66 protein-coding genes, 2 pseudogenes, 1 riboswitch and 1 other annotated feature (1 of these 70 running past the window's edge) are annotated in these 57,671 nt (G+C 30.5%); of the genes and pseudogenes, 6 read left to right on the top strand and 62 right to left on the bottom strand.

The window, feature by feature from the left end:
• The 51 genes and pseudogenes from LJD34_RS01785 to LJD34_RS01535 form a co-directional block, all read right to left on the bottom strand.
• On the bottom strand, window positions 1–157 hold the start of the coding sequence (locus LJD34_RS01785; RefSeq protein WP_227359055.1) for a DMT family transporter. Its footprint begins 677 nt before the window's first position; 157 of the gene's 834 nt are visible here — the first part of the coding sequence; it begins with the start codon at window positions 155–157; the stop codon falls past the left edge of the window.
• Window positions 158–197: 40 nt separating this feature from the next.
• Entirely contained in the window at window positions 198–1,073 is an 876-nt protein-coding gene (ribF, locus tag LJD34_RS01780) for a riboflavin biosynthesis protein RibF (protein ID WP_227359054.1), read from the bottom strand.
• A gap of 32 nt (window positions 1,074–1,105) precedes the next feature.
• Window positions 1,106–1,948 (bottom strand): tRNA pseudouridine(55) synthase TruB, encoded by an 843-nt coding sequence (gene truB, locus LJD34_RS01775; protein ID WP_227359053.1) that lies wholly within the window; start codon window positions 1,946–1,948, stop codon window positions 1,106–1,108.
• A 64-nt stretch (window positions 1,949–2,012) separates the two neighbouring features.
• Window positions 2,013–2,852 carry a metal ABC transporter permease gene (locus LJD34_RS01770; RefSeq protein ID WP_227359052.1) on the bottom strand — a complete coding sequence of 280 codons (840 nt, stop codon included), beginning with the start codon at window positions 2,850–2,852 and terminating at the stop codon, window positions 2,013–2,015.
• Complete coding sequence (locus LJD34_RS01765; protein WP_022001488.1) at window positions 2,845–3,534, bottom strand: metal ABC transporter ATP-binding protein; 690 nt, start codon at window positions 3,532–3,534, stop codon at window positions 2,845–2,847. The genes LJD34_RS01770 and LJD34_RS01765 overlap by 8 nt, the downstream gene beginning before the upstream one ends.
• A gap of 14 nt (window positions 3,535–3,548) precedes the next feature.
• Window positions 3,549–4,505 carry a metal ABC transporter substrate-binding protein gene (locus LJD34_RS01760; protein ID WP_052010865.1) on the bottom strand — a complete coding sequence of 319 codons (957 nt, stop codon included), beginning with the start codon at window positions 4,503–4,505 and terminating at the stop codon, window positions 3,549–3,551.
• Window positions 4,502–4,915 carry a Fur family transcriptional regulator gene (locus LJD34_RS01755; RefSeq protein WP_147580228.1) on the bottom strand — a complete coding sequence of 138 codons (414 nt, stop codon included), beginning with the start codon at window positions 4,913–4,915 and terminating at the stop codon, window positions 4,502–4,504. Before LJD34_RS01755 ends, LJD34_RS01760 begins: the two co-directional genes overlap by 4 nt.
• A 117-nt stretch (window positions 4,916–5,032) precedes the next feature.
• The gene (locus tag LJD34_RS01750; RefSeq protein ID WP_227359051.1) at window positions 5,033–6,520 is read right to left on the bottom strand and encodes a L,D-transpeptidase family protein; all 1,488 of its coding nucleotides are present in this window, start codon (window positions 6,518–6,520) and stop codon (window positions 5,033–5,035) included.
• A gap of 79 nt (window positions 6,521–6,599) precedes the next feature.
• Window positions 6,600–7,535, bottom strand: coding sequence for a carbohydrate kinase family protein (locus LJD34_RS01745; protein WP_032090122.1), 936 nt, complete (start codon window positions 7,533–7,535; stop codon window positions 6,600–6,602).
• Between the two features lie 76 nt (window positions 7,536–7,611).
• The gene (locus LJD34_RS01740; protein WP_227359050.1) at window positions 7,612–8,601 is read right to left on the bottom strand and encodes an aldo/keto reductase; all 990 of its coding nucleotides are present in this window, start codon (window positions 8,599–8,601) and stop codon (window positions 7,612–7,614) included.
• An 8-nt stretch (window positions 8,602–8,609) separates the two neighbouring features.
• A complete protein-coding gene (locus LJD34_RS01735; RefSeq protein ID WP_032090124.1) occupies window positions 8,610–9,185 on the bottom strand; it encodes a histidine phosphatase family protein in 576 nt (191 codons plus the stop codon).
• 91 nt (window positions 9,186–9,276) lie between these two features.
• The gene (locus LJD34_RS01730) at window positions 9,277–9,855 is read right to left on the bottom strand and encodes a TetR/AcrR family transcriptional regulator C-terminal domain-containing protein (RefSeq protein ID WP_147580225.1); all 579 of its coding nucleotides are present in this window, start codon (window positions 9,853–9,855) and stop codon (window positions 9,277–9,279) included.
• A 50-nt stretch (window positions 9,856–9,905) separates the two neighbouring features.
• A complete protein-coding gene (locus tag LJD34_RS01725; RefSeq protein WP_227359049.1) occupies window positions 9,906–11,237 on the bottom strand; it encodes an MATE family efflux transporter in 1,332 nt (443 codons plus the stop codon).
• Between the two features lie 83 nt (window positions 11,238–11,320).
• On the bottom strand, window positions 11,321–11,854 hold the full coding sequence (locus LJD34_RS01720) for a 2'-5' RNA ligase family protein (protein ID WP_158548241.1): 534 nt from the start codon (window positions 11,852–11,854) through the stop codon (window positions 11,321–11,323).
• On the bottom strand, window positions 11,844–12,701 hold the full coding sequence (locus tag LJD34_RS01715; RefSeq protein WP_147580222.1) for a YitT family protein: 858 nt from the start codon (window positions 12,699–12,701) through the stop codon (window positions 11,844–11,846). Before LJD34_RS01715 ends, LJD34_RS01720 begins: the two co-directional genes overlap by 11 nt.
• Window positions 12,702–12,800: 99 nt before the next feature.
• Entirely contained in the window at window positions 12,801–13,058 is a 258-nt protein-coding gene (locus LJD34_RS01710; RefSeq protein WP_227359048.1) for a DUF1294 domain-containing protein, read from the bottom strand.
• Window positions 13,058–13,333, bottom strand: a complete 276-nt coding sequence (locus tag LJD34_RS01705; RefSeq protein ID WP_227359047.1) for a hypothetical protein — start codon at window positions 13,331–13,333, stop codon at window positions 13,058–13,060. Before LJD34_RS01705 ends, LJD34_RS01710 begins: the two co-directional genes overlap by 1 nt.
• A 12-nt stretch (window positions 13,334–13,345) precedes the next feature.
• A complete protein-coding gene (locus LJD34_RS01700) occupies window positions 13,346–14,143 on the bottom strand; it encodes a YihY/virulence factor BrkB family protein (protein WP_227359046.1) in 798 nt (265 codons plus the stop codon).
• A 62-nt stretch (window positions 14,144–14,205) separates the two neighbouring features.
• Entirely contained in the window at window positions 14,206–15,438 is a 1,233-nt protein-coding gene (gene tyrS, locus LJD34_RS01695) for a tyrosine--tRNA ligase (protein WP_032090130.1), read from the bottom strand.
• Window positions 15,439–15,469: 31 nt separating this feature from the next.
• Window positions 15,470–15,667, bottom strand: a binding site (T-box leader).
• Between the two features lie 62 nt (window positions 15,668–15,729).
• Window positions 15,730–16,734 (bottom strand): LacI family DNA-binding transcriptional regulator, encoded by a 1,005-nt coding sequence (locus LJD34_RS01690; RefSeq protein ID WP_032090131.1) that lies wholly within the window; start codon window positions 16,732–16,734, stop codon window positions 15,730–15,732.
• Window positions 16,734–17,210, bottom strand: a complete 477-nt coding sequence (locus LJD34_RS01685; protein WP_227359045.1) for a YtxH domain-containing protein — start codon at window positions 17,208–17,210, stop codon at window positions 16,734–16,736. Before LJD34_RS01685 ends, LJD34_RS01690 begins: the two co-directional genes overlap by 1 nt.
• A gap of 14 nt (window positions 17,211–17,224) precedes the next feature.
• Window positions 17,225–17,512, bottom strand: a complete 288-nt coding sequence (locus tag LJD34_RS01680; protein WP_032090133.1) for a DUF948 domain-containing protein — start codon at window positions 17,510–17,512, stop codon at window positions 17,225–17,227.
• A 47-nt stretch (window positions 17,513–17,559) separates the two neighbouring features.
• Window positions 17,560–18,870 (bottom strand): UDP-N-acetylmuramate--L-alanine ligase, encoded by a 1,311-nt coding sequence (locus LJD34_RS01675; RefSeq protein WP_032090134.1) that lies wholly within the window; start codon window positions 18,868–18,870, stop codon window positions 17,560–17,562.
• Window positions 18,871–18,980: 110 nt separating this feature from the next.
• Complete coding sequence (locus LJD34_RS01670) at window positions 18,981–19,316, bottom strand: type II toxin-antitoxin system PemK/MazF family toxin (RefSeq protein WP_022001469.1); 336 nt, start codon at window positions 19,314–19,316, stop codon at window positions 18,981–18,983.
• 147 nt (window positions 19,317–19,463) lie between these two features.
• Window positions 19,464–20,531 (bottom strand): M24 family metallopeptidase, encoded by a 1,068-nt coding sequence (locus tag LJD34_RS01665; RefSeq protein WP_227359044.1) that lies wholly within the window; start codon window positions 20,529–20,531, stop codon window positions 19,464–19,466.
• A complete protein-coding gene (gene aspS / locus LJD34_RS01660; protein WP_227359043.1) occupies window positions 20,524–22,275 on the bottom strand; it encodes an aspartate--tRNA ligase in 1,752 nt (583 codons plus the stop codon). Before aspS ends, LJD34_RS01665 begins: the two co-directional genes overlap by 8 nt.
• The gene (gene hisS, locus LJD34_RS01655; RefSeq protein WP_032090137.1) at window positions 22,268–23,551 is read right to left on the bottom strand and encodes a histidine--tRNA ligase; all 1,284 of its coding nucleotides are present in this window, start codon (window positions 23,549–23,551) and stop codon (window positions 22,268–22,270) included. Before hisS ends, aspS begins: the two co-directional genes overlap by 8 nt.
• 312 nt (window positions 23,552–23,863) lie before the next feature.
• A complete protein-coding gene (locus LJD34_RS01650) occupies window positions 23,864–24,121 on the bottom strand; it encodes a hypothetical protein (RefSeq protein ID WP_117850080.1) in 258 nt (85 codons plus the stop codon).
• Entirely contained in the window at window positions 24,121–25,500 is a 1,380-nt protein-coding gene (gene purB / locus LJD34_RS01645) for an adenylosuccinate lyase (RefSeq protein ID WP_032090139.1), read from the bottom strand. The genes LJD34_RS01650 and purB overlap by 1 nt, the downstream gene beginning before the upstream one ends.
• Window position 25,501: 1 nt before the next feature.
• Entirely contained in the window at window positions 25,502–29,257 is a 3,756-nt protein-coding gene (locus LJD34_RS01640; RefSeq protein WP_227359042.1) for a phosphoribosylformylglycinamidine synthase, read from the bottom strand.
• An 11-nt stretch (window positions 29,258–29,268) separates the two neighbouring features.
• The gene (gene purD / locus LJD34_RS01635; protein ID WP_147580215.1) at window positions 29,269–30,522 is read right to left on the bottom strand and encodes a phosphoribosylamine--glycine ligase; all 1,254 of its coding nucleotides are present in this window, start codon (window positions 30,520–30,522) and stop codon (window positions 29,269–29,271) included.
• Window positions 30,523–30,531: 9 nt separating this feature from the next.
• Window positions 30,532–32,055 (bottom strand): bifunctional phosphoribosylaminoimidazolecarboxamide formyltransferase/IMP cyclohydrolase, encoded by a 1,524-nt coding sequence (gene purH, locus LJD34_RS01630; RefSeq protein ID WP_147580214.1) that lies wholly within the window; start codon window positions 32,053–32,055, stop codon window positions 30,532–30,534.
• Complete coding sequence (gene purN, locus LJD34_RS01625) at window positions 32,056–32,649, bottom strand: phosphoribosylglycinamide formyltransferase (RefSeq protein WP_032090143.1); 594 nt, start codon at window positions 32,647–32,649, stop codon at window positions 32,056–32,058.
• A complete protein-coding gene (purM, locus tag LJD34_RS01620) occupies window positions 32,643–33,668 on the bottom strand; it encodes a phosphoribosylformylglycinamidine cyclo-ligase (RefSeq protein ID WP_264474772.1) in 1,026 nt (341 codons plus the stop codon). The genes purN and purM overlap by 7 nt, the downstream gene beginning before the upstream one ends.
• Window positions 33,669–33,683: 15 nt before the next feature.
• Window positions 33,684–34,388 carry a phosphoribosylaminoimidazolesuccinocarboxamide synthase gene (gene purC, locus LJD34_RS01615; RefSeq protein ID WP_032090145.1) on the bottom strand — a complete coding sequence of 235 codons (705 nt, stop codon included), beginning with the start codon at window positions 34,386–34,388 and terminating at the stop codon, window positions 33,684–33,686.
• Window positions 34,389–34,401: 13 nt separating this feature from the next.
• The gene (gene purE, locus LJD34_RS01610) at window positions 34,402–34,890 is read right to left on the bottom strand and encodes a 5-(carboxyamino)imidazole ribonucleotide mutase (RefSeq protein WP_022001457.1); all 489 of its coding nucleotides are present in this window, start codon (window positions 34,888–34,890) and stop codon (window positions 34,402–34,404) included.
• 13 nt (window positions 34,891–34,903) lie between these two features.
• Complete coding sequence (locus LJD34_RS01605) at window positions 34,904–36,574, bottom strand: formate--tetrahydrofolate ligase (RefSeq protein ID WP_227359041.1); 1,671 nt, start codon at window positions 36,572–36,574, stop codon at window positions 34,904–34,906.
• Between the two features lie 127 nt (window positions 36,575–36,701).
• Window positions 36,702–36,783, bottom strand: a riboswitch (ZMP/ZTP riboswitch).
• Window positions 36,784–36,873: 90 nt separating this feature from the next.
• Window positions 36,874–37,617 carry a GNAT family N-acetyltransferase gene (locus LJD34_RS16570; RefSeq protein ID WP_227359040.1) on the bottom strand — a complete coding sequence of 248 codons (744 nt, stop codon included), beginning with the start codon at window positions 37,615–37,617 and terminating at the stop codon, window positions 36,874–36,876.
• Complete coding sequence (locus LJD34_RS01595; protein WP_227359039.1) at window positions 37,618–38,094, bottom strand: TetR-like C-terminal domain-containing protein; 477 nt, start codon at window positions 38,092–38,094, stop codon at window positions 37,618–37,620.
• A gap of 180 nt (window positions 38,095–38,274) precedes the next feature.
• A complete protein-coding gene (locus LJD34_RS01590; protein ID WP_175300942.1) occupies window positions 38,275–38,811 on the bottom strand; it encodes a DUF1697 domain-containing protein in 537 nt (178 codons plus the stop codon).
• A gap of 345 nt (window positions 38,812–39,156) precedes the next feature.
• Window positions 39,157–39,435: a hypothetical protein gene (locus LJD34_RS01585; RefSeq protein ID WP_119363459.1), complete on the bottom strand. Its 279-nt coding sequence runs from the start codon at window positions 39,433–39,435 to the stop codon at window positions 39,157–39,159.
• Window positions 39,436–39,715: 280 nt separating this feature from the next.
• The gene (locus tag LJD34_RS01580; RefSeq protein WP_227359038.1) at window positions 39,716–40,474 is read right to left on the bottom strand and encodes an EFR1 family ferrodoxin; all 759 of its coding nucleotides are present in this window, start codon (window positions 40,472–40,474) and stop codon (window positions 39,716–39,718) included.
• A 15-nt stretch (window positions 40,475–40,489) separates the two neighbouring features.
• Entirely contained in the window at window positions 40,490–40,813 is a 324-nt protein-coding gene (locus tag LJD34_RS01575; protein WP_227359037.1) for an inorganic diphosphatase, read from the bottom strand.
• 18 nt (window positions 40,814–40,831) lie between these two features.
• On the bottom strand, window positions 40,832–40,987 hold the full coding sequence (locus LJD34_RS01570) for a hypothetical protein (RefSeq protein ID WP_217498397.1): 156 nt from the start codon (window positions 40,985–40,987) through the stop codon (window positions 40,832–40,834).
• 86 nt (window positions 40,988–41,073) lie between these two features.
• Window positions 41,074–41,360, bottom strand: a pseudogene (locus LJD34_RS16695) (class I SAM-dependent methyltransferase).
• A gap of 3 nt (window positions 41,361–41,363) precedes the next feature.
• Complete coding sequence (locus LJD34_RS01560; protein WP_227359036.1) at window positions 41,364–41,552, bottom strand: class I SAM-dependent methyltransferase; 189 nt, start codon at window positions 41,550–41,552, stop codon at window positions 41,364–41,366.
• A gap of 20 nt (window positions 41,553–41,572) precedes the next feature.
• The gene (locus LJD34_RS01555; RefSeq protein ID WP_227359035.1) at window positions 41,573–41,941 is read right to left on the bottom strand and encodes an ACT domain-containing protein; all 369 of its coding nucleotides are present in this window, start codon (window positions 41,939–41,941) and stop codon (window positions 41,573–41,575) included.
• Window positions 41,942–41,966: 25 nt separating this feature from the next.
• On the bottom strand, window positions 41,967–42,572 hold the full coding sequence (locus tag LJD34_RS01550; RefSeq protein WP_227359034.1) for an L-2-amino-thiazoline-4-carboxylic acid hydrolase: 606 nt from the start codon (window positions 42,570–42,572) through the stop codon (window positions 41,967–41,969).
• Window positions 42,573–42,701: 129 nt separating this feature from the next.
• Window positions 42,702–43,454, bottom strand: coding sequence for a class I SAM-dependent methyltransferase (locus LJD34_RS01545; protein ID WP_227359033.1), 753 nt, complete (start codon window positions 43,452–43,454; stop codon window positions 42,702–42,704).
• A 125-nt stretch (window positions 43,455–43,579) separates the two neighbouring features.
• A complete protein-coding gene (locus tag LJD34_RS01540) occupies window positions 43,580–44,119 on the bottom strand; it encodes a nitroreductase family protein (RefSeq protein ID WP_227359032.1) in 540 nt (179 codons plus the stop codon).
• 10 nt (window positions 44,120–44,129) lie between these two features.
• The gene (locus LJD34_RS01535) at window positions 44,130–45,218 is read right to left on the bottom strand and encodes a CapA family protein (protein WP_227359031.1); all 1,089 of its coding nucleotides are present in this window, start codon (window positions 45,216–45,218) and stop codon (window positions 44,130–44,132) included.
• Between the two features lie 69 nt (window positions 45,219–45,287).
• Here LJD34_RS01535 and LJD34_RS01530 point away from each other — a divergent pair, with 69 nt between their 5' ends.
• Window positions 45,288–45,737, top strand: coding sequence for a GNAT family N-acetyltransferase (locus tag LJD34_RS01530; RefSeq protein ID WP_119363463.1), 450 nt, complete (start codon window positions 45,288–45,290; stop codon window positions 45,735–45,737).
• 9 nt (window positions 45,738–45,746) lie between these two features.
• Here the strand turns inward: LJD34_RS01530 and LJD34_RS01525 are convergent, their stop codons facing one another.
• Entirely contained in the window at window positions 45,747–46,655 is a 909-nt protein-coding gene (locus LJD34_RS01525; protein WP_227359030.1) for a LysR family transcriptional regulator, read from the bottom strand.
• Between the two features lie 251 nt (window positions 46,656–46,906).
• On the opposite strand from LJD34_RS01525, the gene LJD34_RS01520 reads away from it, so the two are divergent.
• Complete coding sequence (locus LJD34_RS01520; RefSeq protein WP_264474771.1) at window positions 46,907–47,488, top strand: cation-transporting P-type ATPase; 582 nt, start codon at window positions 46,907–46,909, stop codon at window positions 47,486–47,488.
• A complete protein-coding gene (locus LJD34_RS16320; protein WP_264474770.1) occupies window positions 47,454–47,798 on the top strand; it encodes a hypothetical protein in 345 nt (114 codons plus the stop codon). Before LJD34_RS01520 ends, LJD34_RS16320 begins: the two co-directional genes overlap by 35 nt.
• Window positions 47,799–47,895: 97 nt before the next feature.
• Here LJD34_RS16320 and LJD34_RS01515 read toward each other — a convergent pair whose 3' ends face one another.
• The 6 genes from LJD34_RS01515 to LJD34_RS01490 form a co-directional block, all read right to left on the bottom strand.
• Window positions 47,896–48,414 carry an IS66 family transposase gene (locus LJD34_RS01515; protein WP_227359029.1) on the bottom strand — a complete coding sequence of 173 codons (519 nt, stop codon included), beginning with the start codon at window positions 48,412–48,414 and terminating at the stop codon, window positions 47,896–47,898.
• Between the two features lie 216 nt (window positions 48,415–48,630).
• Complete coding sequence (locus LJD34_RS01510; RefSeq protein ID WP_227359028.1) at window positions 48,631–49,503, bottom strand: diguanylate cyclase; 873 nt, start codon at window positions 49,501–49,503, stop codon at window positions 48,631–48,633.
• Between the two features lie 40 nt (window positions 49,504–49,543).
• On the bottom strand, window positions 49,544–50,359 hold the full coding sequence (locus tag LJD34_RS01505; protein WP_227359027.1) for an LEM-3-like GIY-YIG domain-containing protein: 816 nt from the start codon (window positions 50,357–50,359) through the stop codon (window positions 49,544–49,546).
• A gap of 9 nt (window positions 50,360–50,368) precedes the next feature.
• On the bottom strand, window positions 50,369–51,073 hold the full coding sequence (locus LJD34_RS01500; protein WP_227359026.1) for a hypothetical protein: 705 nt from the start codon (window positions 51,071–51,073) through the stop codon (window positions 50,369–50,371).
• A gap of 12 nt (window positions 51,074–51,085) precedes the next feature.
• Window positions 51,086–51,310 carry a helix-turn-helix domain-containing protein gene (locus LJD34_RS01495; RefSeq protein WP_227359025.1) on the bottom strand — a complete coding sequence of 75 codons (225 nt, stop codon included), beginning with the start codon at window positions 51,308–51,310 and terminating at the stop codon, window positions 51,086–51,088.
• Window positions 51,311–51,467: 157 nt separating this feature from the next.
• Window positions 51,468–51,686, bottom strand: a complete 219-nt coding sequence (locus LJD34_RS01490; protein ID WP_227359024.1) for a hypothetical protein — start codon at window positions 51,684–51,686, stop codon at window positions 51,468–51,470.
• Here LJD34_RS01490 and LJD34_RS01485 point away from each other — a divergent pair.
• From LJD34_RS01485 to LJD34_RS01475, 3 genes and pseudogenes are all read left to right on the top strand, one after another.
• Entirely contained in the window at window positions 51,642–52,091 is a 450-nt protein-coding gene (locus tag LJD34_RS01485; RefSeq protein ID WP_264474773.1) for an HAD-IC family P-type ATPase, read from the top strand. The genes LJD34_RS01490 and LJD34_RS01485 overlap by 45 nt on opposite strands.
• A pseudogene (locus tag LJD34_RS16565) lies at window positions 52,025–52,568 on the top strand (cation transporting ATPase C-terminal domain-containing protein). The gene LJD34_RS01485 and the pseudogene LJD34_RS16565 overlap by 67 nt, the downstream one beginning before the upstream one ends.
• A gap of 86 nt (window positions 52,569–52,654) precedes the next feature.
• Window positions 52,655–53,992 carry an MATE family efflux transporter gene (locus LJD34_RS01475; RefSeq protein WP_032090160.1) on the top strand — a complete coding sequence of 446 codons (1,338 nt, stop codon included), beginning with the start codon at window positions 52,655–52,657 and terminating at the stop codon, window positions 53,990–53,992.
• Window positions 53,993–54,019: 27 nt separating this feature from the next.
• Here LJD34_RS01475 and LJD34_RS01470 read toward each other — a convergent pair whose 3' ends face one another.
• The 4 genes from LJD34_RS01470 to LJD34_RS01455 all read right to left on the bottom strand — a co-directional run bounded on the left by LJD34_RS01470 (window position 54,020) and on the right by LJD34_RS01455 (window position 57,525).
• Window positions 54,020–54,691: a GTP pyrophosphokinase family protein gene (locus LJD34_RS01470; RefSeq protein ID WP_032090161.1), complete on the bottom strand. Its 672-nt coding sequence runs from the start codon at window positions 54,689–54,691 to the stop codon at window positions 54,020–54,022.
• A gap of 85 nt (window positions 54,692–54,776) precedes the next feature.
• A complete protein-coding gene (locus LJD34_RS01465; RefSeq protein ID WP_227359023.1) occupies window positions 54,777–56,189 on the bottom strand; it encodes a glycoside hydrolase family 1 protein in 1,413 nt (470 codons plus the stop codon).
• Window positions 56,190–56,253: 64 nt separating this feature from the next.
• The gene (locus LJD34_RS01460; protein ID WP_227359022.1) at window positions 56,254–56,796 is read right to left on the bottom strand and encodes a GNAT family N-acetyltransferase; all 543 of its coding nucleotides are present in this window, start codon (window positions 56,794–56,796) and stop codon (window positions 56,254–56,256) included.
• 9 nt (window positions 56,797–56,805) lie between these two features.
• Window positions 56,806–57,525: a putative ABC transporter permease gene (locus LJD34_RS01455; RefSeq protein WP_032090163.1), complete on the bottom strand. Its 720-nt coding sequence runs from the start codon at window positions 57,523–57,525 to the stop codon at window positions 56,806–56,808.
• Between the last annotated feature and the right edge of the window lie 146 nt (window positions 57,526–57,671).

The following is a 57,671-nucleotide window of genomic DNA, read 5'->3' as shown; positions in this document are numbered from 1 at the left end:
TTTTTTTATAATAAATATAAAACAGCAACGCTAATACAGAAAAAAGTATCTTTAGCATTGCTAAAAAAAGAGGATGAAAAGAATCATAATTTAATTTTGTAACAATCACATTTAATCCCCATATTAAATTTGCTAGAAATAAATGAATATAAAGCAATTTTCTTCACCTCTTATATTTTAGACAAAAGAAAAACATATTAATCCAGAAATTGATCAATATGTTTTTTATCTTTTTGTAATTGTTCTTTTAAGTGATTTAAAGATTTAAATTTCTTTTCATCTCTTACCCTAAACACAAAATCCACATCCACATCTTCACCATAAATATCTTGATCAAAATCAAAAATATTGACTTCTAAAGATAAGTTATCAATAAGCCCTACTGTAGGATTATAACCAATATTAGCCATTCCTTTATATTGCTTTCCTTTAATAGTTATATAGACCCCATAAACACCTTTTTTTAAAACAACATAATGTCCATAATCAATATTGGCCGTAGGAAAACCAATCTTTCTCCCATTTTGCAAACCATAAATAACTTGTCCAGAGACACGATAAAATCGTGTCAATAAATGATTTGCTTTTTCAATATTTCCTTCATTTAACAACTTTTTTATGTACGATGAAGATACTTTTAATGCATCCTCACTGTACTCTTCTATGACAGTTACATCAAATGATTTATTTTCTTGTAAAACATGTACATCGCCCATTCCTTTTTTCCCAAAATGAAAATCAAAACCACATACAACATGTTTTATTTGATGATTTATAATATAATTTTGTAAAAAAGTATTGGGTTTTAAATTTGCAACAGTTTGATCAAAATCAATAATATAAAAATAGTCAAATTGCCATTGTTTTAAAATATTTATTTTTTCCGATAATGACATCAAATAATGATAATCATTATTTTCTAAAATTTGTTTAGGATGTACAGAAAATGTCATTATTGCTTTTTTTAGTCCCTTTTCTTTAGCAATATGTTCAACCTCTTTTAAAAGTTGTTGATGTCCTAAATGAACACCATCAAAAAAGCCTAGTGCACAAACAGAATCATGAACTTGCATGGGAGTATCAACTGACAAATGAAGGATTTCCATCACCATAGACCTCTAACATTTTTCAAATAGCCTTGTCCCGTACTTTCGTAAATGGCTAATAAATGATTCTGATTATCATAAATCGCTACTTGACCAGTCAAATCACTTTTAATTTGTTTACCATGATAAACTGGCGTTGGATCATCTAATTTTAATTGAGGAAAACCACACAAAGCGTCATCTATTGAATGTAAAGAATAATCATCATTTTCTAACTGTTCTAAAGTAATACAATCCGTAATTAAAAAGCGCCCTGCCTGTCTTCTTTCTAGATGAGACATATGTCCTGGATACCCTAGTTTTTTAGCAATATCAACACATAAAGAACGAATATAGGTTCCTTTAGAACATTTAACATCGAAAACAATCTCATTATTTGAAAAATCAATTAATTCAATCATCATAATCTCTATATCACGTTCTTTAATTTCTACTTCTTCACCGTTTCTTGCATACTCATAAAGCTTTTTACCATTTACTTTAATTGCTGAATAAATTGGCGGTTTTTGCTTAGATTTTCCTAAAAATGAATTTAAAACATCAATAACTTGTGCTTGTGATATTTGTCCAACTTCTTTTTCTTCTAATATTTTTCCACTGGCATCATATGTATCTGTACTTTTCCCTAGTGATAAAGTTGCCCTGTATACTTTTGTATCGCTCATCAAAAATTGAATTGCTTTTGTTGCTTTATTGACACATACAACAAGTACACCCGTTGCATCAGGATCTAATGTTCCACAATGTCCTACTTTTTTTGTATGTAATTTTTTTCTTACTATTCCTACAATATCATGGCTTGTATAGCCTGCAGGTTTATTTATTAATAATATTCCATCCATTTATAATCACCTCATATATTTTAACAAAATCCTTTCTTTTTGAAAAGAAAGGATTTTCAATCACTTATTTAAATATTGAAATTATCCAATTAATAATAAAGATCATAATATTAATAAAAACAACAGTTGCTCCAACAGGAGTTGAAAACAATATTGATAATATAATTCCTACAAATGCTCCAATAACTGATAAAATCGCAGAATAAATAACGACTCCTTTAAAACTATTCATTATTTTCATTGCTGACAAAGCTGGAAAAATAAGCAAAGCTGTAATTAATAATGAACCTACTAAATTCATCGCAAGAACAATAATTACGGCTGTTAAAACAGCAATAATCAAATTATATAATTCTACTTTTTTGCCCGTTGCCTTCATAAATTCTTCATCAAAAGTAACTGCAAAGATTCGATTATAAAATAAAACATAAAACAACACAACAAGCAATGACATAACAATACAAACGACTACTTCAAAATGTGTCAAAGTTAAAATTGTTGTTGACCCAAAAAGCGTTGAACAAACATCTCCAGAAACATTAGCTGAAGTTGAAAAAATGTTCATTACTAAATAACCGATAGCTAAAGCCCCTACAGATAGCATAGCAATAGACGAATCTCCTTTTATTTTAGTATTTTGCCCCGTCCTTAAAAGAAAAATAGCTGCAATAACTGTAACAATCATGATAAATAAAGTTTGTGATGTAAACTGTAAAACCGTCGCCACAGCCATTGCCCCAAAGGCAACATGTGAAAGACCATCCCCAATAAATGAAAAACGTTTTAAAACAAGTGTTACCCCTAATAATGAAGAACATAAAGCAATTAAAACTCCAACAATTAAAGCATACTGTACAAAAGGATAAGAAAAATAATATTGTAATGTTGCAATAAAATTAGTCATTATAAATCTCCTTTCCATACCTTTCAATAAACATTTCTTTTTCCATAAAAATGGGAACTTTTTTCTTTAAATATAAAACATGTGTTGCATATTTTAATACAGATAAGTCATGAGAAACCATGACAATAGTCATTCCTTGTTCATTTAATGATTTTAATAAGCCATAAAATTCTTGTGTAACCTGAGGATCCAAACCAGTTACTGGTTCATCTAATAATATAATTTTATCTGAAGCACATAAAGCTCTTGCTAATAAAACACGTTGTTGTTGTCCACCAGATAACTGGCGATAACTTTTATTTTGTAAATGCGTAATTCCCAATTTTTCCATTTCTTGTTTTGCATGTTTTTTTTCTTTTTTTGTATAAAAAGGGCGATATTTTAATTGTGACAACATACCTGATAAAACAACTTCATAGACAGTGGCTGGAAAATCTTTTTGAACAACTGTTTGTTGAGGAAGATACCCTATTTCTGATTTTTTTAAATTTTCAGAAAATAAAATCTTACCTGCTTTTTTTTCTTTTAAATCTAAAATTGTCTTGATCAAGGTACTTTTCCCTGCCCCATTTTCTCCTATAATACATAAATAGTCATTTTTATTAATTTCAAAATTTATATTTGAACAAACAATTTCACTATCATATCCCAATGATAAATCTTCTACCTTTATATATGACATAATATCTCCTTATTTTATAATGCCTTTTTAAGCACTTTTAAATTATATTTCATTGCCTTTAAATAACTATAACCATCCTTGATTTTCTGATCATCAACTGACTGTAAAGAATCTAAATACATGATTTTTTGATTTTTCTTTTTTGTATTATCTTTAACTGTTTGTGCAATTTTTAAATTTGTTTGATCAATAACAAAAATACTTTTTAAATCCAATTGATCTATTTTATTTGCTAGAAAAGTAATCGTATAAAAACTTGCTTCGACATCTGCAGAACATCCAGGAAAAGCTGCATAATAATTAAGATCATAATCATCCAGTAAATATCTAAATGGAAAACGATCTGCAAAAAGTAATGTTTTAGTAGTGGCATTTTCTACCACTTGTTCATATTGATGATTTAAATCATCAATATCATTTAAATAGCGTATCGTATTTTCTTCATATGTTTTTTTGTGGACATCATCTAATTTTTGTACTTCATTTGATAGATAGCGAACCACTTCATGTGCATTAATAAGTGAAAGCCAAACATGTTCATCATATTCACTTTCATCTTCATTTTCGTCGTGATCTTCTTTCATTCCTTCCACATGTTCTTCTTCCTTGATTCTCTCTTTTAAAACATCCATCATATCAACAACTAACATATTTTTATTTTTTGCTTCTTTTAACGCATCACTTACCCATTGTTCGGATTCTCCACCAACATATACAAATAAGTCAGCAGATGATACCTTTGCTAAATCTTGAATTGTTGGCTGATAACTATGTAAATCAGCTCCATCTTTAATAAGTAAAGTAAGTTCAAATGTTGAATTATTCTCCCCAATAATTTCTTGTAACCAATTATATTGGGCATACGTTGTACAAACAATACTTTTTTTATCTGTTTCTTTATCTAAAGGTAAACATCCCATCAGCAAAAAACAGCATAATAACATAAATGTGTATTTTAATAATTTGTTCATTTTAACTCCTTTTTCATCATACATGTTTTGCATAAACCACCAATAGTAGAAATATCACAGTCTAAAAAGAATTTATAATCTTTTTCTAGCATTGCGATGATAGAATCCATCGATTCTTTTTTTATATGAATAATTTTCCCACATTCTTTACATTGTAAATGAAGATGTTCATGACATTGACTAAACTGTTGATTGAGACGATACATCCAAACATCATTATTCCCCGATTTATATTTAATTAATTGTCCTGCTTCAACAAACTGTTCTAAATTCCTATAAACAGTTGAGATATTTACTTTCATTTCATTTGCTACGATATAATCGTAAACATCATGTGCTCGAAAGCATTTATCACAACACGTTTTCAAGTAATTTTCAATCAATTGAAAAGTTTTCGTTTTATAACGCATATTACCACCTCTAATTTGCAATTCATTTGCATTTTACTAGATTCTAGCATTCATCTTTTATTATGTCAATAAATATGCAATTCATTTGCAAATTAAAAAACCATCTTTCGATGGTTTCTAATCATGTATAAATACCATGTCTCTCATAGAAACAAGATTGTAAATATTTTTAACATCTTCTAATTGTAAATTAACGCATCCATGAGAACCTCTTGTTTTATATAATTCAGGCGACCATTTATCCCAATCACTTCGATTCATATAATGATATCCTGTTCCAGTCCATGTAATACGAACCCAATATTTAGTTGGTGTTGTATAATCCGCACCTGTTAAAGTATATTCGAGTTTTTTATCTTTTATATACCAGCATCCTGTTTTAGTAGAACGTGTTGCATCACTTGGAAGTCCTGTTACACATTTTGCACTATAAACAACTTGTCCATTTTGGAAAACATAAACCATTTGCTCTGAAATATCTACTTCACTATATGTTTGAGTATTATAATCTTCTGTTGGATTTTCAAAGTTCATTTTGTAAGCTTTATTTTTATAAATAGGTTCTAACTTCTTAAGTAATTTTTTCTTGTTTGTATTACTTTTATTTTTTACATATGCATCTACATCACTTTGCGTATTATTTTCTGTCAACGCTTTATAAACTTGATCAACAGTTTGACTATAATCAATTTGCCATCCATAATCTCCACCAGATACTTCTAATACTTCACCAGTATGTGACTTGAATTTTCTTGTTTTTCCTACTGTTTTGTATTTCAAACAGAATTTTTCAACCCATTGTGCCATTTTTTCTTGATCAATTGAAACAGAAGCATCATCACCAATAACTATCCAATCTTTAATTTCTTTAGGGGAAATTGTTTCATAGTGTTTTTCACCCATATCAAAACGAACCCAACGACATAAGTAATTATTATACTGGCTTAGCTCATTTAGTACCTCTTTATCAGTTTGTACATATTTTGGTTTTAAATAAACATTTGCCTTATCTAAATTGACTTTTGTCTTTAATTGTTGAATAGACTTTTCAACATAACTATAAAACTTATCTTGATCTAATTGATTTCCTTGTTTTTCTTTAATAATTTTACCACTTTTAGCAGCCTTATCATATTCCACATGTGCATCTACTGGTGCTGTAATTGTATAATTATCTCCTGTTATTAAAAATGATTGAGAAAGATTATTTTTAAAGGCCTCTTTATTATAAGAAACATCAAAATTTACATCAAAATCTTCACCTGAAATTATTTTATAAAACGAAAATAATCCATGTGTCTTTTTAAAGCAATCTTCTACTTGTTTTTCATAATTAGCATTCAAATCAATATCCGCGCCTCTTAATTCATATTTTGCATTATTTCTACCTTTAATAACAAGAACATGATTTTTCAAATCTGTTTGAACAGCATTTTTAGCTTCTGACAAAGTCATATTTGAAACATCTATTCCACCTATTGAGGTATTTGGATAAAATTTATCATTATACAAAATAATAATGATAAAAAGAAGCATGATAATGGCTATAAGGAGACTCAAACATATTTTAGCTTGTTTTGTTATTTTTATTTTCTTTAAATCCATAAAATTCACCTACTTGCACATATTCTATAACTTTATTTATAGACTGTCAAAAAAAATATCCTAATCCTTTAGGATATTTTTAACAATCAGATACATCCATATCCAATCCCAATTCACGTGGTAAAAAACGTGGACATACATTTTCTGATGATGTAATAACAGAAGCTGCTAATTTTGTTCCAATTTCAACTGCATCAGAAAGATCTTTTCTATAAGTAAGTCCTATTGTTAACCCTGCACAAAAAGCATCACCAGCACCTGTTGTATCTCTAACAGTTACTTTTTTAGCAGGACAGATTCCTTTATTTCCTAAATGATCAGCATAAATACTTCCTTTGCTTCCCATTGTAACAACCATTGATTTAATAGCTCCTGCAGAAACTTTTTGATAAATGATTTCACATAAATCTTTTGGACTTTTTTTACTATAATTTTCAGCAAAGAAAATACCTGCCTCTAATTCATTGCATACCAAACAATCAAATTGTTGTAATAAGTCTCTTCTATCAACTGCAAGTGTCATATTCGAAATAACACCAAATACTTTTTTGTTATATTTTTTTGAATAATCTAAAACAGTTTTTATAATTTCAGGATCAATATCAGCTTCTAAAACAATTGAATCACAATCTTTGAATATTTCATCGCCCTTTTCATTAATTAAATCCAAAATTGGCATTAAATTTGGACGTTGAGAAATAGAACCTGCCAAATCACCATCATTATCAAATACAGCTAGCCATGTTCCCATTCCCTCAGGAATTTTTTGAACATATTCTGTATTAACTTTATGTCTTTGTAATTTACGAATAACATCTTCTCCCAAAGCACTATCATCAACAATTGATAAAAATGTTGGACGTAATTCAATGTTTGCTATATCTTCTACCACATTTCTACTTACACCACCATGAATATATTTAATATGTCCTGCATTTCTTCCAGTTGGAATATATGCATCTAGTGGAAATCCTTTAATATCTACAAAAACTGCACCAATTACTACAATACCCATATTATCTACTCTCTTTCTTGTTCATCTTTTATAATATAACAAAAAATAAAAAACAAGAAAAGAATCTTTCTTGTTTTTATTGATTATTTTCTTTCATGACACCCACTAATGGATGTGGTTTATAACATTCTTCTAAATATTTCATTTCCTCAACTGTTAATTTTAAATCACAAGCCTTACAAGCTGTATCAATATGACTTAATTTAGTTGCACCAACAACGGGTGAAGTTACTTTAGACATCAACCAAGCTAAAGAAATTTCTGACATTGAACAATTTCTTTTTTTGGCAAGTTCTTCAACTCTTTGAATGATAACAAGATCTTCTTTTTCACTTTCATCATATTTTCCTTTAGCATAGGCATCTTCTTTTAATCTTTTAGATGTTTCTCCTGGATGTCTAGAAAGTCTTCCAGAAGCAAGTGAACTGTATGGTGTCATCGAAACCCCCATTAAATCACAATAAGGTTTCATTTCTCTTTCTTCTTCTCTAAAAATAAGATTGTAATGTCCTTGAATTGATTGGAAAGTTGCCCATCCATTGTTTTTGGCAATTTCATTAGCCCGAGCAATTTGCCAAGCAAAACAGTTAGAAACACCAATGGCTCTTACTTTTTTTGATTTAACAAGATCATTTAAGATTTCCATTGTTTCTTTAATGGGTGTTACATTGTCCCATCGATGAAGAATATAAAGATCTACATAATCCATTTGTAACCTTTTTAGACTATTATTTAAACATGTTTCAATATGTTCTCGAGCACTGACTCCTTGGTCAATTTGTACTTGGCTACGTGGCATAAATTTAGTCGCAATAACAACATCTTCTCTTTTTGAAAATTCTTTAATTGCACGTCCTAAATATTCTTCTGATGTTCCACCTTGATAACCCATTGCTGTATCAAAAAAGTTGATTCCTTGATCAAGGGCATGTTTAATGATTTTTTTGGATTCTTCATAAGGAAGTGTCCAAGAATGCATTCCTGCTTGTGGATCACCAAAGCCCATACATCCTAAACATACTTTTGAAACTTTAATATCTGTATTACCTAAATTAACGTATTCCATATTTCCTCCTAGATTTGATGTCTAATTACATCTTTTAATGTAAATGTTCCATTATCGAATTCATAAATAAAAATACAACAGTTTCCAAATCCTTTTTTTAATTCTTCCATAGGATCTTGGAAAGCTCTTAAAAAGTTAAAACAAGCCCCACTGTGACTCACGGCTAAAACACTATGATGGTCTTCTTTATTCATAATTTCTGTTAAAGTTTTTACCATACGGTCTCTTGTCGTATTAGAGGATTCTCCTTTATATTGTAAATAGAATGTTTCACAATCTTTAGGTGTTAAATGAGAATTTAATCTTTCACTTTCTCCTTCTAACTCTCCATAATAGTTTTCTTTTAAACCTTTAGTACGTACATAAGGCATATCTGTCACAAGTTCTAATGTATCACAACATCTTTCACTTGTACTTGAATAAGCATGATCAAAAGTAATATCGTGATCTTTAAACCATTTTCCCGCAACTTTCGCTTGTTTGATTCCTAATTCCGTAAGTGGCGAATCACACCATCCTTGAATCTTATGTTGTAAATTAAATAAGGTTTGTCCATGTCTCATTAAATAAAGTGTCTTTTTCATACATTTTCCTTCTTTCACTCTTATTGTAATACGCTAAAAAAAAAGAGTAATTTATAATTAAATTACTCTGTCAACAAATTGACAAAAAAGACTATTTGTCAATTTTATAAGGATTTGTTGTACAATCACTTCCTTGAAATAAATCATCCATTCCAAGCCCTCGCATTTGGGTAATCATTTTTGCCATTTCTTCTACAGGGACTTTCATATCCGATAAAATCCATGACAAAGTCATTGCACTTGAAGCATTCGCGTGATATATCGTTGCAAATTTTAAGGCGTCTGGCATTAGTTTTTCACCATAAAGTTGTTGATGCCATTTTAAATCAAATTCCTCACAATGTTTAGGAATGTATTCCTTTAAACAATTTTGTCCATCCATTAAGCAAGCCTGTTTTAAAAAGGTTTGATATTGTTTCATATGTTCAAAAGATTCGATAAGTGACTCATAGAAATCAAGATTTGTATTTTGTCCATTAAAATGATTGATAATTTTATGATTGTAAATATATTGAATTAAATCATTTTTATCTAGGAAATGATTATAAAATGTTTGCCTACTAACTCCTGTTGTTTCCAAGAGATCTTTAACTGTTACTTGAGATAAGTCTTTTTTGTGGCATAAGTCTAACAAACCATTTGCAAGTATTTCTTTAATATCAATTGCCATAAAAATACTCCTTTCTTAGCTTGAAAACATTATACCATAAAATCCTGTTTTTAAATAACTTCAAATTTTGTCCAAGCATTTGATTTATAACGATAATAGAAAATAATTGCTCGAATTGTCCAATCTCCACACATCGCAAGGGCAATACCAATAACACCTAAATGAAGTCCTAAAGCAAGAATAATAGATAAGACAAGTCTTCCACCAACAGTTGAAGCAATAGAAACAATCATCGTAAATTTGACATCTCCAGTTGCTCTTAATCCTTGAGATAAAGGTCCAGAAAGCGGGAAAACTACCGTATTGGCAATATTATGAATAATAACAAGAATAATAATCAAATGTTTTGTTTCATCTGCAAGATTATAAAATTGTAGAATAAATGGTGTAATTGCTAAAACAAGCACATTCCATACAATCGAAAAAACAAGCGACCATTTAATAAGTTTTGAAAAATAGAATTTTGCTTGATCCACATCTTTTGCACCCATGCATTGTCCAATAACGGTAATAAAGACTGGTCCCATTGCTGAACCCACAAGTGCCGCTAATGACCAAATACTTTGTGCAACCCCATTAGCTGCAATTTGATAGGTTCCAAACATCGCCACAATTGAACTTAAAGCCACTTTAACAAGTTGGAAAATTCCATTTTCGACCCCATTAGGAATTGCTATATTTAAAATACGTTTGAGCATCTTTCCATCAAATCTAAAAATATCTTTTGAATCATAGTAAGCTTCCAATTTTTTATTAAAACATAAAACTGTGATAATGATTGCTGAAAAAACACGTGAAATAAGTGAAGGATACGCAACCCCTGCAACTCCTGCTTTTAAAACATAAACACCGATAATATTTCCCACAACATTGATAATATTTGCAGCAAATGAAATATACATTGTTACTTTGGTTTTGGCCATTGAACGATATAAAGCGGCTCCTGCATTGTAAATAGCAAGTGCTGGATAAGAATATGCTGAAATACGTAAATAAGTTACACACGCCTTCATAACATCTGATTCAACTTTACCAAATAGTAATCCTAAAAGTTGTTTATTAAAAATCAATACAAGAATTGATAAAACAATTGAAAAAACAATGGAAAACATCAATAACTGACTTGATGATAAAACCATTCTTTTTTCATCTTTATTACCAATATATTGACTGACAACGATTGCTCCTCCTGAAGCAAGTGCTGTAAATAAATAGATAAAAATTGTATTAAATTGGTTAACTAGTGATACTCCCGAAACAGCCGCTTCCCCACAGCTACTTACAACAAAAGTATCAACAATTCCAACAAGCATAACCAGTAATTGTTCAAAAAACAAAGTAATGATCATACTTCTTAATTCTTTATTTGAAAACATTTTCATCTCTCCCCCTTGTCTTCATTATAAAAAAAGAAACATTTTATGTAAAATGCTTCTTTTTTAGCTTCTATCATGCCTTGCAAGCATTATAGATTCCATATCTTTATTTCCTGATACGGATTTGTCTTTACTAATGCAACCTGTATGACTTTCCCATAAAAAGGTTCAAAATAATGATTCAATATCTTAAACGCTTGATTGGTTTGTTGTTCATTTAACTTTCTACTTATAGAAACATGAGGTACAAAGTGGTACGGTAAATAACGATTTTTTTGTGAAATAGATACATATTCATCAAAAGTTTGATAGATTTTTAAAATTAGTTGATTTAAAAATTCATTATATACAGGTAATAAATAAAGCGTCGATTTTTGAAAACAACCTAACGAAACAAAATAGAGCTCTTGACTACTTTCTTTTTCAAAAAGCTGATTTGCCTGTTCAATAAATTTCTTTTCCTCTATTTCTTTATAAGTCGCAATTGTTAGATGAAAAGGAATATGATGATTTTCTAAATAATTTTGATGTAGTTCTTTTTCGACTTTTTTATTTAAAAAAGAAAACTTTTGATTTGTTTTTTCATCAAAATACAAAGCTAAATGAAACATCTTATTTTTCAATATATTCCTTTTCCAAGTTAAAGCCTCTACCTTGAACTTCATGAACATTTGAAATAATCATAAACGCATCTTCATCAATAGATTTTACAAGTCTTTCAACTTGAACAAGTTCTCTTGTCGAAATAACATTAATTAAAACTTCTGTATTTTCTAATAAATAGCCTGTTTGACCATGAAGCATTGTTACTCCACGATCGACATTCGTTAAAATAGCCTTTCTAATTTCTTCATATTTTGAAGAAATGATTTTAACTTCGATTTTTTGAGCACCCATTACTAAAATCTTATCAATAACCATTGTATAAATAAAAATTAACACGATTCCATAAAGACATTGTCTAACATCAGAAAAACCAAATTGCGCTAACACAATTAATGTATCAAAAACATACATTGAAACAGAAACAGGAATTTTAAATAATTTATTTAAAATAAGGGGTGGAATATCCATACCTCCTGTTGAAGCCCCTGCTTTAATAACAATAGCAATAGCAACCCCAACTAAAACACCCGCAAAAAGTGTATTAATTAAAATATCATCGGTTAAATAAAAACCTTGAAAAGAAAGTTCAAACACACCTAGAATAAATGGATAATAAAATGTTGAAATAAGTGTTTGTAAAGCAAATTTCTTTCCCAAAATAAGCGCTCCAATAATAAAGACAATAAAATTAAAAATAAAAGTAAATAATGAAATTGGTAAATGAAAATAATGATTTAAAAACAAAGAAATACCTGTTGTCCCACCACTTAATAAATGTCCTGGAACAATAAATAAAATAACCGCAAGTGCAAGTAACGTATTTCCAAGTAATATACTAAGAATATCTTTTTTATTTGTTTTCATAAATTCCTCCATAAAAAAAACACACTGTTTTTTCCCTAACAATGTGGATCAAAGCATTCGCTTAATACGTTTGTATTATAGCATATACAAAATTCTTGTCTAGAATTTTGTATAAAAATAAAAACAATAAATCAAGATTTGTATAAATAAAATCAACGGTATACCTATATAAAATTTCACATGTTTCGTTTTATGATGAAAACAATACATACCTAAATAGCTTCCTAAACTTCCACCTATCAAAGCCACAAAAAGCAAAGTATTTTCAGAAATACGATATTTTTGTTTTTTTGCTTTTGCTTTATCAAGACCCATTATCAAAAAGCCTAATACATTTATTATTACTAAATAAATCATTAACAATCTCCTAATGAATACTGACATATTGTTTCTTTGATTACATAATAATTCATTTGTGTAACAACTAAATCATCTAGCTTACAATGAAACAAATAACTTAAAGCACATAAATGTTCTAAATTAGGTAATGACTTGCCTTTTAGCCATTTATAAACACTTTGTTTACAAGAAAGTCCTAGATAAGTCTGAATATCTTGAACACAATAGCCACCTTGATTCATATACTTTTGTATTTGTTTGCCTGTTTTTTCTAAATTGATATAAGGATACATTACTTTTCTCCTTTATAATTTTTTTATTAATCTTCGAATATGACATTCAAAAATAACATACATACCAAAATAAATAGCTTCTGAACATACAGCAATCGAAAACATCAACATAACCAACGCCGCTAACGGACCATAAACGTTGCTATAATCAACAATGGAAAAATAAATAGATAAAATACCTATAATCAATTCAATCAATAATGTTGCAACGACTGTTCCTTTAATTGTATCTAAAAAATCTACATTTTGATCAGGAATGATTTTATATAATAAAAATAAAATAACAAAAATAATGATAAATAAGAATAAAACTCTTGTTATAAAATTATGTTGATCAATAAAGATAATCTTAAAAAACGGAAAAATAATCAATAAAGAAATCACTGCAAGTATTAAAATAAAGATAAGAATGGTTTTTAAAAAAGTAATTCCTTGATCAATGAAAAATGGATATTCTTTATCATTAGGAAACATATTTTTAGAAATACGATGTAACTGATAAAAACCTCTACTTACAACAAAGATAGACGCTATTAAAGTGGTTATAGTTGTTATTGATAAAGAACGTGGTTCTATCAGTTGAATAACCATTTTTGTCACATCCGGTCTTAAATAATATGATAAAATTTCTTGTGCTGTTTTAATATCTAAAGGAAAAAACGGTGTAAAAAAAGCCAATAATGTACATATTGGGATAATTGAAAGTATCATATAATAAGCAAAAGACAAAGCAGATGCAGGTGGTACTTTATAGCGGTAATCTAAATAATATCCATATATAAAATCAAAAATACTTCTTAATTTTTCCATAGCCGTCCCTCCTTATTAGATAGTATACCATATTCTTTATAAAAAAAAGCTCCTAAGAGCTTTTATCCATTATATTTTAATACAAAATAATTTTTCTTTCCTCGACGAATAACTGTTTTGCTTTGTCCAAAAGCATCTTCTTTTTTAACAGTAAATTCTAAATCTTTAATACGTTCACCATTGATTAAAACAGATCCCCCATTAACAAATTCTCTCGCTTCTCTTTTACTTTTAGCAGCTCCAACTAAAATTAAAGCGTCTAAAATATTCATTTCATTTTCTTCAGTTTCAACTGTTGGTACACCTTCAAAAGCAACATCAACTTGTTCTAAAGTTAAATTTTGAATTTGACCAGAGAATAATGTTTGTGAAACTTGAACTGCTTCTTCATAAGCTCCTTCACCATGTAAGAATGTAATAACTTCTCTAGCTAAAGCTTTATGTGCTTCTCTTAAATGAGGTTGTGTTTTATTTTTTTCTTCTAATTCCATAATTTCTTCTGGTGTTAAGAAAGTTAAGAATTTTAAGTAATCAATAACTTTATCATCTTCTGAATTAATAAAGAATTGATACATTTCATAAGGAGAAGTTTTTTCTCGATCTAACCAAATCGCTTTACCATTTGTTTTACCAAATTTTGTTCCATCACTTTTAGTTAAAAGTGGCATTGTAAAACCATAGGCTTCTTTTCCAGTTTTCTTTCTAATTAATTCAATACCAGCAGTAATATTTCCCCATTGGTCTTGCCCAGCAACTTGTAATTGACAATTTTTATTTTCATGTAACCAGTAGAAATCCATTGCTTGCATGATCATATAAGAAAATTCAGTATAAGTAATACCTAAATCTAATCTTCTTTTTACAATGTCTTTATTCAACATATAATTGACATTAAAATATTTACCATAATCTCTTAAAAAGTCAATAAAGTTTAAATCTTTTGACCAATCATAGTTATTAACCACTTCAAAACCAAAAATCTTTTGAGCTTGTGCTTTTAAACAGTCAAAGTTATGTTGAACTTGTTCCTTTGTAATCATTGGTCTTTCTGTATCAGGTTTAGGATCACCAATTAATCCTGTTGCTCCCCCAACTAATAAAATTGGATTATGCCCGGCATCTTTTAATCTTTTACTAATTAAAAAAGATGAAAAGTGCCCAATGTGCAAACTATCTCCTGTTGGATCAGTTCCAATATAGAAAGTTAATCCTCCATTATTTAATTTTTCTTCAATTTCTGGAGAACTGACATCTTTAATTAATCCTCTCCAAACTAATTCATCATAAATCTTCATAATTTCCTCCTTGAAATAAAAAACTCATTCCCATAGGAACGAGTTGATCGCGATACCATCCTAAATTCATGTCAAAGACATACACTCAAGTAGATAACGGCTTGCACCGTCTAAGCTTTGCACTTAGAAGCTCCAGAGTGTATTCATATTACCTCTTGGCTTGTTTCCACCAACCACAAGCTCTCTATAACAATTAAGTAATATTACTTGTCTCCTTCATTGCTGTAAATACATCATATTAAATTTCATATTCAAAGTCAAGTGAATATAAAAATAAACCACTTTCGTGGTTTATTGAATAGTTGATTTACGATAAATATTTGTATAGCCTACGCACACTTCTTTTGTTTCTAATTCTTCTTGATTTAAAATTTTAGTAAGTAAACGTACAGCCAATGCACCCATATCATAAATTGGAAGATGAATCGTTGATAGTGATGGTCTACAAATAAGTGAGTAGCTTGTATCCATCATAGCCATAACTTCCATATCATCTGGAATGCTTATGTTATTATCGATTGCTGCATTAACAACTGCAACCCCTTCTTTATCATAACTTGCAAAAACTAAATCATGTTTATGATTTCTAAAATGTTCAACAAATTGTGTATAGCTTTCTTCATAGTGAGTAGAAGTATTAATAACCTGTGTTGACTCATCAAATGGTAATTGATGATCTTGATAAGCTTTTTTCATTCCTTCAATCAAATCAACTGTACGAATAAGATTTTGTTGAGGACTTACAAAAATAATATCATTTTTACCTTTTTCTAAATAATTATTAACAATATCATATGTAATCTTTTGTGCATCAACATAAACAGAACCTATCGATTCATCACTTACTTGCATTCCAATAACAACTGCCGGAATACTATGTTTTTTAACAAGTTCAATTTGTTGATCAATATTATCGTTATTAAATAATATAACTCCATCGGCTCTTGTGCGAATGACTTTTTCCATAACGTCGTCCATTGGACCATTTCCAATATCATCTGTTGTATAAATCGTAATATTGTAATCCAATGTTCTACCAGCATCACCAATACCACCAATCATATCTTTTACATGAGCAAATAATGATTGTGGGAAGATAATTGCAATAGTTGTAGTTTTGTTTGTCGCAAGACCTCGAGCAATTTGATTAGGTTTGAAGTTTAGTTCATCAATAACCTTCATTACCTTTTCTTTAGTTTTTTCACGAACAACTGATGACCCATTAATAACACGAGATACAGTTGCAAGAGAAACACCTGCTTCTCTTGCAACATCATAAATCGTTGCTTTTTTCATTAGTCTTTTAAATCATCGATAATGACATTTAAATCATCTTCAATGTCATTAATTTCATCTTCTAAATCAGAAAAATCATCAAATTCTTGTTCGCTCATTTTTTCTTTAACTTCATTAATTTTATCATTCACTTGGACAATAACATTATCAACTTGATCTTTTAATTTAGAATATTGGTCGCTATCTTGTAATTTTGTTACAACATCATCAAATTTATCTTTTAATTCATTTAATTTTGCTAAAGAACTATCTTTAAAGTCATCAACATCAAATTCATCAACTGTTTTTTTAATACTATCAATTGTTTCACTAATTAATTTTTGATAGTCTTCAAATGTCATTTCTTTAGCACTATCAAGAGTTTCTTTTCCTTTACCTTTTAATTCTTCTCTTAACTCGCTTCCTTTTTTTGGTGCCAATAACATCCCAGCAAGAGCACCAATTCCTAAAGTTGTTAAAAATCTTCCTAATTTCATATTATCTCACCTTTCTATTTTTTCTTAATAAAGCTCATCATCATTTTCAATGGATTAAACTTTGGTCTTTGAGGATCAAAGAACTTTGCAACTGTTTCTACAGGCGCATTTAATAAGTCTAATTTGTAATTGACATCATCTAAGATTTTATCAACTCTTTTCAATGTATCTTGTGCCATTTCAACAGTATCCCCTGTTTGTTTAATTGCTGTTGATGTACGAATAAACAACACCCCTAAAGCAACTAAACAAAATGCACCTGCTAAAATTAAAACACAGTAACAAATGTCCATTGTTGTCATAAACATCCCTCTACTTTCATTAATAATTTTACCATAATTTACTCTTTTTATATAGATTTTTTGGCTTCAATCAACATTTCTTCAAATTTATAAATATCTTTACTACTCATAAATAAGAATACACAGTTATCATATTGCATTAATTCTTTAACACCTGCTTCATCTTCAGTAATGACTTTAGCACGTGCACTATTTTTTGAAATATCATAGATATCAATATCAATACCGTCTTCATGTTTTGCATTTTCTGGGAATGGACAGAAATATGGGTAATCCGCTTTATCCATTTCTTGAGCAAATTCTTTAGCAAAACGCGCTCCCCTTGAAAAACGATCTGGTTGGAAAATGGCAACGATTTTCTTACCAGGATATCTCACTCTTGTTGCTTCAATAACATATCTGATTGCAGTTGGATGATGTGCATAATCGTCAACAAAAACATTGTTTCCTTGAGTTTTTACAGTATAACGACGTTTTGTTCCTTTGAATGTTTGAAGTTTACTTAAAATATAGTCATAAGACATATCTTCTAAATAACCAAGAGTAATAATAGCTAATGAATTATATAACATATGCATTCCAAATAATGGTATGTTAAAATGTCCAAATAATTCTTGATGAATATAAACATCAAATGATAATCCTTGTGGTGTTTCTAAAACATTAACAGCGCGAACATCATTATTTTCACCTAAACCAAATCTTAAAACGTGTTTTTCAAAATGAATTTTCTTAATGTTAGGGTCATCTCCCCAAACAATAACTGTTTTCTTAACTTGCTTAGCAAATTGTTCAAAAGATTGAATATATCTTTCAAGATTTCCAAAATAATCAACATGGTCTAATTCAATGTTATTAATAATGGCATAATCTGGATGATAATGTAAGAAATGATCTTGGAATTCACACGTTTCTGAAATAAAATATTTACTTCCTACTTGTCCATGTCCAGTTCCATCACCAATTAAAACAGATGTTTTATCAAAATCTTCAAATAAATGGTAAGCCATACCTGTTGTTGTTGTTTTTCCATGTGTTCCTGCAACAGCAATAGAAACATAATGTTCCATAAAATCAGCTAAGAAATCATAATATCTTGTACACTTTACATTTGGATTTTCTAAAGCTGCTTTGACTTCTTCATTGGATTCATCAAAAGCATTACCAATAATTACGTGATAACCATCCTTTATATTATCTTTATTGAATGAATAAATTGGAATATTTCTTTTTCTCAATTCATCTTCAATAAATATATATTTATCAATATCACTTCCAGCAACTTCGTTCCCTAATTCATATAAAATTGTTGCTAGTGGAGCCATTCCTGACCCTTTAATTCCTATAAAATAATACATACTTGTCACCTCGCTAACTATTCTATCACAAATTGATTTCTTTTTCTTTGTTAAGTGTATATTTTTTAAAAAAAACGAGCAAAGCCCGTTTTGAAACATTCTATGTAAGTTTAAACCCCTAAACTAATACGAATACATTTATTAATACGTTCCATTTCTAATGGCGTTAATTCCCCTATTTTTCTAATCAACCGTGATTTATCAATGGTCCTCATTTGTTCAAGCAAGGCAATTGAATTTTCTTTTAAATCATCTCTTGATTTAATAAATGTATGGGTAGGAATATTTTTCTTTTTAGATGATGTCAAAGGTGAAATAATAATAGTTGTACTAAATCGATTCCCACTATCATTTTGAATAACAACAACAGGTCGAATTCCAGATTGTTCACTTCCTACACCTACACTCAAATCAGCATAAAACAAATCTCCTCTTTTTACTTCCATATAATTCATCCTTTCTTTTGATATTATTATATAATTTCTTGTTGACAAAATTTGTCTATTTAAAGAGGCTTTAAAAATATTTTTTCACTTTAAAAGTTTACTCATTTTTTTCTTTTTTATACAAAAAAAACGAGCACAAGCTCGTTTTTAAATAATATAAATATCTTTTGTAAATGAATTTAAAACCTGACATCCATCTTTTGTCACCATAACTAGATCTTCTACACGTACTCCGAAATTTCCTTCTAAATAAATACCTGGTTCAATTGAAAAAATCATTCCTTCTTCAACTTCCATTTCATTTACCGAAGAGACATCTCCATATTCATGAACATCTCGACCAATAAAATGTCCTAAACGATGTGTAAAATATTTTCCATAGCCTTCATCACTGATGACTTTTCTTGCACACTTATCAATATCTGATAATTTAACTCCTGGTTTGATCATTGCTTCTGCAGCTTCATTTGCTTTTTTTACAATTTCATAAACTTTAATTTCTTCTTCCAAAATACCTTCATAAAAGAATGTACGTGTCATATCAGAACAATACCCTTTATAAACACATCCCATGTCAATCAGTACACAATCACCTTTTCTAAGTAGTGTATCATCATTTTCATGATGTGGATCAGCAGCGTTTTTACCAAATGCAACAATCGCCCCATAACAAGTAGAATGATGATTGAAAAATAATTCATCTAATTTTTTAGCAAGTTGTTTTTCTGTCACGTCTTCTTGAATGAATGGAATGATTTCTTCCATAACAGCATCATTGATTTTACTTGATTCAATCATTAAAACTTGTTCTTGTAAATCTTTTTTCATGCGTACGAGATCAACACATGGTGAAGCATTGATATACTTTGCATCCGGGAGTTTTTTCATAAGATCTAACAAGAAATGTGAGGCCCAATTTTTATCAATTCCAATTCTTCCTGGAAAATGCATTTCATCAACAATTGTTTGAATAGCATCTTGTCCATCTTTATGCCAAACAATGTTAACATCTAAATCATGATCCAAATAAAATAAATCATTCATGAATAAGGTATGATTTCCATGTTTTGAAATCATGAAAACAAACATTCTTTCATGCGGATCATTATAGTATCCTGTACAATAAGCAATTGATTGAGGATCACTTATTAAAAAGTAATCCAATCTTGCTTCTTCCATTAAATCAAGTATTTCTTGTATACGATCGTTATTCATCTTTTAAAACTCCAATACCTAATTCTTTTAATTGATCTTCTTCTACACTGTTTGGTGCTTTAGACATTGGACATGTTGCACTGGCATTTTTAGGGAAAGCAATAACATCTCTAATAGAATCACTTTCAGTAAGTAACATGGCAAGACGATCTAATCCTAAAGCAAATCCTCCATGTGGTGGTGTCCCATATTTTAATGCATCAACAAACCAACCAAATTTATTTCTTACTTGTTCATCTGTTAAACTTAAAGCTTTGAAAGCTCTTTGTTGTAAGTCTTGTTCGTAAATACGTTGAGAACCTCCACCAAGTTCAAAACCATTTAAAACAATATCATAGGCATCAGCAAGACAATTTGCTGGATCTGTATCTATTTTATCTAAATCTGATTCTTTAGGTCTTGTAAATGGATGATGCATTGCATAATATCTTTGAGTTTCATCATCATATTCAAACATTGGGAAATCAACAACCCATAATAATCCTAATTCTTTTGGATCATATAAATTTAATTCTTTTCCTAAATGATTACGTAAAGCAGCTAAAGCATCACAAACAACCATATATTTTGTATCCGATACAAATAATAATAAGTCGTTATCTTCACCATTCATTGCTTCAATTAATCTTTGCATTTGTTCTTCGCTAAAGAATTTAGCAATTGGTCCTTCACCAACACCATTATTTACTTTTAACCAAGCAAGACCTTTTGCTTTATATGTTTTTGCAAGTTCTGTTAATTGATCAATTTTCTTTCTTGAATAATCACTTGCATGATTTTTAACATTAATCCCTTTAACATATCCATTATTTTCTAAAGCTGATTTAAATACCATAAAATCAACATCTTTAACAACTTCATTTAAGTTAACAAGTTTCATATCAAAACGGATATCTGGTTTATCAATACCATATGTTTCCATCGCTTCATGCCAAGTCATACGTGGAAGTGGTAACTTAACATCAACACCTTTTACATCTTTGATGACTTTAGCTACCATATTTTCACCAACTTCGATGATTTCATCTGTAGTCATAAATGACATTTCAACATCAACTTGAGTAAATTCTGGTTGACGATCCGCTCTTAAATCTTCATCTCTGAAACAACGAGCAATTTGGTAATATTTTTCAAAACCAGCAACCATTAATAATTGTTTAAATAATTGAGGTGATTGTGGTAAAGCATAGAAATCACCATGGTGTACACGTGAAGGTACTAAGAAATCTCTTGCTCCTTCAGGAGTTGATCTGTTTAAATAAGGTGTTTCAATATCCACAAAATCATGATTATCTAAGTATTCTCTAATACTTCTTGTAATTTTATGTCTTGTTAGAATTTTATTTTGCATAACAGGTCTTCTTAAATCAAGATAACGATATTGCATTCTTGTTTCTTCTAAAGCATCTGTATCATCTGCAACAATAATTGGTGTCGTATTGGCTGTATTGATGATTTTGATTTCTGATGCATCGACTTCAATATCCCCTGTAGGCATATTTGGATTTTTGCTAGAACGTTCTACAACAGTTCCTTTAACATATAAAATATATTCATTTTTAATATCTTTTGAAATGTTTTCCATTTCTTCATTGATAATAATTTGTGTAATTCCATAACGGTCTCTTAAATCAATAAATACAAGAGCTCCTAAATTTCTCTTTTTAGCAACCCATCCTTTTAGTTCAACTGTTTGTCCAACATTTTCTAAACGAAGTTCACCGTTATTATGTGTTCTATTCATGTTCATGTCCTCCACTTAAATGATTTTCAATATGTGCCAAAATATTTTCTAATGGTACTACAACTTGTTCTTTATCATGATTACATTTAATATTAACCACTTCATTTTTTACTTCTTCTTCCCCTAAAATAATAGAGAAATGTGCATTAAAACGATCTGCTGATTTAAATTGTCCTTTTAAGCCACGAGATACATGATCCATTTCACATGTAAAGCCATTTGCTCTTAACATCGCAATAATTTGCATAGCAAGATCTTTTGCTTCTTCGCCTAAAGGCATAATATAACAATCTAAACCATCTTCGTCTTCATCTTCTTCATCATCTAAAGCAAGAAGGAGTCTTTCCATACCAAAAGCAAAGCCAACACCAGGTGTAGCCGGTCCACCAATTTCTTCGATTAAACCATTGTAGCGTCCACCACCACCAACAGTAGCTCCAGCACCTAATTTTGGATCATCAGAAATGATTTCAAAAACAGTATGAGAATAATAATCTAATCCTCTTACTAAATTTGTATCAATAACATAATCAATTTCTAAATCATCTAATAAAGAACATACTTTATCAAAATGATTTTTAGCACTTTCGCTTAAATAATCAATTGTTTTCGGTGCTGTTTTCATAGCTGGATGTTTCGCATCCACTTTGCAATCTAAAATACGTAAAGGATTCTTTTCAAAACGTGCTTTACAATCTTCGCATAAGTCATCTAAATGGCCTCTAAAATGATCTTTTAAAGCTTCACGATAAGCATCTCTTGATTCATTATCACCTAAAGAGTTGATATGAAGTGTGACATTTTGAAGTCCTAATGCTTCAACAACAGTCACTGCCATAAGCATACATTCAACATCTACATAAGGTGATTCAACACCTAACATTTCTACCCCAAATTGGTGGAATTGTCTTTGTCGACCATTTTGAGGTCTTTCATATCTAAACATTGGTCCCATATAATAAACTTTTTGTAGTTTTTCTGGTAAACCATACATTTTATTTTCTACATAAGCTCTTGCAATACCAGCAGTTCCTTCTGGTCTAAGTGAAATATATCTTCCTTTTTTATCTTGAAAAGTATACATTTCTTTAGAAACAACATCACTTGTATCCCCAACAGCTCTGTTAAATAATTCAGCATGTTCGAAAATTGGTGTTCTCATTTCTTTGACATTATAATTAGCGGCAATCGTTCTTAACAATTGTTCTAATTTAATCCATTTTTCACTTTGTCCTGGTAAAATATCTACCGTACCTCTTGGTGCACTATATCCCATTATTTTTCCTCCTTAAAATATAAAAACGCCCTCATAAGGACGTTTCAACGCGGTACCACCTTAATTCGTATTTTCATACGCACTTTCATCTTAACGCGATTAACGATTACTCTTTTCAAGTAATTCCTCACAAGTGTCCCATAGCTTCCATACAAAGATTTTCACCAACCATCTTCTCTCTAACTATTTCCACTATTTAATCTTGCTCAATGGATTACAAAGATTATATAAAATAATGACTAAAAAATCAATTCCTATTTCTAGCATCTATAGTATACCACGTTTTTTAATCATTTATGTCTCAAATTTGTCTTATTTTTGTTCCATTTTTGAAAGACGATACTCTTCTACAATAAATTGTGACAGATCTTCTTTTAAACTATGGTTATCATAATAAACAAGACGTGTTTTCTTCTTTCTAGCAATATCATTCAATTTTAAAAGATAACTTTCAACAGGTTTTATTTTTTCATTTTGACTATAAACAACAAGAAGCTGATAGAAATCTTCTACCAGCTTTTTGCCAACTTGATCATTATATAAAATATTTATTGCACGACGATCAATCATTATAAATCAATATCACATAAGTTAGAAGCATATCCAATATAACTTGCAGGTGTCATATCTAATAAAGTTTGACGATCTTCATCTGATAAAACATCTAATCCTTTCGCAAATTCCATAATTGCTTCTTGTGAAATATTTTTACCTCTTGTAAGTTCTTTTAATTGATCATAGGCATCAGAAATACCATATTTTCTAAGCATTGTTTGAATTGGTTCAGCAAGAACTTCCCATTTTTCATTTAAGTCAGCTGCAAGTTTATCTTTATTAACAACACATTTAGCTAAACCATTTGTTGTTTCACTAATTGCTTGTAAAGAATAACCAAAAGCTAAACCAATATTTCTTTGACTTGAACTATCTGATAAATCTCTTTGCATACGTGATCTAGGTAATTTGTTTGATAAACCAACACAAATATTATTAGACATATCAACATTTGCTTCTGAGTTTTCAAAACGAATTGGATTGACTTTATGAGGCATTGTACTACTTCCTACTTCTCCTTTTACAGGAATTTGTTTGAAGTATTCCATTGAAATGTATAACCACATATCAACATCAAAATCCACTAACACATTATTGAAATGACGAATACCATCTAAAATATGACATGTATAATCATGGCTTTCAATTTGTGTTGTTAAAGGATTGTAAGTTAACCCTAAATATTCTTCTACAAATTTTTTATTAAGAGTTTGCCAATCTAATTGAGGAAATGCTGTTAAAATAGCACTATAGTTTCCTGTTGCCCCATTAAATTTAGCTTTAATTTTAATATTTTCAATATTTTCAATGCTTGAAGTAAAACGATAAGCATAAACTTTAAATTCCTTACCAATTGTTGTTGGTGTGGCAGGTTGACCATGAGTATGAGCTAACATCGCATCATTTTTATGTTCAACAGCCCATTTATTAATAACAGCAGTAAATTCTTTTGCTTTCTTTAACCAAACATCATTTAAACCATGTTTGATCATACAAGCATAAGATGTATTATTAATATCTTCTGAAGTACATCCAATATGAACAAAACTGATTAAATAATCATAACCCATATCTTTTAATTGATTTCCAATGAAATATTCTACTGCTTTAACATCATGTCTTGTAACAGCTTCAATATCTTTGATTGCTTTAAAAGAATCATAATTGAAATCTTTTGAAATAGCTTCGATTTGTCCTAAGTTATCTTTGTCAAATTTAGAAAGAACATCACTTTCTACATTTTCAATTAAAAATTTTAACCATTGAATTTCAACAAAAACACGATATTTCACTAAAGCATATTCAGAAAAATATTCACCTAAAGCATCTTTAATACCTGCATAACGTCCATCTAAAGGACTTAATGTAAAACATTCAAATTGTTGTTTATCCATTCTATTTACCACCTCTAAAATAATTTACACCAGCTTCAAATAATTTTTGATCCATTTCACCATAAACATTTTTAAAACGGTTTTCTCCTTGACGTTCACTATGTCCCATCTTACCAAGAACACGACCATCACGAGAAACAATACCTTCAATAGCATACATTGAACCATTAGGATTGTATGGTGTTTGCATTGTGACTTTACGATTAGGATCAACATATTGAGAGAATACTTGTCCATTAGCGAATAATTCATCAATAACTTCTTTAGGAGCAACAAAACGTCCTTCTCCATGAGAAATAGGAATAACATGAACATCCCCCACATTAACATTAGCAAGCCATGGTGATTTAACAGAACCAATACGTGTATCTACAAATTGAGATAAGTGACGACCAATCGTATTGAATGTAAGAGTAGCGTCATTTTCCGACATATCTCTAATTTCACCATATGGAAGTAATCCTAATTTAATAAGTGCTTGGAATCCATTACAAATACCAATCATTAAACCATCTCTATTATCTAATAAATCACTAATTGCTGCTTTTAATCTTGGATTTCTTAAAACTGTTGCAATAAATTTACCTGAACCTTCAGGTTCATCACCAGCAGAGAATCCTCCTGGTAGCATCACAATATTAGCACGTTTGATCGCATTTTCCAATTCATCAATCGATGTTTTTAACATTTCTTCTGTTTTATTTCTAATTAAGACAAGTTCAACCTTTGCCCCTGCTTTTTCAAAAGCACGTTTTGAATCATATTCACAGTTTGTTCCTGGGAATACTGGAATAACAACTAAAGGTGTTTCAATATATTGTTTTGCTTTTAAAGTTGATCTTGTTTTACATTCAGCAACTTTAATTTCTTGTGTAGGTGCTTTTTCTCTTGTTGGATAAACACTTTCTAATGGTGCTTTATTGATTGCGTAAGCTTCTTGAATAGAAATTGTATCCATTCCATAAGAGAATTTTTCACTATCATTTAAAGTAGCCACTACTCTATAATCTAAACCTACTAGATCTTTTTCAGATTTCACTTCAACAATAACATTTCCATAATTCTTTTCAACATAAGAAGCAAGAGTATGATCTGTATTGAAAGCAGCTCCTAAACCATTACCAAAAGCCATTTTACAAACAGCTTCGATTACACCACCGTCTTTAACTGTATATGCAGAATAAATTTTCTTTTGTTTCATTAAATCTTGAATAGCATCATATTGTTTTTGTAAATGATCAAAATCAAAGACTCTAAATTGATCTTTTTTAATTTGAACTTCCGCTAAAATATGTCCTGCTTCTTTTGCTTCTGGTGTCATAACATCATGAACATCACTTGCTGTAATAGCAAAAGAAACAAGTGTTGGTGGAACTGAAATATTTTCAAATGTTCCTGACATTGAATCTTTACCACCAATTGATGGAAGTTTTAATTCTTGTTGAACACGATTAGCTCCAAGTAAAGCAGCTAATGGTTTACCCCAACGTTTTGGATCATCTAATAATTTTTCAAAATATTCTTGGAATGAAAAACGAATTGTATGATAGTTTCCACCCATGGCAACGATCTTAGCAACACTTTCAACAACAGCATACATAGCTCCATGATATGGTGACCATTTAGAAATCTTAGGATTATACCCATAAGCCATTAATGAAGCAGTTGTTGTTTCTTTTCCTAAAACAGGAATTAAAGCAGCCATACCTTCTGTTTCTGTGTGATATGTACGTCCACCATAAGGAGATAAAACTGTACCATTTCCAATAGATGAGTCAAATCTTTCAACAAGACCTTTTTGTGAAGCAACAGATAATCTTGATAATACTTCTTTTGTTGTACCAACAAAATCATTTCTTTCTTCTTCATCAAAAGGTGTACTTTCAAAGTTTGGTAATTCAACTTCAATATTTTGATAACGTTTTGCCCCTGCAGCATCTAAGAAATCACGAGAAATATTAACAATATCTTTACCCATGTGCTTCATTACTAAACGATTTGTATCTGTAACAGTTGCCACTTGAACAACTTCTAAGTTTTCTTTTGTACATTCTTCTTTAATGAAATCAACATCATAGTCATTGACAACAATGGCCATACGTTCTTGTGATTCACTAATAGCAAGTTCTGTACCTGTTAAACCATCATATTTTTTCAAAACAGCATCTAAATCAATATCAAGCCCTGGAGCAAGTTCACCAACGGCAACACAAACTCCACCAGCTCCAAAGTCATTACATCTAACAACTTTTTCTGAGACCGCTTTATTTCTAAATAATCTTTGAATTTTTCTTTCTTCAACAGGATTTCCTTTTTGAACTTCAGCACCTGCTGTTTCAATAGATTTTACATCATGTGATTTTGAAGAACCGGTAGCACCACCGATACCATCACGTCCTGTGCGTCCCCCAATTAATAAGACGATTTGTCCATTTTGTGGTTCTAAACGTTTTACTTGTTCTTTTGGTGCAGCAGCCACAACAGCTCCTACTTCCATACGTTTAGCGATATAACCTTCATCGTATATTTCATGAACATAACCTGTTGTTAAACCGATTTGGTTACCATAACTTGAAAAACCATGAGCGGCTTCTTGACAAATTTTTCTTTGTGGTAATTTACCTGGCGTTGTTTCTGCCAATGTTTTTCTTGGATCACCTGCTCCAGTAATACGCATTGATTGGTAAACATAAGCACGTCCTGAAAGTGGGTCACGAATAGCTCCACCTAAACATGTAGCAGCTCCCCCAAATGGTTCGATTTCTGTAGGATGGTTATGTGTTTCATTTTTAAACATTAATAACCATTGTTCATCTCCTTGATTTGTATGAACAGTGATTTCAATAGAACATGCATTAATTTCTTCAGAAACTTCCATATCATCAAGATATCCTTTTTTACGAAGTTCTTTCATTGAAATAGTTGCAAGATCCATTAAAGTAAGAGGTCTTGTTGTATTTACCCCATAAACTGCATGTCTACTTGTTTTATAGCTTTCAATATCTTTTTCTAAGATTTCTTTAAAAGCACCATTTTGAATATCAATATCTGTAATAACTGTCGCAAATGTTGTATGACGACAGTGATCTGACCAATATGTATCTAATACTTTAATTTCTGTTTCAGTAGGATCTCTATGTTCTTCATTTTTAAAGTAATCTTGTGTTACTTTTAAATCATCAAGATTCATAGCCATTCCATTATCTTTTAAGAATTGATTTAATCCTGTTTCATCTAAATCATTAAATCCAGTTAAAGTTGGTACAGATTTAATATCAGGTGTTTCATCATTTAAATGTTCTGGTTTTTCTAAAGAAGCAATTCTTTGATCAACAGGGTTAATTAAATAATGTTTGATTTGATTTAAAACATCTTCATTTTTATCAATGTCTACTACAATAAGTTTGGCACATCTTACTTTTGTTGAAGATGTTCCTGTTAGAATTTGGAAACATTGTTCGCATGAATCAGCACGTTGATCATATTGACCTGGTAAAAATTCAATTGCGAAAACAGATTCTTTTTCACTCATTGGAAATGTTTCATCATAAACATGATCCACCATTGGTTCAGCAAGAATTGTATTAATTCCTTGTTGTAAGATTTCTTCACTAATTCCTTGTACATCATAACGATGAACAATACGAAGTGAATGAATCGTTAAACCTAATTGTTCAACGAGGTTGGTTTGAATTTCATGCGCTTCTGTTGCGTATTCTTTTCTTTTTTCTACATAAATTCTTCTTACATTTGTCATAGAGTTCTCTCCTATCTAAGTCCAATATCATGACGATAGTACATACCATCGAATGTAATAATTGTAGCAGTTTCATAGACTTTCGCAAGTGCTTCTTGTAAATTTGCTCCTCTTGCACACACATTTAAAACACGTCCACCATTTGTGACAAGTTTACCATCTTTTAAAGCTGTTCCCGCATGGAAAACAACAATATCATCACTTACTTTGTCAATATTTTTAATTTCAATTCCTTTTTCATATTTACCTGGATATCCACCACTTGCTAGAACAAGACAAGCCACGTGGTCATCTGACCATTTGACATCTACTTGATCTAAAGTATAAGTCGCACAAGCATCCATGATTTCATAAAGATCACTTTCTAAACGAAGAAGGATTGATTGTGTTTCAGGATCACCAAAACGGACATTAAATTCAAGTACTTTCGCTTGATTATTTTCAATCATTAAACCAATGAAAACAACTCCACGATAGTCCATTTGATCTTCTTTAAGTCCTTGCATAAATGGATCAAGAATATCTTTTTTTAAGACTTCGTCCATACCTTCTGGTAAAAATGGATTTGGAGAAACAGTTCCCATACCACCTGTATTAGGTCCTTTATTTCCATCAAAGATTTGTTTATGATCTTTTGCTGAAACCATTGGTACAATTGTTTTACCGTCTGTAAAACAAAGTAAAGAACATTCAAATCCTGTTAAGAATTCTTCTAATACAACTTTACTTCCGGCACCATCTAAAGCACCATCAACCATCATTTCTTTTAAAGTAGAAATGGCATCTTCTTTATTTTCAACAATGACAACACCTTTTCCAGCAGCTAAACCATCTGCTTTGATTACTAATGGAAAATCAAAGTGATCAACTTCTTTACAAGCTTTTTCAAAGTCTGTGACTTCAACATATTTTGCTGTAGGAATATGATGTCTGACCATAAAATCTTTAGAGTAAGCTTTGCTTCCTTCTAAAGTTGCCGCCTTTTTTTGAGGACCAAAAGCTTTATAACCCGCTTTTTCAATATCATCAGCAAGCCCTTTACATAAAGGAACTTCTGGACCGATGACAGTTAAATCAATTTGATTTTTTTTAATAAAATCAACAATAAATTCATTATCTTCTACTGAACCAGGTACACATGTACCTAAACTTGCAATACCAGGATTTCCTGGTATTGCATAAAGTTCAGTTACTTTTGGACTTTGTTTTAATTTATAAGCAATCGCATGTTCACGACCACCACTACCGATTACAAGAACTTTCATATAAGCCTCCTAGTGTCTAAAGTGTCTATATCCGCTAAATACCATAGGGATATTTTTTTCATTACATAAATCAATTGAATCTTGATCTCTAATTGAACCACCTGGTTGAATAATTGCTTGAACACCTGCATCTGCAGCCACTTGAACACAGTCATTGAATGGGAAGAAAGCATCTGAAGCAAGTACTGAACCATTGAAATCTTTATCTGGATTATTATGAATAGCATTTTCTAAAGCCCATACTCTTGATGTTTGTCCTCCACCAATAGCAAGTGTTACACCATTTTTAACAATACAGATCGCATTTGATTTTACATATTTAACAACTTTCATACCAAATTCCATATCTGTAAGTTGTTCTTTTGTAGGTTGTGCATTTGTCACAACTTTCATTTCATCAATCATTTTTGTATTTAATTCTTGAACTAATACTTTTCCTTCAAGATATTTAATATCATATTTAGCACCACGTGCATCTAAGTTTTTAAGTTTTAAAATACGTAAGTTTTTCTTTTTCTTTAAGATTTCTAAAGCATCATCATCAAAATCTGGTGCAGCTACGATTTCTAAGAAAATCTTATGCATTTGTTCAGCTGTTGCTTTATCGATTTTATAGTTAACAGCAACGATTCCACCAAAGATAGATTGAGGATCAGCTTCATAGGCTTTCATATAAGAATCATAACCTGTATTTCCAATAGCAACACCACAAGGAGTTGAATGTTTGATAGCTGCTGTAACGATTTGATCTCCAAATTCTCTAACAAGTGCAACAGCTCCATATAAATCGTTTACATTGTTAAATGAAATTTCTTTACCATGAAGTTGTTCATAATCTAATAAAGATTTTTGAACATAGCTATCTTCATATTTATTAGCTGCTTGTTGAGAGTTTTCACCATAACGTAAATGTTCTACTTTCTTTAATGAAAGATTTAATGTATCTGGGAATTGATCTCCAACTTGATCTGCAAAGTATCTTGAAATCATTGCATCATAAGCACCTGTCATAGAGAATGCTTTATAAGCAAGATTCATTCTGAAATCAAAATCAGTTGTATCATTTTTAATCGCATCTAAAACATTGTCATAATCTTTTGGATCTGTAACAATTAAAACATCTTTAAAGTTTTTAGCTGCTGAACGAATCATTGATGGTCCACCAATATCAATATTTTCAATCATATCTGGTAAATCTTTACCAGCTTTTAAAGCTTTTTCAAATTCATATAAGTTGACACATACTAAATCAATTGGATGAATGCCGTGTTTTTTAATTGTTTCAACATGACTAGGTAAATCACGACGATATAAAAGTCCTCCATGTACCATTGGATGAAGTGTTTTAACACGTCCATCTAACATTTCAGGAAATCCTGTCACATCATCAATTGCAATACAAGAAACCCCATTTTCTTGTAAAACTTTCATTGTACCTCCTGTTGATACAATTTCAAAACCTAATTCTACTAATCCTTTAGCAAAATCAACAACCCCATCTTTATTTGTAACTGAAATTAAAGCTCTTTTCATTTAAATTACCTTTGCCTTTCCATCAATAATTTTTATCTTATTATCACAATATAACCCTACAACTTCAGGTAATAATTTATGTTCAATCTCTAACACCCTTTTTTGAATATCATCCGCTGTATCTAAATCCGATATATCACAAGCAACTTGTTTAATAATCGGTCCCCCATCAACAATATTTGAAACAAAGTGCACGGTTGCCCCCGAAACCTTTGCACCACGTTGTAATACAGCTTCATGAACATGCATTCCATACATTCCTGGTCCACAAAAAGAAGGAATAAGGGAAGGATGAATGTTCATAATTTTATTTGGATATGCATCAATTAACTCATCCGTTAAAATTGCTAGATAACCCGCTAAGACAATAAAATCAATATTTCTTTCTTTTAACATCTTTACAATCAAAGCATCATCTTTTTTGACAACCGCTGTTTCAATCCCAGCATCTTTAGCTCTTTGTAAACCATAAGCCTTTTGACGATTAGAAAGAACAAGAGCGATTTCGCCATTGATCTTTCCTTCGTTTTTGGCATCAATAATAGATTGTAAATCTGTTCCTCCACCAGAAACAAAGACCGCAAATTTTAGCATAGATCCACGCCCTTATCTCCTTCAACGATATTTCCAACAACATAGCATTTGTCTCCTGCATCTTCAATAGCTTTCATTGTTGCATCAACATCTTTTGGATTAACTGCAATTACCATACCAAGACCCATATTGAATGTGTTATACATCATATGTTCTTCAATATTTCCATTTTTTTGAATTAAATCAAATAAAGCTGGTACTGGATAACTATCTTTTTTAATAACTGCTCTTACATTTTCAGGAAGCATTCTTGGAACATTTTCAAAGAAACCTCCACCTGTAATATGAGAGCATCCTTTAATTCTAACACCCGCATTTTTTACATTTTTTAAAGCTTTTACATAAATACGTGTTGGTTCAATTAAAGCTTCTCCTAAAGTTTTTCCTAATTCATCATAGTATGCATCTAATGATTCTTTTGTCATTTCAAACACTTTTCTAACAAGTGAAAAACCATTTGAATGAACACCACTTGAAGCAATACCAATAAGTGTATCTCCTGCTTTAATTGTTGAACCATCAATAATATCTTTTTTATCAACAACACCTACAGCAAAACCAGCTAAATCATAATCATCTTCAGGCATTAAACCTGGATGTTCAGCAGTTTCACCACCAACTAAAGCACATTCAGATTGTAAACATCCTTCAGCAACACCACTTACAATTGAAGCAATCTTTTCAGGATAGTTTTTACCACAAGCAATATAATCTAAGAAGAAAAGTGGTTCTCCTCCAGAACAAGCAATATCATTAACACACATCGCTACAGCGTCAATACCAATTGTATCGTGTTTATCCATTACAAAAGCAAGTTTCACTTTTGTTCCACAACCATCTGTTCCTGATAATAAAACCGGTTCTTCCATATTTTTAATTCCGCTTAAATCAAAAGCACCTGCAAAACCACCAAGTCCTCCTAAGACTTCAGGACGCATTGTTTTTTTAACATGTTCTTTCACTAATTCTACTGATTTATAACCTGCTTCAATATCGACTCCAGCTTTTTTGTAATCCATCTTTATTCTCCTTAATTATTTATTTTGCATTCTTGCTAGAACTGCTTTATAAGTTTCAATTAAATCTCCAATATCTTGTCTAAATACATCTTTATCATATTTTTGGTTTGTATCAACATCCCATAAACGACATGAATCTGGTGAAATTTCATCAGCTAATAAAATTGTACCATCAGCTGTTTTACCAAATTCAATTTTAAAATCAACAAGTTTTAAATTCATTGATAAGAAGAATTCTTTTAATAATTCATTGATTTTTAATGTTGTTTCTTTGATGTATGCTAATTCTTCTCTTGTTGCAAGTTTTAAAGCAACAGCATGATCATCATTGATTAATGGATCACCATATTCATCATTTTTATAACTCATTTCAAAGATTGGTTCATCTAAAACAATTCCTTCAGGTGCTCCTAATCTTCTACAGAAAGATCCAGTTGTAATATTTCTAATAATAACTTCTAATGGGAAGATATCTACTTTTTTAACTAAGATATCTCTTTCATTTAATTTTTTAATCATGTGTGTTTTGATTCCAGCTTCTTCTAACATATCAAAGATAATACAAGAGATTGTATTATTTAAAACACCTTTACCTTCAAACTTATCATGTTTAACACCATTTCCTGCTGTTGCATCATCTTTATAATGAATTAAATATTCATCTTCCTTTTCAGTTTTGTAAACTTGTTTTGCTTTTCCTTCATACAATAATTCTGCCATTTTTCTTTTCCCCCTATTTGTATTTTTCTATGACTTCATCGTTAGCTTTCATTGCGTCAGCTTCCATTTGTTTTCTTTCTTTAAGTAGCCCTTCTTTGATTTCACTATGTTTAATAGCCATAATTTGAAGTGCTAAATAAGCTGCATTTTTACTTCCATTAATAGCAACAGTCGCTACTGGAATACCCGAAGGCATTTGAACAATGGATAATAATGCATCCATTCCATCTAAATTACTTCCTGCAATCGGAACACCAATAACAGGTAACACTGTTTGACTGGCCACCACACCTGGAAGGGCTGCTGCCATTCCTGCAGCAGTAATAATAACTTCTGTTCCATCCGTTTCTGTTTCTTTAATAAAACTTGAAAGTCCTAAATGTGCTCTATGAGCAGATAAACAACGAACATTCACTTCAACACCATAATTTTTCAAAATCGAAATAGCTGGTTCAACTTTAGGTAAATCAGAAGTTGAACCCATGATAATAGCAACTTTCATCTTTCTCTCCTTTTTAGAATAATCCTATAATTTTTCCATCTTCATCAATATCCATATTGACAGCGGCTGGACGTTTTGGAAGTCCTGGCATACGCATAATATCACCAGAAATAGCAACCAAGAATCCTGCTCCAGCAGATGGAATAATATCATTGATTTTAACAGTAAATCCTGTTGGTCGACCAAGTAAAGAAGCTTGGTCAGATAATGAGTATTGTGTTTTAGCAACACAAATTGGTAATTGACTTAATCCTTGTTCTGTATATTTTTTAATTTTATTTTTTGCTTTCTTTGTAAATTCAACACCATCTCCACCATAGATTTCTTTAACAATTGTTTCAATCTTTTCTTCAATTGATAAATCTAAATCATAAAGTGGATGATAATTAGCTTCTTTTGTTTCTAAAATATTTAATAACTTTTCAGCAAGTTCGATTCCACCATCAGCACCTTTTTCCCAAACTTTACTAATAGCTACTTCAACACCAAGTTTCTTGCAACATTCATTTAATAATTGAAGTTCCGCTTCTGTGTCTGTTGGAAAAGCATTAATAGCAACGATACAAGGTAAATCGAATTTTGTAATGTTTTCAATATGCTTTTCTAAGTTTCCTAAACCAGCTTTTAAAGCTTCCAAATTTTCATTTCCTAAATCTTTTTTAGCAACACCACCATGCATTTTTAAAGCTCGAACAGTTGCAACAATAACAACTGCTTCAGGATTTAAATTTGCTTGACGACATTTAATATCTAAGAATTTTTCAGCTCCTAAATCAGCACCAAATCCAGCTTCAGTAATCGCATAATCCCCTAACTTGATAGCAAGTTGAGTGGCCATAACAGAGTTACATCCATGGGCAATATTTGCAAATGGACCCCCATGAACAAATACTGGTGTGTGATCTAAAGTTTGAACTAAATTTGGTTTAATCGCATCTTTTAATAAAAGTGTTACCGCTCCTGTTGCTTCAATATCATCAACAGTAACTGGTTTTCCATCATAAGTATAAGCGACAATCATTTTTGCAGCTCTTTGTTTTAAATCTTCTAAAGAAGTTGCTAAACAAAGAATTGCCATAACTTCACTAGCAACGGTAATATCAAATCCATCTTCACGAGGAACCCCGTTTACTTTACCACCGAGTCCACAAACAGTATGACGTAATGCACGATCGTTTAAATCGACCACACGTTTCCAAACGATTTGTCTTACATCGATATTAAGTGGATTCCCTTGATGAATGGAATTATCAAGCATCGCTGCAATTAAGTTGTTTGCAGCAGTGATTGCATGAATATCTCCTGTAAAATGAAGGTTGATATCTTCCATTGGAACAACTTGCGCATATCCTCCACCAGCAGCTCCACCTTTGATTCCAAAACATGGACCAAGCGATGGCTCACGCATTGCAACTATAGATTTCTTTCCTAATTTGTTAAGTGCTTGTGATAATCCAATCATTGTTGTGGTTTTTCCTTCACCTGCAGGTGTTGGATTAATTGCTGTTACTAAGATCAATTTTCCATCTTCGTTTTGATCTAGTTTTTTAATAGCTTCAAGAGAAATCTTTGCTTTATATTTTCCATATAATTCTAGATCATCCTCATCTAAACCAACTTTTTGAGCAACTTCAACAATTGGTTTCATCTTTGCACTTTGTGCAATTTCTACATCAGTTAACATTGTCGTTCATCCTTTCTTTTTTTCTTTTTGATTGATTCTATTAACCACTTTCATTATATTACAAGACAATATGTGAAACTAGCTTTTTTACTCTACCAACCAAAAAAAGAGCCCACTCATCCAGACTATTATTAGCCCAGACGGTCGACTCTTTTACACGATTATACTCCCTGTGGTTTATTCCACTTCCGTCAGTCGTATAACTTAACTGCATAATATCAAAAAATGTCTCTTTTAGCAACACCAAAATATTTTTTATTTTACCTAAAAATCAATTTTCCAACAATCTATCATTCTTTTTAATCATTTAATAATTTTTCAAAACCTTTTTTATTTAACAAAATATGTGAAACATATTTTCCATTTTTAAAAACTGCCCAATTATTAAAAATACATGGTATGTTTTTTGCTTTTTCCAAAGTATCAACTTTAATAAAATCAACTTGTATATTACAATCTTTCATGTATTCTTTAATTTCGTATATACAATTTAATGTAAAAGGACATTGTGGTGAATAATATATTGTTATATGATTTGAATCAATCATCATTTGTTTAACATTTTTACAAAAAGAAGGTTTTTGATGATTAAAAGATAACGATAATAATTCATAATCTTTAATTTGATCAACAACTTCAAATCCATATTTTAAAAAGAATTTTTTATCTGCCAGATAAGATTTCTTCTTTTTAGAAGATATTACACAAACACCTTGCTTTCCTTTCTTTTTAGCATCATTAATAACATATTCCAATAATTGCTTACCATAACCATGACCTTTAAATTTTCCCGAAACCCATAAACAATAAATATATAGAAAACCATTACCTTCGATAGGAACCCATGCTTTTTCTAGAGGTGCATATTCAACAAATACTTTTCCTTGAACATTAAGTTTTCTAAAAACATGACCTTCTGTTATTCTCTTTTTTAACCATTCCTTTTTATTAAAAACACCTTCAAAATGTTTTTTATCACTTATAGCACAACAAATATGTTCTTGATCAATATTATCTAAAGTGATATTTATGTATTCTTCCACCTATTTCCCCTCCATATTTTTCACACCATTGATTAAAATGTTTAATGAAAAATCAAAACTTTTTTGAATAGAAAGAGGATGTCCAAAAGCTTGGTGATTCACAAGTAGAACATAGCCTTCTAAAAAAACTCTAAGTGTTCTAATAAAATGGTTTATCGTTTCATCACTTAAATTTTGCTTCCTAAGTATTTTAAAAAGTATATCAAAAGTATTATGTGTTACTTGATTTCCCTCTTCTATCATATATTTATTGTAACAAAGCATGGCTTCGAAAATTCCTTTATTTTCTGTTGCATAATCATAAAAAGCATATGCCATACATTTTATGGCCTCATAGCCACTTTCCCCAACAATAGAAAGAAGCATTTTTTCTTCTAATTGTTTCCAACCATAGAGACTAATTTTATTTTTTAAATCTTCCAAATTAGAAATACGATTATATAAAGATGGAGATTTTATTTTTAATTTTTTAGCCACTAAGATAAATTGGCAAACCCCTCTTGATTGATAATTTCTATAGTTACTTCTATAATCCTTGTTTCAGTCATAGTATCCTCCTTAACTAACTATATTAGTATTATAACTAATTGAATTAGTTATAGCCATTTTTAAACAAAAAGATACTATTTTTATAAATAACGTATCAATTATATTTGTTTACATTCTAACAATTTTTCTAACCGTGTTAGCCGTTCTAATTGTTAACTTTTTACTAACATTTGTATTTGTTGTTTTAGGCCACCAGTTTGTTTTTTGATAATCTTTTCGACTAAATGACCAAAAAATAACATCTTTATAATTTTGAATTTTTTCCAATCCTTCTTTAGCTTCACCAATTTCTTCAAAAACTTCTTTAAAAGTGACTGGAGGAATCATAAATATTAAATTATCATAGATTATTTTATCATCACTGCCCCACCAAATTGGTGCATGTTCTAAAATAACTTTTAGCTTACCTTGTTCTAAAACAAAAACAGGTATTTTAAAATCATAGTTTTTCTTTAACATCTCCTCAATTTGTTTTGTAATCTTTTCAATATTTTCTCGACTTGAAAAAATAACATTTCCACTATTTAAATAAGTTTTAACATCTTCAAACTTTAAACTTTCAAACTCTTTTTTTAACTCTGCCATCACTACTTTATTTTTACCACTGATATTAATTCCTCTAAGCAAAGCCATATATCTTTTCATATAATCACTCCTTATCTAGCTCTATTTTAACATATAAATAAAGACTACAAACGTAGCCTCTATAAAATAATATTTTAAGAGTTTCTTCCAAACCCTCATATAAAACAGCACACTTTTGAGATAAACACTTAACTTCTTCATTGCCAAAACCATCTATGGTCTTTCTTCAGGCAAGTTTGGAAATAACGCTTTTCCCATTTCGTCCACGGTCTTTTCCATCATCTTTGAAACAATTTCTTGAGTAATCGTTAAAGATATGTCTTCATATTTTATTCCTTTTTATTTCATTCTTGATAAGAATCATCTGGATCTCCATATTTTTGAATAGCATCTTTTAATTCTTTTTTATTTAAATTTCTTTTTAAGCAAGATATTTTCTTCATATTGATAATGTGGATAGCAAAAATGTGGCCTTACAAAAATATTATCTACATAGAGTACAATATGTTGATCATATTTTTCTACCTTTTCATCAAAATCAAGACTGTACATTATATAACTTTTACCTATTTCTAAAACAATTCCCGTTGTCAATACAACAGAAATAAGTGCTATACTTTTCTTTTTCCACCCCATTAACAAGACTTTCAATTTCTTTTGTAATTTATAAGCAAATATAATCAATAAAACCCGCTAAATAAAACATATTATGAAGGCTATTTTGATTGCCTAGGAAGGAATATAAGACCATCTTTCATCTAAAAGCTTTCACCATTAAAGAAAAGAATCGTTATAAAAATAAATAACAATATAATTATTTATTCCCTTTATTTTTCACAATTTTTATTTTTTTCATAACAACTTATTTATATCTACACATGTTTTAACATAGATAGCTTGACATATAATTTTATAACATTTGTAAATTAAAAAAGCTTAAAGAATACTCTTTAGCTCATTTAAATTATTTAATCTTCAATTGTTCAAAACGATAACGCGTTTTGCCAACACTTTTCTTTCCATATTCAATTGCCTCTTGCGGACAATAACAAATACAAGCCATACAGTGTGTACAATTCTTTCCCCAAGCAGGTTTTCCATCAATAAGTTGAATATTATTCATTGGACATTTCTTAACACATTGATTGCAACCAGTACATGTATCCTTGACTTTAAAAGCAGCAGCTTTAACAAAGAAATGATAAAAAAGAGGATTAACAAGTCCGCTCATCAAACGATCATAAAGATTATGACATGGTTTCAAAAAAGCTTTTCCTTCTCTAATATATTTAATAGTTTCCTTTATATTTATTTCTGCTTTTTCTACGATTCCTTTTGCCTCTTTTAATTGTGGAGCATTAAACATCGCAATATAGTTTTCCGGCATAAGGATTTGTTTTGTTCCCATATAGTCTAAATGTTTATCATTTGCAAGCATTAAGTTATACTTTGTAGCATTCCCTATCTCACTACCACAATTCATAACAAACCAAATACGTTTTGCACCAATGAATTTAGTTTTATAAAGCCAATTGGAAACAATTTTTGGAATACGCCAAGCATAAGTTGGAACAACAAGGATAACATCGTCTCCTGTTTCTATTGACGAATAATTATTCGTTTTTATTTTTTTATTTAAATCTATTATATTATCTTGCAATTCATCTGCAATTCTTTGGGCTATATAGCGACTATTTCCTGTTCCTGAATAACACAAAATCATCTATTACACTCCTTTTTACATAATAATTCCTGATTTGAAATATTTTTCTTGAAATTCAACTTGCTTTTTTATTTCTTCTTTTGTATATGACTTATTTAGAGGGACAACAACCCATTTTTCTTCTATATCATCATCTCTATGAATAATAGCAATTATTTCCCCAACAAACTCTTTTACAGGAACGTCAACGCCTAAAATATAAGCATCTTGTTCTTCTTCATCTTCCGCCATGATTCCTTCAACAAAACCATAATTTATAGGATAATATGTTTCTTTATATTGAGGATGTTGGCTTCCAAGTGGTCGATCAACGATGACTTTAACGATATCTCCAATCATATTATTTTTCCCCCCCCTTTATATATGTGCAACTACTCTTAATCGACGATAATCTGCAATCCATTCATTTTCTTTCCAAAGTTTATCCTTTGTCAAAGTTTCTACTTCTTTAATAATTTTGCTTTGGATATCTTTTGACATTTTTTCCAATTCAAAAGCAAAGAATTGTCTCATCCAATTTTCTAATCCTCTTTCATGATCTTTTAAGGGTGTTGGTCAATCATAATTATAAATTTTATCAATGATAAAACCTTTCTTTGTTAATAAATCCGCAAAATGTTTAGTTGTTGGAAAATTAAATTTTGACAAACTTTTATAAAAGCATTTTCAATCGTCGCAATATTACCACTCGTACCAAATTCACAAATCAATAATCCTTTAGGTTTTAGTACTTTATAGATATAATCTAATAAAGTTTCATGATTTTTTATCCAATGAAATACCGCATTTGAAAAACAACATCAAATTGATTTTCAAATGGTAACTCTAGTGCATCACATACCCTAAACTCTATATTGGAATACTGTTCTTGAGCCTTTTTAATCATACTTTAAGATTGGTCCACACCAATGACTGTTTTTGCTAAATTATTAAGTTGAACAATAAGTGTTCCTATTCCACATCCTAAATCTAAAATACATTGATTTTTATTTTGAGGAATATATCCTAAAAGACCTTTCCCATATTCAGCAACAAAATCATGTTTATTATCATACAGCGTTGCATTCCATTCACTCATAAATTTACCTCCAAAACTATTTAGTCTATTACCTGATAACCTGCAGCTTCTAAAACTTCTAATCCTTTTTGATAGTTTTCTTTTTTTAGAAAAATATAATCTGTATTATATGTAGAAACAGCATAAATTGAAATATGATGATCTGCAAGAATTGATACTATCTTTGATAATGTTCCAATTAAAGAAAATTCCAAAATACCTTGTATGCAAAATGCCCTCCAGCCATCGTCTCGACGAATAACATTTGATGGTACTTCATTTGTAAGGCATACCAAAGATTTTTCTTCATCTGTTTTTTCAATAAAACAATATTTAGATTCTAAATTGACAAGTGAATAGTCCTCAACTTGACATATCGAAAAATCTTGATGAATCCTTTGTATTTTCATGATCAATCCTCCCACCCCCTCAATTTTATTTATATTTACTATATCTAAAATCACAATAGCCTGCACCTTCAGCAATTGTCTTTGTTCTTACTAATTTCATATGCATAATATCCGCTAATACATAATCCATTTGACATAAATAAGCGGCAAGATGGGGGCATCTTTCATCTTGACAAAGTTTACATATTCCACATTCATGATAATCATATCCTAAATCATATTCATCATTACCTGGTAAAATATCAACGACCCAATCATTTTCATAAATGTGTTCATGACTTTCTTTTGACCATTGTAGTCTCCCTGCCATTTTCTTAGAATCTAAATAACTCTCAGCATCTCCCATAACTTTATGAAATAATTTAGAGGCATAAAGTCCATCACGAAATATTTCATAATTTTCTTTTGGCGGTTTCCCTGTGCTTCGATTCATTGCAATAAAATAACTTCCCATAATATATGAACTTAATAATCTTGAATTTCCAATATCTTTTGCACGTTGAATAATTTTATGATGCTCTTCACCTATTTTTCTTGCAACATCTTTCGGAAAGCCTCTTCTTTTCAATTCAGCTTTTACCACATGATGATAAAAATGGTAGATTATTTTTACATTTAATATTTCTTTCATTTTCTTCATTCCTTTCAATACTTTTATATCAGTTAAATTATAATTCTATTTTAGCACAAAAAAAGAAAAACTAAGAAACCTTCATACCTCTTATATTTTTCTATTTTACTGTTTCAAAACAATAGTGTTTTATTTCTCTACCACACAATAACAAACACCTTCAGGTGCCTTTATAGGATCATCTTTATAATAGGCATTATAATTAGATATGTATTTTTCTGTTACTGTTTGATGATTTTCATGTTGAATAATTGTGAGATGACATTGATTTAATATCTCTTTAAGTTCAGCAAAACTGTATTTTGCTTTCATTGATTCATCAGCTTCTTTTGCCAACATTTCATTGATTTTTGTTTCTTTACTTTCTTGAATACTTGGGTAATCAAAAACAAGACGACTTCCTTTTAAGAGATATTTAGATAATTGTTTTAACATCTTTTTAAATTCATCTTTTGTAAGATAATAGCTTAGTCCTAACATACTACTGATTGAAAGCTGGTCTTCTTGATAATCACCTTGTAATAAAGTATTAATCCAATTTTCTTGACTTAAATCAATTGATAAGAATTGAATATTTTCAATATCAACATCTTTACATCTTTGTCTTTTATCTTCAATTGCTTCTTTACAAAAAGCACTTCTTACTAAGACAGAAGGTGATAGTTGATGATCAACAATCCATTTTAAAGCTTCTTCTTCACTTCCTTTAAAAGTGGGATTAAAAAATGAAATTCCCTGTGACATATTTAACCCAAACATTTCATACTCTTTTTCTGTAATTAATTTTGTTGAAAGAAGATCATCAAAAATTTTAATATCCTTATTTTTTTGATGATATGCTCTTGCAAACAAACTTACTAATGCTGTCATATTTTGTTCCATAAAATTACCTCCATATATTTAATACAAGACTTTTACAGAAATGACTAGTCTTGAAAAAAAGCCCATTTTGTGGTAATATAAAGGTAGAAAAAAGAAAGAAATGAGAAAAAATTTCCCATTTCTTTTTATTTAGAGTTCTTAAAACCATTAAACCAAGCATGCTCATCAAATGATTTCTTTTTTGTTTTTATAATATTTTTCTCTTTTGGAATGCCAATTGGCAAAAAGCATACCAATTCATAATCATCTGGCACATTTAATATATGTGCCATTTTTTTACCGATTTGATCTTCATCAGTAATATGCCCTTCATACCAACAGCTTTGATATCCTAAAGCAATGATTGCTAGTAACATATTTTCAATCGCTGCTGAATAATCCTGTATGGCAAAACATTTATCACGATATGCATAGATACGTTGAGTGAGAACACAAATGGCAGCAGGAGCACTTTGTCCTATTGGCGGATCTATAACATTGAGTAATTGTTTTAAAATATGTGGATCATCAATCGCAATAAAACTTGTTGTTTGTTTATTACATCCAGAAGGAGCGTCGATTCCTGCTTGCATTATTTTGATAAGATCCTCTCTTTTTACTGGAATTGCTTGATATTCTCCACGAAAACTATGTCTACTATGAATTAATTCTAGAAAAGTATTCATTTTTACCCTCTTAATAACTATATTTTTTAATCTTTTCCATGACTCTACTTGCTTGTTCATCTTTTAAAATATAAGGTTGATAATCGTTTCTTCCTCTTGATGAAGTTAAAGAACATGGAATAATTTGTACTTGATATCCTGTTTGTGTCGTTCCTTTAAAAGAATAAGAGAGTTGATAAATCATTGTGTCTGTATCACTTGGATTACGATTACCACCAAAACAGAAATTACCTAATGAATAAACAATAGGTTTTCCATTGTAGGTTTCTGTTCCTTGAACAACATGAGGATGTGAACCAATGACAGCATCTGCTCCAGCATCAATGGTAAACTTAGCCAGTGATCTTTGATCCTCATTGGCTTGATATTGTCTTTCAATACCCCAATGATAATAAACAAAAACAAGTTGACATTGTTCCTCATTTTTTAAATGATTGATCGCATTTTGAATTTTTTGATGACCACTTTCATTATTCATAGATACTGAAAGTGAACGATAACCAAGAAATCCACACTTGATGCCTTTGATTTCTTTTATATAAGAATCATCATAACCAAAATGACCAATAGAAGCTTCATCTAAATATTTTTTTGTATCTTGAAGACCTGCTTCATAATAATCTTCACTATGATTATTTGCGAGGGTAACTGCTTCTACTGATGAAGAAGTCAATATTTTTGTATATTCAGGAGCTCCACTAAAAGGAAATTCTTTTTCAAGATGATTACTTGCTGTTGTAAGAGGTCCTTCTAGATTAACAACTGTCAAATCATCTTTTTCAAAGACTTCTTTTACTTTCTTTAAAAAATATGTAGGATCACTTCCTTGTCTTTTATATTCTTGATTAAACGATCCATCATAAGCTTGTCCGGCATAGTTTCCAAGTGTACAATCTCCAGCAAAAGAAATAGTAAAATTCACTTCAGCTTCTTCTTTCTTTTTCTCTTCTTTTTGTACTGTTTTTTCTTGTACATTTTTAGGTGTTTCTTTTTTTGTAGATTGATTTACATTATTAAAAAGAAAAACACCTAAAGAAATAATAAGTACAGTTATTATAATAACAAATGCTACTTTTTTCTTATTTAATTTATGATTCATGAAATTCACCTCAACTTATTTTAACATATTCTAAAATATGTTAAAATACTTCTATTGGAGGAATAAAACATGATTGAAGAAATTATTGAAAATAAATTAGATTATGCATCTTTATTATGCGAAAGTGATCCTAATATTAATCTTGTTGAAAATTATTTAAGAGATGGAAGATTATTTGCTTACTTTGAAAAACAAACACCTCTTGCTTTTATTGCTGTTAAAGAAATCAATGATACTACCCTTGAAATTAAAAACTTACTTACTTTAGAAAATAATCGAGGACGTGGATATGGAAAATCCTTACTTCAATATATTGAAAATCTTTATCAAAACAAAACAACTTTTTTAATTGGTACCGCCAATAGTTCAATGACAAACATGCTTATTTATACAAAGCTTGGTTATCATTATAGTCATAAAATTGAAAACTTTTTCATTGATTATTATCCTCAAGAAATCTATGAAAACAACATGCAAGCAACAGATCTTCTTTACTTTAGCAAAACACGTGCAAACTAAAAGGATTCCTTACGAATCCTTTTTTGTATACTCTTTTAAGATATCAATATAAAGTTGTCCAAAACGACTTAGAATAGCTTTATTATGTGTAATATATCCTATTTCCATAAAATCATTCACATCTAAAGGAACCGCAATGATATCTTTTCCATTAAGCTGTTCATTAATGACTCCACTACAAATTGTATAGCCATTAAGACCTATTAATAAATTAAAGAGTGTTGCACGATCACATACTTTAATTTCTTTTTGGCTTTCTAAAGTACTCAGTATTTCTTCAGAAAAGTAAAAAGAATTATGTTCTCCTTGTTCATAAGATAAACGTGGATATTCTTTTAAATCCTCTAAAGATACTTTATTTTTATTTGCGAGGGGATTATCTTTTCCAAGAAAAACATGAGGTTTTGCGATAAATAGACGATGAAATGTTAAGTCATTTTCTTTCAACGTTTTCTTTAAAACAACTTCATTAAATGAATTAAGATAAAGAACCCCAATTTCACTTTTAAGTTTGGCAACATCTTCAATAATTTCATAAGTTTGTGTTTCTCGAATCCTGAAATCATATTCCTTCCCACCATATTCTTTAATCAAAGAAACAAAAGCTTCTACGGCAAAAGAATAATGTTGCGTTGAGATACAAAATTCATGTTTAATATTATGATCCTGTAAATACTTTTCTTCAATCAAGTTTGTTTGTTCAATCACTTGTCTTGCATAACCTAAAAATTCTTCTCCCTGTCTTGATAAAATAACTCCTTTATTGGTACGAATAAAAATCGTAATACCTAATTCTTTTTCTAATTCTTTGATTGCATTTGTTAAACTTGGTTGTGATATATATAAACGTTTAGCAGCCTCTGAAAGTGTTCCTATTTGAGAAACTGTAATAACGTATCTTAATTGTGCTAATGTCATATTCTTCTCCTTTTTCTTTGTCATTATATCATAGCTTAACAAAAATAAAATTATTAAGATTTTATAAATCGACATTATTTTTATAGAATCGTTGTTAAAATGAAATCAATAAGGGAAGAGTCTCATAATCTGTGTGATGATATCAACAAACGCGAATAGTTTTTCTATTCTGGTACATCTTAAAGACAAGACTCGTTAAGGATTTCATCTTTAATGAGTTTTGTCTTTTTTTATTCAAAGGAGGAACCGTGATGTTTTATCAAAAAAGTAGTCAAGATATCTTAAAAGAATGTGAAAGTTCTTTAGAAGGATTATATGATTTTCAAGTAAAAAAACATAGTGCAAAGTATGGTAAAAATGAACTTATTGAAAAAAAGAAAGATTCCCCGCTTGTCATCTTTTCAAAACAATTTCAAGATTTACTTGTCATTATTTTAATCTTTGCCGCATGTGTTTCTGGATTAAGTCATCAAATTGAAAGTACCTTTGTTATTATTGCTGTTATTGTTTTAAATGCTTTACTAGGGACAATACAAACTTTAAAATCAGAAAAATCTCTAGAAAGTTTAAAAAAATTATCTCTTCCTCATGTTAAAGTAATTCGTCAAAATCAATTACAAGAAATAAATGCAAACGATTTAACCATCGGCAATCTTGTTTGCATTGAAGCCGGTGATATTATTAGTGGTGACGGTCACCTTCTTGAAGCAAATCATCTTCAAGTAAATGAAAGTCATTTAACAGGTGAAGTAGAAAGTATCGATAAATCCGTAGAAATAATAAAAGAAAAAACGATTCTTGCTAAACAAAAAAAACATTGTTTTTTCTGGTAGTCTTGTAAACCATAGAACTGGAAAATATATTGTTTGTGCCATCGGTATGCAAACTGAAATTGGTAAAATCGCCTCTTTATTAGATAATACAAAAAATCGTAAACCACCTTTACAAAAGAATTTGGATACTTTAAGTGGCCAACTTTCTTTACTTATCTTAATCATTTGTTTTCTTGTTTTAATACTTCAATTATTTGTTGCTCGAGAAAATATTTTAAATGCTCTTATGATGACTGTTGCTTTGGCTGTAGCAGCTATTCCTGAAGCATTAAGTTCTATCGTAACGATCATTCTATCCCTTTCTACGTAAGCGTCAATTTATAAGCATAGAATAAAAACAAACAGGAAGCCTTCATAATAAAGAAAATGTCCTGTTTGTTTTATTGTTGTACAAAAAGAACATATTTCTATGCCTTTTTGTTTTTGTGTTGATTTTTTGGTAATTCTTCTGACCATGGCATGATTTCTTCAAGTAAATCTACTGTCAGCTTATTTTCTGTCATTCTTTTTAGTATGTATTCTATATACTCATATGGTTTTAGACCATTCATTTTTGCACTTTCAATTATGCTATATGCTGCTCCACTTGCTTTGGCTCCATTGGTGCTGTTTGAAAACAGAAAATTTTTTCTGCCAATGACAAAGCTCTTACAACATCTTTCTGCTGAATTATTGCTTATTTCAACTCGCCCATCTTCTATATAATATCTTAAATATTTTTCATTATTGATAGCATATGTCATTGCCTTATCCAAATGTGATTTCTTTGGTGTATGTGGCGCAACTGTTTTCACTATTTCATAGAATTCTTCAAATACTGGAAGTGATTTTGTTTTTCTTTCTCTGGTTATACGATCATAATCCTTTTTGTATTTTTTATCGTATACCTTCTCAAGATAAAACCGTTTATTGATCAACTGATACATTCGTCAATCAGAGCCGATATGATATTCTTCTTTCCTTCTGTCAGTGGTTTTACGTGATAAACTTCTTTCTTCTTACGTGCCATAACAAAACCTCCTATGGTAGTTAACTAATACTACCATAAGAGGTTCGTTTTTACAGACTTTTTCTCACACGCTCTACACCTCATTTTATCTTTTTCCACCTCAGTCAAATTCCGATTTTTCATAACCAATCAGTTATTCTGTGATTTCTGTACTTTCATCAGCTTTTAACCTTTTTTTATCTGCATACATCCGCAAATCGGCTTCATGGCATACTTCATCAAAAGAAAAATCTTTGCTCTGTACGGTATAGCTGCCCATTGCCAGACTTAACGGAATCTTTTCTTTGCTTTTCCGTTTCAGACTTTCCCGGATATTTGCCATCAGCTCGGAGGCTTTTTCTTCTGCAATCCCATTACCCAGAATCATGAATTCATCTCCACCCATTCGAATAACCGGAGAATCTTCCGGCATTTCTTCTTTCAAGGTACCTGCTATGATCTTAAGCAGAATATCACCATATTCATGACCGAACTGGTCATTTACCTTCTTCAGATAATTACAGTCGGACATAATCACTGTAAACGGAAAAGTCAGATTCTTTTTCTTTTCCTCTATTCTGTAGTTCAGATAGTTACGATTATACACACCTGTAAGGCCATCTATGATGGAAAGCTCTTCCACCTTCTTCTCCAAACGAACACGTTCGGAAACATTATCAACAATTCCTACGATTCCAATGATATTACCGTTTTCATCCCGTACTGCACTCTTTTTTATCTCAAAATATAGTGATTCTCCATTTTCCATCGGAAATTCACTGATATACTGGCTGCCTTTCCCAGTAGCCAGTATTTTTTTATCATCCTCATAAAACATTTTTCCCATTTCTGGAAACTTCTGAATTTCCAGATCTGTTTTTCCTACGATACTTCCATTTTTCCCAACAGAAACCAGGTTACAGATTTCTGAAGCAAAACAATATCTACATTCCGTATCCTTAAAAAATATATTAACCGGCGCACTACGCATAAAGCGTTTCATCATTTCACTATCCAAAAATTCCATTATTTTCTCTCCATCATTAAATTCCAATTTGTCAATTTCATTAAATATAAATTTTATCTTTCTCCAGTGGATACAGATATGTAATCGGATTCTGTGCAGACTGATTCAACTGCAATCCGGCTATCGACTTTCCAATGTAGAACGATTCATTCTCATCTAACGGAAATCCTTGCTCATATCTTTCATCCACAAAAAATAATCTATTTTCAGTTTTTGGTGTAAGAACAATATCCTGTCTTGGAAGTCTGTCCTTCGCCTCTTTACATACAAACCACTCTGACGGCTTATACACGGCAACAATCAAAGAATTGTAAACACCAAAAACATACTCAACTGTTCTAACCTTTTCCTTTGATACTCTCCAAACACCACGAACAGCATCATATAATACCTTCTCGTCCATACCTCTTTGGTAGAGTCTATTTATTTTGATGACAAGGATTTTATTCCTGATATCTTTTTCTTCAAGTGGGACGGCACCGTTTATTCTTTCATACTCATCAACCGATAAAGCCTCTGCAGAATGGTGTCCGGCAACAATGTTTGTAAGTCCCGCATCACCAACATAGTTGAAAGCATTAATCAGTGAAGCCTCTGCAGCAAATGCCTCTTCTTCGGTTAAGTTTGAATTGATGATTATTTTCTCAACCTCAAATCCGGCATTCTTAATATCCGCAATAGTCTTCAGTTTCAACTTCTCGCTATCAGGACTGCCCAGGCTCTCTTTTTCATGTTCAAATACTCTGTTTTTAGTGCCTTTTCCAATATAGAAAATTTGCTTACTGCGTGGATCTATGAGTCCATACACATAATAATCTCCAAGTGAAAGAAGGCTCTTCTCTGAAAATCTATCCATGCATTTCTCCTAGTGTGCATTCTTTATTCCTTTGTTCTTATCCAAATCAAAGCCGATCTGCCAAAATCCCATATCTATCATTTTCATTTGTGGGTATGGCATACCTTCAACTTCCATCTTTTCTCTGACAGGTTCGAGTCGGTCAGCGTTTTTCTCATAAAAGTTGACAAGCTGCATTACAGACCTAATGTTGTAATTTCCAGTGGCAACCTTCTGATTCTTTATTCCTGCAATAAAATATCTATCATATGCTGGAACACAGCCAAGTGTTCCCATAAGTATTTTCGTGATGAGTGTAAAAGATAACTGATTTTTCAGTTCTTGTTCTTTTACTTTGTGCCTAATTTTATCGTAATACTGCTCTAAAAACGAATTTATATCCTGCAGTAACTTTTGGTTGCTATCGTCTTTGAAACCGATACAGTCAATTCCAGCTAAAACATCATATTTTTCATTTAGCAGTTCTTTTACTACCGGAATATGTACTTTATAATCCTTTTGTAGCAAAAATGATGAGCCACGATACATTCCCCAACTTGCTAAATAGAAAGCTAGTTGTAAACTCAAATAATCATAATCAATCTCTTGGCTCCCTCGTGCTTTTATGAAATGTGAATAGCAGTGTTCCCAAGAACGATATCGACCATTCTCATCAACCTTCAAATCATTATAAAATTCTGTTGATGATTTAATAATCAAATCCACAGTATCCATGCTACTCACCGCCTATTCGTTACTTGTTTTTATCTGTTCTCCATCCGGGAAGATAAATGATTGCTCAAAGGTAACCTCCATCACATCAGCTATCGGCTTTAACTCCTCAAGAGTCACAGTATCTCGTTTCAATTTCTTACCAAAGTTCTGTGGAGTCTGACCTATCCGTCTGGCAAGTTCCGAAACGCTTATATTCTTTTTATTACATAATTCTTTAATCATATCGGATGTCTTCAACGTTATCCTCCATATCTAAAACGCACTTCACTTACTACATTGTAAACAATTTGGTTGATAAATTCAATTCTGGCACTGTTCCGTTTTGTAAATTTTCTATGAACGACAAAAACACCCTGCATTGCTGCAAGGTGTTGATGTAAGAGTTCCTATTCAATTATCTTTTGAGTTCAACAGTCATGCCGGATTTAAATTTGAAAATCAGTTTATCATCATAAACTGTGATTTTTTCAATAAGCCTTCTGACCAGTTGCTCATCATATTCTGTGATTCTGCTTGTTTGCGTTTGAAGAAAATGTCGCATTTCATTGATTCGTTTTCTTAACATTTCCTGTTCAGCATCTTTAGTGACAACTGTTGCCTTCTTTTCCCTCAAAACATCTATTCCCCTTGCTATAACATCATACTCCGCATTTTTGTTTATGCACGAGTAGCTCCTGAACATAAAATTCGTATCGTTGAAACTTGGCAAAAAAAAGGTAAAGTGGTGGCTATGACAGGTGATGGTGTCAATGATGCTCCTGCCCTTAAACAAAGTGATATTGGTGTGGCCATGGGAATTACTGGAAATGAAGTGACAAAAGATGCCGCCAATATGATTTTAACAGATGATAACTTTTCAACGATTGTACATGCTATTATCGGTCGAAATGTCTATGAACATCTTAAAAATTCAATTTATTATTTATTGTCAGGAAATTTTGCGGGAATTCTATGTGTATTACTTGCTTCTTTATTTATTTTGCAACTCCATTTTATCCAGCACACCTTTTATTTATGAATTTAATTACAGATTCTTTACCTGCCATTGCGATTGGGATGGAAAGAAATGATCAAAATGTTTTAAAATATCCACCTAAAAAAAGATGAATCTCTTTTAAATAAAAAATCACTTTTTAGGATTTCTTTTGAAGGAATCGTTATTGGTTTATGTACGATGGCAAGTTATTATTGTGGTTTAAAAACAAATACACTTGCTGCTTCTACTTTTGCCTTTGCGACAATTTGTTTATCACGTTTACTTCATGGTTTAAGTAGTCGAAATTAAAAACCCATTTATCAAATAGGATTATTTTCAAATAAACAAAGCATTCTTGCTTTTTTGATTGGTACTTTTCTACTACATCTTGTTTTATATATTCCTCTTTTACAAAAAGTCTTTTTAATTGAAAAAGTATCCCTTTTTCAAATGATTCCGATTTATATTTTTTCTCTTCTTTCCTTTTTCCTTATTCAAGTAAAAAAATGTTTTCTATAAAATAGAGAACACTTTTTTCATAATTTAAAAATCTTTCACTCCTTTTCTATGCTATAATAAGAAAACAGGATTTAGGGAGGGATTAGATGGAAAAAGATTTAACACATGGAAATACATTAAAACTGATTATTTCATTTTGTATTCCTTTAATTGGGGGAGCTATTTTCCAACAACTTTATAACGTCGTTGACACAATGATTGTAGGAAGATTTGTCGGCGTAGATGCTCTTGCTGCTGTTGGTTCAACTGGTTCATTAAACTTTTTAATTATTGGATTTGTTTTAGGACTTGCTGCTGGTTTTGGGATTCCTATTGCGCAAGCTTTTGGTGCTAGAGAAGAAAAAAGAATGCTTCAAACCATTATGAATGCATTTTACTTATGTATCTTCTTTTCAATTGTACTTACTGTCTTAACACATTTTACGACGGAAACATTACTTCAATGGATGCAAACACCTGCTAATATTTTTAAACAATCTTATGATTATATTTCAATTATTTTTTATGGTTTAACATGTACCATTGCTTATAACTTTTTAGCAAGTGTTTCACGTGCTTTAGGAGATAGTAAAACACCTCTTATTTTCTTAATTATATCATCGGTACTTAATGTTGTTTTAGATTTATCAATGATTATTAATTTTCATATGGGTGTTCGAGGTGCTGCCCTTGCCACAGTGATTGCCCAAGGAATTTCAGCTGTTTTATGTTTTATTTATATGGCTAAAAAATATCCTAATTTAAGATTTGATCATCATGCACGTTCTATAAGTTTTCCAATTATCAAAAAACTTATTAATATTGCCGTCCCAATGGCTTTACAATATTCAATTACGGCCGTAGGTGCTGTTATCTTACAAAGTGCCGTTAATACTTTAGGTTCAGCAAAAGTTGCTGCTATTGCTGCTGCCCAAAAATTATCGATGTTCTTTACACAACCAATGGATATGATGGGTTCTACAATGGCTACCTTCTCTGGACAAAATTTAGGTGCTGGAAAGATAGAGCGTATTTTTAAAGGAATTAAAGAATCTATGCTCCTTGTTATTGGTTATGGTATCGTTGCTTGTATCTTTATGATTTTCTTTGGAAAATACCTTTCATTATTATTTGTTGCCGGTAATGAAACAAGCGTTATTAATGATGCTCAACAATTCTTGATTTGCAATAGTATTTTCTATTTTGTTTTAGGTATTCTATTTGTTTCAAGAAACACCATTCAAGGTTTAGGAAAATCCGCACTTACGATGCTTGCTGGGGGTGCTGAATTAGTGGCAAGAGCTTTTGTTGCCTTTGCCCTCGTTGGTAAGTTTGGTTATAATGCCATTTGTTTTGCCAATCCTATTGCTTGGTTTGCTGCTATCATTATTTTGATTCCAACACTGGTTATTTTGATGAATAAATTAAAAAAAGAACATAGTTAAAAGATATCGCAATTGCGATATCTTTTTTTACACACGTTTTTTATTTAAACGATTATGGATATTTTGCATCTTTAAATCAAGTTCAGAAATTGTTTTTGCACATTCTTGTAATTCTTCTTTAATATCTTCAGGAACATTATTATCTGTTTTATATTTAAGTTTATGTTCCAAAGAAGCCCAGAAATCCATCGCAATTGTACGAAGCTGTACTTCAACATGAATTGGTTTAGATCCTTCTGATAAGAAAATTGGTACTTCTAAAACAAGATGTAAAGACATATAACCACTTTCTTTTGGATTTGCAATATAATCTTTTACTTCAACTAAACGGATATCATCTTGATCTGTAAGTAATTGTGCTACCTTATAAACATCATCTACATAATTACAAATAACACGAACTCCCGCAATATCATGAATATTTTCTTCTAACGAACGTTCTGTTACAGGAATATCTTTATTAATAGCTTTTTTTAAAATACTTTCTGGCGATTTTAAACGAGATTCGATATGATGAATCGGATTATGATCATGTTTTACTTTAAATTCTGCATCTAATATTTCTAATTTTGTACGAATTTCTTTAATTCCTGCTTCATAAATTTGTTGCATTTTCATTAATTCTGAGACATTTTCATATAAAGTAGTTTTTGCTATTTGATTCACAACATTTTGTTTAATTTTTTGACTTGGTTTCATTTTAACACCTCATCTCTATTAAAGCCTAAAAAAATGAACTTGTCATTAACAAAAGAAAAATCTTTAAAGATTTTTCTTTAAAGATTTAATCACTAAGGTCTTCTCCATTAGAAGCAATAACTTTTTTATACCAATAGAATGAATCTTTTCTATAACGATCTAATGTTTTTAGATCAAATTCATCTCGATCTACATAAATAAATCCATAACGTTTAACCATACCTTCATGAGTAGAAATTAAATCAATTGCTGACCATGGGCAATATCCCATCATTTCTGCACCATCAGTAATCGCTAATTGAATTTGTTCAATATGTTTTCTTAAATATTCAATTCTGTATTGATCATGAACTTTTCCATCTTCAGTTAATTTATCATAAGCACCTAACCCATTTTCTGTAACAATCATTGGTAAACGATATCTTGAATACATTTCACGAATAGTTGCTCTAAAACCAAATGGATCAATTTCCCAACCAAAATCAGTATGAGGTAGATTGGGATTGGCAGCTCCTAGATAAACACCTTCTTCCATACGTGTTTTTTGTTGATCATGTCCAAATGTTTCTTCTTGGTTTTCATCACACCAAGCAACAGTTGCTGTTGAATAATAGTTGAAACCAATGAAATCTGGATGCCCATTTTTTAGAATTTCCATATCTCCTTCTTCGATATGAGGAGTTGCATTTCTTTTTTCCATAAAAGCCCATGCAAGATGATTATATTCTCCATAAACAGCCATATCTAAGTAAAGCCAGTTACGAATCGCATTTAAGTTTTGAGCAGCTAATTGATCTTCAGGTTTACAACTTGCTGGATAAGCAAGAGAAATATTTGGTGCTGGTCCAATTTTTCCACCTTCTACCATTTCATGGCATAAAGCCATTGCTTTTGCTTGTGCTACTAACATATGATGATTTTGTTGGTAAATAGATTTATATTTTTCTGGTCCTGTAAGGGTTGTTGTTCCAATAATATCTCCTGATAAAATTAAAACGTTTTGTTCATTGATCGTAAGCCAGTATTTAACACGATCACCAAAATTTTCATACATCACTTTAGCAAAATTAACAAACCAATTAATAGATTCACGTTTTTCCCAGCCACCTCTTTCTTCTAAGGCTTGTGGCATATCGAAGTGGAACATTGTCACTAATGGAATAATATTATATTTTAAACATTCATTAATAACATTATTGTAGAAATCAATTCCTTCTTGATTTACTTCACCTGTTCCTTGAGGTAAAATTCTTGACCATGAAATAGAAAAACGATAAACTTTAAAGCCCATTTCAGCCATTAAAGCAATATCTTCTTTATAACGATGATAAAAATCAGCGCATACGGTTAAATCAGATGTCCCTTCTGGTACTTTTTTGACATCTTGAACCGAAGGACCCTTTCCATGTGATAAGTTAGCTCCTTCTACTTGATAAGCAGATGTACTTGCTCCCCAAAGAAAGTCTTTAGGAAATGGTTTTAATTTTTTATGTAACATTCTTTCTTCCTCCTATCATTATCTTTATTATACTCTTAAAGCAAAAAACATCCATAATGGATGTTTAGTCAATCAATTCATCAGCCTTGTAATCTCTAAATTTATGATAAACAGGTCCGGCATAAGCAACCATCAATTCGTCATAAACTTTACTTGATAATTTTTTTCCTACATAAAGCATTTCATATTTAACATCTTTTTCTACATATTTAAAGCCCATTTCTTGAAGTCCATTTCTTAAATAAAAGTTTTTACGATGAACACGTTGTTTGTAGTTATCATATTTTTCATCTACTTCTTCAATACATAACATAATGGTATGAGGATATCTCTTTTTCAATATTTGTAAAACACTACTTCCATAGCCATGACCTCTTTGAAGTTCATCAATAGCAAGATACAAAACATAGGATAAATTTTGATAGGTAATGACATACGTTAACCCAACCCATTTATTTTGATCATAGATTGATAAAAATTCTCCTTTACCTTTATTGTGTTTTTCTATAAGAGCTTTCCATGGTGCTCTTTCATCTTCAGGAAAAGCACTGTAATAAAGTTGACTTACTTGTTCAATATCATTTTCACTTATTTTCTTTAATTCCATACAATTCTCCTATTTATAGTATTTATCAAAATACGCTTTTAATGATTTTTTGATTGAAATATGATCCAATTTCATAGAGAAAACAAAACGTTCTTTTTCTTTAAATTCATTTCTTAACTCACCGATATGTTTTCTAAACGCTTCATATTGGACAATAATATCGTTTTCTTTCGCAAATTTTTGGATATTGTTTAAAATGTTTAAAGAATATCCAACATCAATTAAAAAGACACCATAAAATAAACCCACAAAGAATGAAAACCAAAGATTTCCGGCAAGCCATTCAATTGAATGAATGATATTAGGATGAATTAAAAAATAATAAATCGCACTTAATAAATACCAAAAGAAAGTAAACTTAGGACAAATGATTCCTTGAATATTAAACTTTTCATCACTATAATCCCAAAGCTTTACATGCATTCCTTTGATAAAAATAAGTCCTGCAAAATATTCAATTAAAGTAACCGATAAAGCCATTAGTAAAAAAAGTACCGTCTTTCTTAAATACACTCCATGAATAAATGAAACATTAATATGTGCCAGTAAATAAACGACACATAAACTAAAACCATAAAGTGGTAAATAAGGTCCTACTAAAAAACCAGGATTGATCCATTTTCTTGAAGGATTTGCTTTGGAAAAAAAGCGACGAAAAATAAGTTCTAAAAGCCATCCAGCTAAACTTCCTATAAAAAATATAAACGCTAAAATCAACCATTCTTTCATAAAATCACCTATTTCATTTTATTAAATAATATAGTAATTAGAATACTTTAAACAACCTAAAAAATCAAGTTAAAAAAATAAGGCTTCCGCCTTATAATGTACAAATCATTACTGTCATTGTTCCATCAAAATCAACTTCTTTTTGA

The organism is Faecalibacillus sp. MSK20_93 (assembly GCF_020589945.1).
Lineage (GTDB): Bacteria > Bacillota_I > Bacilli_A > Erysipelotrichales > Coprobacillaceae > Faecalibacillus > Faecalibacillus intestinalis.
Note: the sequence above shows the minus strand (reverse complement) of the source record. Positions and strands in the feature narration are given on the sequence as shown.

Excerpts from the sequence above, each read along its gene's own strand:
- ribF (WP_227359054.1), bottom strand. The coding sequence starts at position 1,073 with ATGCAAGTTCATGATTCTGTTTGTGCACTAGGCTTTTTTGATGGTGTT.
- truB (WP_227359053.1), bottom strand. The coding sequence starts at position 1,948 with ATGGATGGAATATTATTAATAAATAAACCTGCAGGCTATACAAGCCAT.
- LJD34_RS01770 (WP_227359052.1), bottom strand. The coding sequence starts at position 2,852 with ATGACTAATTTTATTGCAACATTACAATATTATTTTTCTTATCCTTTT.
- LJD34_RS01765 (WP_022001488.1), bottom strand. The coding sequence starts at position 3,534 with ATGTCATATATAAAGGTAGAAGATTTATCATTGGGATATGATAGTGAA.
- LJD34_RS01760 (WP_052010865.1), bottom strand. The coding sequence starts at position 4,505 with ATGAACAAATTATTAAAATACACATTTATGTTATTATGCTGTTTTTTG.
- LJD34_RS01755 (WP_147580228.1), bottom strand. The coding sequence starts at position 4,915 with ATGCGTTATAAAACGAAAACTTTTCAATTGATTGAAAATTACTTGAAA.
- LJD34_RS01750 (WP_227359051.1), bottom strand. The coding sequence starts at position 6,520 with ATGGATTTAAAGAAAATAAAAATAACAAAACAAGCTAAAATATGTTTG.
- LJD34_RS01745 (WP_032090122.1), bottom strand. The coding sequence starts at position 7,535 with ATGGGTATTGTAGTAATTGGTGCAGTTTTTGTAGATATTAAAGGATTT.
- LJD34_RS01740 (WP_227359050.1), bottom strand. The coding sequence starts at position 8,601 with ATGGAATACGTTAATTTAGGTAATACAGATATTAAAGTTTCAAAAGTA.
- LJD34_RS01735 (WP_032090124.1), bottom strand. The coding sequence starts at position 9,185 with ATGAAAAAGACACTTTATTTAATGAGACATGGACAAACCTTATTTAAT.
- LJD34_RS01730 (WP_147580225.1), bottom strand. The coding sequence starts at position 9,855 with ATGGCAATTGATATTAAAGAAATACTTGCAAATGGTTTGTTAGACTTA.
- LJD34_RS01725 (WP_227359049.1), bottom strand. The coding sequence starts at position 11,237 with ATGAAAATGTTTTCAAATAAAGAATTAAGAAGTATGATCATTACTTTG.
- LJD34_RS01715 (WP_147580222.1), bottom strand. The coding sequence starts at position 12,701 with ATGAAAACAAATAAAAAAGATATTCTTAGTATATTACTTGGAAATACG.
- LJD34_RS01710 (WP_227359048.1), bottom strand. The coding sequence starts at position 13,058 with ATGATTTATTTAGTAATAATAAATGTATTAGGCTTTTTGATAATGGGT.
- LJD34_RS01705 (WP_227359047.1), bottom strand. The coding sequence starts at position 13,333 with ATGTATCCTTATATCAATTTAGAAAAAACAGGCAAACAAATACAAAAG.
- LJD34_RS01700 (WP_227359046.1), bottom strand. The coding sequence starts at position 14,143 with ATGGAAAAATTAAGAAGTATTTTTGATTTTATATATGGATATTATTTA.
- tyrS (WP_032090130.1), bottom strand. The coding sequence starts at position 15,438 with ATGAAGATTTATGATGAATTAGTTTGGAGAGGATTAATTAAAGATGTC.
- LJD34_RS01690 (WP_032090131.1), bottom strand. The coding sequence starts at position 16,734 with ATGAAAAAAGCAACGATTTATGATGTTGCAAGAGAAGCAGGTGTTTCT.
- LJD34_RS01685 (WP_227359045.1), bottom strand. The coding sequence starts at position 17,210 with ATGAAATTAGGAAGATTTTTAACAACTTTAGGAATTGGTGCTCTTGCT.
- LJD34_RS01680 (WP_032090133.1), bottom strand. The coding sequence starts at position 17,512 with ATGACAACAATGGACATTTGTTACTGTGTTTTAATTTTAGCAGGTGCA.
- LJD34_RS01675 (WP_032090134.1), bottom strand. The coding sequence starts at position 18,870 with ATGTATTATTTTATAGGAATTAAAGGGTCAGGAATGGCTCCACTAGCA.
- LJD34_RS01670 (WP_022001469.1), bottom strand. The coding sequence starts at position 19,316 with ATGGAAGTAAAAAGAGGAGATTTGTTTTATGCTGATTTGAGTGTAGGT.
- LJD34_RS01665 (WP_227359044.1), bottom strand. The coding sequence starts at position 20,531 with ATGAATAACGATCGTATACAAGAAATACTTGATTTAATGGAAGAAGCA.
- aspS (WP_227359043.1), bottom strand. The coding sequence starts at position 22,275 with ATGAATAGAACACATAATAACGGTGAACTTCGTTTAGAAAATGTTGGA.
- hisS (WP_032090137.1), bottom strand. The coding sequence starts at position 23,551 with ATGGGATATAGTGCACCAAGAGGTACGGTAGATATTTTACCAGGACAA.
- LJD34_RS01650 (WP_117850080.1), bottom strand. The coding sequence starts at position 24,121 with ATGATTGATCGTCGTGCAATAAATATTTTATATAATGATCAAGTTGGC.
- purB (WP_032090139.1), bottom strand. The coding sequence starts at position 25,500 with ATGGATAAACAACAATTTGAATGTTTTACATTAAGTCCTTTAGATGGA.
- LJD34_RS01640 (WP_227359042.1), bottom strand. The coding sequence starts at position 29,257 with ATGACAAATGTAAGAAGAATTTATGTAGAAAAAAGAAAAGAATACGCA.
- purD (WP_147580215.1), bottom strand. The coding sequence starts at position 30,522 with ATGAAAGTTCTTGTAATCGGTAGTGGTGGTCGTGAACATGCGATTGCT.
- purH (WP_147580214.1), bottom strand. The coding sequence starts at position 32,055 with ATGAAAAGAGCTTTAATTTCAGTTACAAATAAAGATGGGGTTGTTGAT.
- purN (WP_032090143.1), bottom strand. The coding sequence starts at position 32,649 with ATGCTAAAATTTGCGGTCTTTGTTTCTGGTGGAGGAACAGATTTACAA.
- purM (WP_264474772.1), bottom strand. The coding sequence starts at position 33,668 with ATGGATTACAAAAAAGCTGGAGTCGATATTGAAGCAGGTTATAAATCA.
- purC (WP_032090145.1), bottom strand. The coding sequence starts at position 34,388 with ATGGCAGAATTATTGTATGAAGGAAAAGCAAAACAAGTTTACAAAACT.
- purE (WP_022001457.1), bottom strand. The coding sequence starts at position 34,890 with ATGAAAGTTGCTATTATCATGGGTTCAACTTCTGATTTACCTAAAGTT.
- LJD34_RS01605 (WP_227359041.1), bottom strand. The coding sequence starts at position 36,574 with ATGTTAACTGATGTAGAAATTGCACAAAGTGCAAAGATGAAACCAATT.
- LJD34_RS01590 (WP_175300942.1), bottom strand. The coding sequence starts at position 38,811 with ATGAAAAGATATATGGCTTTGCTTAGAGGAATTAATATCAGTGGTAAA.
- LJD34_RS01580 (WP_227359038.1), bottom strand. The coding sequence starts at position 40,474 with ATGATTTTGTGTTATTCAGGAACAGGAAATAGTCGCTATATAGCCCAA.
- LJD34_RS01575 (WP_227359037.1), bottom strand. The coding sequence starts at position 40,813 with ATGATTGGAGATATCGTTAAAGTCATCGTTGATCGACCACTTGGAAGC.
- LJD34_RS01570 (WP_217498397.1), bottom strand. The coding sequence starts at position 40,987 with ATGAGACAATTCTTTGCTTTTGAATTGGAAAAAATGTCAAAAGATATC.
- LJD34_RS01560 (WP_227359036.1), bottom strand. The coding sequence starts at position 41,552 with ATGAGTGAATGGAATGCAACGCTGTATGATAATAAACATGATTTTGTT.
- LJD34_RS01555 (WP_227359035.1), bottom strand. The coding sequence starts at position 41,941 with ATGAAAATACAAAGGATTCATCAAGATTTTTCGATATGTCAAGTTGAG.
- LJD34_RS01550 (WP_227359034.1), bottom strand. The coding sequence starts at position 42,572 with ATGAAAGAAATATTAAATGTAAAAATAATCTACCATTTTTATCATCAT.
- LJD34_RS01545 (WP_227359033.1), bottom strand. The coding sequence starts at position 43,454 with ATGGAACAAAATATGACAGCATTAGTAAGTTTGTTTGCAAGAGCATAT.
- LJD34_RS01540 (WP_227359032.1), bottom strand. The coding sequence starts at position 44,119 with ATGAATACTTTTCTAGAATTAATTCATAGTAGACATAGTTTTCGTGGA.
- LJD34_RS01535 (WP_227359031.1), bottom strand. The coding sequence starts at position 45,218 with ATGAATCATAAATTAAATAAGAAAAAAGTAGCATTTGTTATTATAATA.
- LJD34_RS01530 (WP_119363463.1), top strand. The coding sequence starts at position 45,288 with ATGATTGAAGAAATTATTGAAAATAAATTAGATTATGCATCTTTATTA.
- LJD34_RS01525 (WP_227359030.1), bottom strand. The coding sequence starts at position 46,655 with ATGACATTAGCACAATTAAGATACGTTATTACAGTTTCTCAAATAGGA.
- LJD34_RS01520 (WP_264474771.1), top strand. The coding sequence starts at position 46,907 with ATGTTTTATCAAAAAAGTAGTCAAGATATCTTAAAAGAATGTGAAAGT.
- LJD34_RS01515 (WP_227359029.1), bottom strand. The coding sequence starts at position 48,414 with ATGTATCAGTTGATCAATAAACGGTTTTATCTTGAGAAGGTATACGAT.
- LJD34_RS01510 (WP_227359028.1), bottom strand. The coding sequence starts at position 49,503 with ATGGAATTTTTGGATAGTGAAATGATGAAACGCTTTATGCGTAGTGCG.
- LJD34_RS01505 (WP_227359027.1), bottom strand. The coding sequence starts at position 50,359 with ATGGATAGATTTTCAGAGAAGAGCCTTCTTTCACTTGGAGATTATTAT.
- LJD34_RS01500 (WP_227359026.1), bottom strand. The coding sequence starts at position 51,073 with ATGGATACTGTGGATTTGATTATTAAATCATCAACAGAATTTTATAAT.
- LJD34_RS01475 (WP_032090160.1), top strand. The coding sequence starts at position 52,655 with ATGGAAAAAGATTTAACACATGGAAATACATTAAAACTGATTATTTCA.
- LJD34_RS01470 (WP_032090161.1), bottom strand. The coding sequence starts at position 54,691 with ATGAAACCAAGTCAAAAAATTAAACAAAATGTTGTGAATCAAATAGCA.
- LJD34_RS01465 (WP_227359023.1), bottom strand. The coding sequence starts at position 56,189 with ATGTTACATAAAAAATTAAAACCATTTCCTAAAGACTTTCTTTGGGGA.
- LJD34_RS01460 (WP_227359022.1), bottom strand. The coding sequence starts at position 56,796 with ATGGAATTAAAGAAAATAAGTGAAAATGATATTGAACAAGTAAGTCAA.
- LJD34_RS01455 (WP_032090163.1), bottom strand. The coding sequence starts at position 57,525 with ATGAAAGAATGGTTGATTTTAGCGTTTATATTTTTTATAGGAAGTTTA.